This window comes from Rhodopila sp. (assembly GCF_035548095.1).
Lineage (GTDB): Bacteria > Pseudomonadota > Alphaproteobacteria > Acetobacterales > Acetobacteraceae > Rhodopila.
The window spans coordinates 1-56152 of the sequence record NZ_DASZUV010000031.1 but is presented as its reverse complement, the minus strand read 5'-3'; the positions used below and the strand labels follow the sequence as shown (position 1 = coordinate 56152).

At 69.8% G+C, this 56152-nt stretch carries 52 protein-coding genes and 1 pseudogene; 18 read left to right on the top strand and 35 right to left on the bottom strand.

Annotated features, from left to right (window positions below):
* The first annotated feature begins 301 nt into the window (after positions 1-301).
* The 5 genes from VHC04_RS22235 (at position 302) to VHC04_RS22215 (ending at position 2893) form a co-directional block, all read left to right on the top strand.
* Positions 302-616, top strand: a complete 315-nt coding sequence (locus VHC04_RS22235) for an AtpZ/AtpI family protein (protein ID WP_325684933.1) — start codon at positions 302-304, stop codon at positions 614-616.
* A gap of 19 nt (positions 617-635) precedes the next feature.
* Positions 636-1394 carry a F0F1 ATP synthase subunit A gene (locus VHC04_RS22230; protein WP_325684932.1) on the top strand — a complete coding sequence of 253 codons (759 nt, stop codon included), beginning with the start codon at positions 636-638 and terminating at the stop codon, positions 1392-1394.
* Positions 1395-1472: 78 nt separating this feature from the next.
* Positions 1473-1697: an ATP synthase subunit C family protein gene (locus VHC04_RS22225; protein WP_325684931.1), complete on the top strand. Its 225-nt coding sequence runs from the start codon at positions 1473-1475 to the stop codon at positions 1695-1697.
* An 89-nt stretch (positions 1698-1786) separates the two neighbouring features.
* Entirely contained in the window at positions 1787-2368 is a 582-nt protein-coding gene (locus tag VHC04_RS22220; RefSeq protein WP_325684930.1) for a hypothetical protein, read from the top strand.
* Between the two features lie 12 nt (positions 2369-2380).
* The gene (locus VHC04_RS22215; protein ID WP_325684929.1) at positions 2381-2893 is read left to right on the top strand and encodes a F0F1 ATP synthase subunit B; all 513 of its coding nucleotides are present in this window, start codon (positions 2381-2383) and stop codon (positions 2891-2893) included.
* Positions 2894-3142: 249 nt separating this feature from the next.
* On the opposite strand, the gene VHC04_RS22210 is transcribed toward VHC04_RS22215, so the two are convergent.
* Complete coding sequence (locus tag VHC04_RS22210) at positions 3143-4909, bottom strand: ABC transporter ATP-binding protein (protein WP_325684928.1); 1767 nt, start codon at positions 4907-4909, stop codon at positions 3143-3145.
* A 146-nt stretch (positions 4910-5055) separates the two neighbouring features.
* Between VHC04_RS22210 and trxA the strand changes: the two genes are divergently transcribed.
* Together trxA and VHC04_RS22200 are read left to right on the top strand one after the other, a co-directional pair.
* A complete protein-coding gene (gene trxA, locus VHC04_RS22205) occupies positions 5056-5388 on the top strand; it encodes a thioredoxin (RefSeq protein ID WP_325684927.1) in 333 nt (110 codons plus the stop codon).
* Between the two features lie 152 nt (positions 5389-5540).
* Positions 5541-6485, top strand: coding sequence for an aldolase/citrate lyase family protein (locus VHC04_RS22200; RefSeq protein WP_325684926.1), 945 nt, complete (start codon positions 5541-5543; stop codon positions 6483-6485).
* A 106-nt stretch (positions 6486-6591) separates the two neighbouring features.
* Here VHC04_RS22200 and ppk2 read toward each other — a convergent pair whose 3' ends face one another.
* Positions 6592-7686 carry a polyphosphate kinase 2 gene (gene ppk2 / locus VHC04_RS22195; protein ID WP_325684925.1) on the bottom strand — a complete coding sequence of 365 codons (1095 nt, stop codon included), beginning with the start codon at positions 7684-7686 and terminating at the stop codon, positions 6592-6594.
* A gap of 162 nt (positions 7687-7848) precedes the next feature.
* On the bottom strand, positions 7849-8232 hold the full coding sequence (locus tag VHC04_RS22190; protein WP_325684924.1) for a hypothetical protein: 384 nt from the start codon (positions 8230-8232) through the stop codon (positions 7849-7851).
* A 162-nt stretch (positions 8233-8394) separates the two neighbouring features.
* On the opposite strand from VHC04_RS22190, the gene VHC04_RS22185 reads away from it, so the two are divergent.
* Positions 8395-9792 carry an MmgE/PrpD family protein gene (locus tag VHC04_RS22185; protein ID WP_325684923.1) on the top strand — a complete coding sequence of 466 codons (1398 nt, stop codon included), beginning with the start codon at positions 8395-8397 and terminating at the stop codon, positions 9790-9792.
* Positions 9793-9839: 47 nt separating this feature from the next.
* Here the strand turns inward: VHC04_RS22185 and VHC04_RS22180 are convergent, their stop codons facing one another.
* Positions 9840-10811 (bottom strand): SDR family oxidoreductase, encoded by a 972-nt coding sequence (locus VHC04_RS22180; RefSeq protein ID WP_325684922.1) that lies wholly within the window; start codon positions 10809-10811, stop codon positions 9840-9842.
* 137 nt (positions 10812-10948) lie between these two features.
* Here VHC04_RS22180 and VHC04_RS22175 point away from each other — a divergent pair, with 137 nt between their 5' ends.
* On the top strand, positions 10949-11887 hold the full coding sequence (locus VHC04_RS22175; RefSeq protein WP_325684921.1) for a 3-hydroxyacyl-CoA dehydrogenase NAD-binding domain-containing protein: 939 nt from the start codon (positions 10949-10951) through the stop codon (positions 11885-11887).
* A gap of 41 nt (positions 11888-11928) precedes the next feature.
* Here VHC04_RS22175 and VHC04_RS22170 read toward each other — a convergent pair whose 3' ends face one another.
* From VHC04_RS22170 to VHC04_RS22160, 3 genes are read right to left on the bottom strand one after another with little or no spacing between them, the layout of a single operon-like run.
* On the bottom strand, positions 11929-12153 hold the full coding sequence (locus VHC04_RS22170; RefSeq protein WP_325684920.1) for a hypothetical protein: 225 nt from the start codon (positions 12151-12153) through the stop codon (positions 11929-11931).
* 45 nt (positions 12154-12198) lie between these two features.
* Entirely contained in the window at positions 12199-12639 is a 441-nt protein-coding gene (locus tag VHC04_RS22165) for a DNA polymerase III subunit chi (protein WP_325684919.1), read from the bottom strand.
* Positions 12639-14126 carry a leucyl aminopeptidase gene (locus VHC04_RS22160; RefSeq protein WP_325684977.1) on the bottom strand — a complete coding sequence of 496 codons (1488 nt, stop codon included), beginning with the start codon at positions 14124-14126 and terminating at the stop codon, positions 12639-12641. The genes VHC04_RS22165 and VHC04_RS22160 overlap by 1 nt, the downstream gene beginning before the upstream one ends.
* A 95-nt stretch (positions 14127-14221) precedes the next feature.
* Between VHC04_RS22160 and VHC04_RS22155 the strand changes: the two genes are divergently transcribed.
* Both VHC04_RS22155 and tkt read left to right on the top strand, forming a co-directional pair.
* A complete protein-coding gene (locus VHC04_RS22155; RefSeq protein WP_325684918.1) occupies positions 14222-15190 on the top strand; it encodes an L-threonylcarbamoyladenylate synthase in 969 nt (322 codons plus the stop codon).
* 133 nt (positions 15191-15323) lie between these two features.
* The gene (tkt, locus tag VHC04_RS22150; RefSeq protein ID WP_408903852.1) at positions 15324-17384 is read left to right on the top strand and encodes a transketolase; all 2061 of its coding nucleotides are present in this window, start codon (positions 15324-15326) and stop codon (positions 17382-17384) included.
* Positions 17385-17433: 49 nt separating this feature from the next.
* On the opposite strand, the gene VHC04_RS22145 is transcribed toward tkt, so the two are convergent.
* The 11 genes from VHC04_RS22145 to VHC04_RS22095 all read right to left on the bottom strand — a co-directional run bounded on the left by VHC04_RS22145 (position 17434) and on the right by VHC04_RS22095 (position 28721).
* Complete coding sequence (locus VHC04_RS22145; RefSeq protein WP_325684917.1) at positions 17434-18102, bottom strand: TetR/AcrR family transcriptional regulator; 669 nt, start codon at positions 18100-18102, stop codon at positions 17434-17436.
* A gap of 203 nt (positions 18103-18305) precedes the next feature.
* Positions 18306-18575: an HU family DNA-binding protein gene (locus VHC04_RS22140; protein ID WP_325684916.1), complete on the bottom strand. Its 270-nt coding sequence runs from the start codon at positions 18573-18575 to the stop codon at positions 18306-18308.
* 387 nt (positions 18576-18962) lie between these two features.
* Positions 18963-20078 carry a mandelate racemase/muconate lactonizing enzyme family protein gene (locus VHC04_RS22135; protein ID WP_325684915.1) on the bottom strand — a complete coding sequence of 372 codons (1116 nt, stop codon included), beginning with the start codon at positions 20076-20078 and terminating at the stop codon, positions 18963-18965.
* Between the two features lie 132 nt (positions 20079-20210).
* On the bottom strand, positions 20211-20891 hold the full coding sequence (locus tag VHC04_RS22130; protein WP_325684914.1) for an OmpW/AlkL family protein: 681 nt from the start codon (positions 20889-20891) through the stop codon (positions 20211-20213).
* Positions 20892-20969: 78 nt separating this feature from the next.
* Positions 20970-21347 (bottom strand): hypothetical protein, encoded by a 378-nt coding sequence (locus tag VHC04_RS22125; RefSeq protein WP_325684913.1) that lies wholly within the window; start codon positions 21345-21347, stop codon positions 20970-20972.
* Between the two features lie 14 nt (positions 21348-21361).
* On the bottom strand, positions 21362-22804 hold the full coding sequence (hydA, locus tag VHC04_RS22120) for a dihydropyrimidinase (protein ID WP_325684912.1): 1443 nt from the start codon (positions 22802-22804) through the stop codon (positions 21362-21364).
* A gap of 133 nt (positions 22805-22937) precedes the next feature.
* Positions 22938-24119: an iron-containing alcohol dehydrogenase gene (locus VHC04_RS22115; RefSeq protein ID WP_325684911.1), complete on the bottom strand. Its 1182-nt coding sequence runs from the start codon at positions 24117-24119 to the stop codon at positions 22938-22940.
* A gap of 190 nt (positions 24120-24309) precedes the next feature.
* Positions 24310-24861 carry a hypothetical protein gene (locus tag VHC04_RS22110; RefSeq protein ID WP_325684910.1) on the bottom strand — a complete coding sequence of 184 codons (552 nt, stop codon included), beginning with the start codon at positions 24859-24861 and terminating at the stop codon, positions 24310-24312.
* 497 nt (positions 24862-25358) lie between these two features.
* Positions 25359-26618: a peptidoglycan -binding protein gene (locus VHC04_RS22105; RefSeq protein WP_325684909.1), complete on the bottom strand. Its 1260-nt coding sequence runs from the start codon at positions 26616-26618 to the stop codon at positions 25359-25361.
* A complete protein-coding gene (locus VHC04_RS22100) occupies positions 26618-27760 on the bottom strand; it encodes a flagellar motor protein MotA (protein ID WP_325684908.1) in 1143 nt (380 codons plus the stop codon). The genes VHC04_RS22105 and VHC04_RS22100 overlap by 1 nt, the downstream gene beginning before the upstream one ends.
* A gap of 82 nt (positions 27761-27842) precedes the next feature.
* On the bottom strand, positions 27843-28721 hold the full coding sequence (locus tag VHC04_RS22095; RefSeq protein WP_325684907.1) for an OmpA family protein: 879 nt from the start codon (positions 28719-28721) through the stop codon (positions 27843-27845).
* Between the two features lie 202 nt (positions 28722-28923).
* Between VHC04_RS22095 and VHC04_RS22090 the strand changes: the two genes are divergently transcribed.
* From VHC04_RS22090 to VHC04_RS22080, 3 genes are all read left to right on the top strand, one after another.
* A complete protein-coding gene (locus VHC04_RS22090) occupies positions 28924-30123 on the top strand; it encodes an acyl-CoA dehydrogenase family protein (protein WP_325684906.1) in 1200 nt (399 codons plus the stop codon).
* 55 nt (positions 30124-30178) lie between these two features.
* Entirely contained in the window at positions 30179-30610 is a 432-nt protein-coding gene (locus VHC04_RS22085; RefSeq protein ID WP_325684905.1) for a GlcG/HbpS family heme-binding protein, read from the top strand.
* 493 nt (positions 30611-31103) lie between these two features.
* Complete coding sequence (locus VHC04_RS22080; RefSeq protein WP_325684904.1) at positions 31104-32189, top strand: hypothetical protein; 1086 nt, start codon at positions 31104-31106, stop codon at positions 32187-32189.
* A gap of 53 nt (positions 32190-32242) precedes the next feature.
* Here the strand turns inward: VHC04_RS22080 and VHC04_RS22075 are convergent, their stop codons facing one another.
* The 6 genes from VHC04_RS22075 to VHC04_RS22050 all read right to left on the bottom strand — a co-directional run bounded on the left by VHC04_RS22075 (position 32243) and on the right by VHC04_RS22050 (position 40495).
* On the bottom strand, positions 32243-32875 hold the full coding sequence (locus VHC04_RS22075) for a hypothetical protein (RefSeq protein ID WP_325684903.1): 633 nt from the start codon (positions 32873-32875) through the stop codon (positions 32243-32245).
* Between the two features lie 313 nt (positions 32876-33188).
* The gene (locus VHC04_RS22070; RefSeq protein ID WP_325684902.1) at positions 33189-34511 is read right to left on the bottom strand and encodes a glycosyltransferase family 9 protein; all 1323 of its coding nucleotides are present in this window, start codon (positions 34509-34511) and stop codon (positions 33189-33191) included.
* Positions 34508-36634, bottom strand: coding sequence for a glycosyltransferase family 2 protein (locus VHC04_RS22065; RefSeq protein ID WP_325684901.1), 2127 nt, complete (start codon positions 36632-36634; stop codon positions 34508-34510). The genes VHC04_RS22070 and VHC04_RS22065 overlap by 4 nt, the downstream gene beginning before the upstream one ends.
* On the bottom strand, positions 36631-37986 hold the full coding sequence (locus VHC04_RS22060) for a glycosyltransferase family 9 protein (RefSeq protein WP_325684900.1): 1356 nt from the start codon (positions 37984-37986) through the stop codon (positions 36631-36633). Before VHC04_RS22060 ends, VHC04_RS22065 begins: the two co-directional genes overlap by 4 nt.
* A complete protein-coding gene (locus tag VHC04_RS22055) occupies positions 37983-39224 on the bottom strand; it encodes a glycosyltransferase family 4 protein (protein ID WP_325684899.1) in 1242 nt (413 codons plus the stop codon). Before VHC04_RS22055 ends, VHC04_RS22060 begins: the two co-directional genes overlap by 4 nt.
* The gene (locus tag VHC04_RS22050) at positions 39221-40495 is read right to left on the bottom strand and encodes a glycosyltransferase family 9 protein (RefSeq protein ID WP_325684898.1); all 1275 of its coding nucleotides are present in this window, start codon (positions 40493-40495) and stop codon (positions 39221-39223) included. The genes VHC04_RS22055 and VHC04_RS22050 overlap by 4 nt, the downstream gene beginning before the upstream one ends.
* Before the next feature lie 194 nt (positions 40496-40689).
* Between VHC04_RS22050 and VHC04_RS22045 the strand changes: the two genes are divergently transcribed.
* Entirely contained in the window at positions 40690-42591 is a 1902-nt protein-coding gene (locus tag VHC04_RS22045; protein ID WP_325684897.1) for a glycosyltransferase family A protein, read from the top strand.
* Positions 42592-42659: 68 nt separating this feature from the next.
* On the opposite strand, the gene queG is transcribed toward VHC04_RS22045, so the two are convergent.
* The 4 genes from queG to VHC04_RS22025 all read right to left on the bottom strand — a co-directional run bounded on the left by queG (position 42660) and on the right by VHC04_RS22025 (position 47220).
* Positions 42660-43736: a tRNA epoxyqueuosine(34) reductase QueG gene (gene queG, locus VHC04_RS22040; protein ID WP_325684896.1), complete on the bottom strand. Its 1077-nt coding sequence runs from the start codon at positions 43734-43736 to the stop codon at positions 42660-42662.
* On the bottom strand, positions 43736-44200 hold the full coding sequence (gene queF / locus VHC04_RS22035) for a preQ(1) synthase (protein WP_325684895.1): 465 nt from the start codon (positions 44198-44200) through the stop codon (positions 43736-43738). The genes queG and queF overlap by 1 nt, the downstream gene beginning before the upstream one ends.
* Before the next feature lie 112 nt (positions 44201-44312).
* A complete protein-coding gene (tgt, locus tag VHC04_RS22030) occupies positions 44313-45452 on the bottom strand; it encodes a tRNA guanosine(34) transglycosylase Tgt (RefSeq protein ID WP_408903851.1) in 1140 nt (379 codons plus the stop codon).
* A gap of 100 nt (positions 45453-45552) precedes the next feature.
* On the bottom strand, positions 45553-47220 hold the full coding sequence (locus tag VHC04_RS22025; RefSeq protein ID WP_325684893.1) for a Na/Pi cotransporter family protein: 1668 nt from the start codon (positions 47218-47220) through the stop codon (positions 45553-45555).
* A gap of 240 nt (positions 47221-47460) precedes the next feature.
* On the opposite strand from VHC04_RS22025, the gene VHC04_RS22020 reads away from it, so the two are divergent.
* Both VHC04_RS22020 and VHC04_RS22015 read left to right on the top strand, forming a co-directional pair.
* Positions 47461-48642, top strand: a complete 1182-nt coding sequence (locus VHC04_RS22020; RefSeq protein WP_325684892.1) for a fumarylacetoacetate hydrolase family protein — start codon at positions 47461-47463, stop codon at positions 48640-48642.
* 141 nt (positions 48643-48783) lie between these two features.
* Complete coding sequence (locus VHC04_RS22015; protein ID WP_325684891.1) at positions 48784-49539, top strand: 2-keto-4-pentenoate hydratase; 756 nt, start codon at positions 48784-48786, stop codon at positions 49537-49539.
* A 194-nt stretch (positions 49540-49733) separates the two neighbouring features.
* Here the strand turns inward: VHC04_RS22015 and VHC04_RS22010 are convergent, their stop codons facing one another.
* From VHC04_RS22010 to VHC04_RS21980, 7 genes are all read right to left on the bottom strand, one after another.
* Complete coding sequence (locus tag VHC04_RS22010) at positions 49734-52025, bottom strand: putative Ig domain-containing protein (RefSeq protein ID WP_325684890.1); 2292 nt, start codon at positions 52023-52025, stop codon at positions 49734-49736.
* A 132-nt stretch (positions 52026-52157) separates the two neighbouring features.
* Positions 52158-52874: a haloacid dehalogenase type II gene (locus tag VHC04_RS22005; RefSeq protein ID WP_325684889.1), complete on the bottom strand. Its 717-nt coding sequence runs from the start codon at positions 52872-52874 to the stop codon at positions 52158-52160.
* Positions 52861-53691, bottom strand: coding sequence for a trehalose-phosphatase (otsB, locus tag VHC04_RS22000; protein ID WP_325684888.1), 831 nt, complete (start codon positions 53689-53691; stop codon positions 52861-52863). The genes VHC04_RS22005 and otsB overlap by 14 nt, the downstream gene beginning before the upstream one ends.
* A gap of 1 nt (position 53692) precedes the next feature.
* Entirely contained in the window at positions 53693-54373 is a 681-nt protein-coding gene (locus tag VHC04_RS21995; protein ID WP_325684887.1) for a DUF2155 domain-containing protein, read from the bottom strand.
* Positions 54373-54591, bottom strand: a complete 219-nt coding sequence (locus VHC04_RS21990) for a hypothetical protein (protein WP_325684886.1) — start codon at positions 54589-54591, stop codon at positions 54373-54375. Before VHC04_RS21990 ends, VHC04_RS21995 begins: the two co-directional genes overlap by 1 nt.
* Positions 54588-55088, bottom strand: a complete 501-nt coding sequence (gene mlaD, locus VHC04_RS21985; RefSeq protein WP_325684885.1) for an outer membrane lipid asymmetry maintenance protein MlaD — start codon at positions 55086-55088, stop codon at positions 54588-54590. The genes VHC04_RS21990 and mlaD overlap by 4 nt, the downstream gene beginning before the upstream one ends.
* Positions 55089-55094: 6 nt before the next feature.
* Positions 55095-55445: an NADH:ubiquinone oxidoreductase subunit NDUFA12 gene (locus VHC04_RS21980; protein WP_325684884.1), complete on the bottom strand. Its 351-nt coding sequence runs from the start codon at positions 55443-55445 to the stop codon at positions 55095-55097.
* A 150-nt stretch (positions 55446-55595) separates the two neighbouring features.
* Here VHC04_RS21980 and VHC04_RS21975 point away from each other — a divergent pair.
* Positions 55596-56152 (top strand): annotated as a pseudogene (locus VHC04_RS21975) (TSCPD domain-containing protein); the annotation flags it as partial.

Below are 56152 nucleotides of genomic sequence, written 5' to 3'. Positions count from 1 at the left end.
TTTCGTTTGTCAGCAACGGTTGTCGGATTTATTCAAATAGGCCTTGACCTGTGCCAAGCATCTGGTCCTGGCCCGTGCCGAACCATGGTTCGGCTGCCCGGTCCGGCAGCATCAGGGCACTCATCACCCGGCGCCCCCGGTCGCCTGGTGCCGCGAATGCCGCCACCCCAGGGCCGCCCCCGTTGCGTCCTGGCAACGCATTTTCTCGCTCGTTGCGCAAATTCGCCCGGACGTTCTTGACACCCGTGCCCCCCGTCGGTAGCTAGCCCCCGCTTTCGGGCACATGCGGCCAGGAGCGAACATGACTGAGACATCGGGCGACCCTGATCCCTCGTTTGAGGATCGTTTGCGGGCCGCCCGGCGCAAGCAGGGCCTCGATGCCCCGCCCAGCCACCTCCTGCAGGATCAGGGGGCGCTGAGCGGGTCACCGCTGGCCATTGGCCTGCGCGTGGGGGTGGAGCTGGTATCGGCGCTGGTCGTGGCGGTTGCCATCGGCTACGGGCTGGATCGCCTGTTTGGCACGACCCCCATCCTGATCGGCGTGTTCGTTCTGATCGGCGGCGCGGCCGGAGTGTTGAATGTTTGGCGCCTCTTCGCGCCGAAGCGAACGGATTAAGGGGTCGGGAGCAGGCAGCGTGGCGGCGGAAGGTAGCGGCGGCATCGACGCGCTGGGTCAGTTCCAGCTTCATACGGCCCTTGGCCCGATCGGCCACTCGGTCAATTTCACCCAGTCGAACCTGATGATGGTGGTGGCGGGCCTGCTGACCCTGCTGCTGCTGTGGGTCGGCATGCGCCCGCGGGCCATGGTGCCCGGCCGCCTGCAGGCCGCGGCCGAGATGGGCTATGAGTTCATCATGTCGATGTGTGTCGAAACCATCGGCCCGGAGGGCAAGCGCTACTTCCCGTTCGTCTTCACGCTGTTCTTCTTCATCCTGTTCGGGAACCTGATGGGGGTCTTCCCCCTGCTGTTCACCTTCACCAGCCACATCATGGTGACGCTGGCGCTGTCGGTGCTGGTGTTCGTCCTGGTAACGGTCGTCGGCCTGAAGGAGCACGGGCTGCACTGGTTCAGCTACTTCAAGCCGGACGGCATTCCCGCGCTGCTGGCCCCGCTGATGGTGTTCATCGAGGTCATTTCCTATCTGTCGCGCATCATCTCCCTGTCCGTGCGTCTGTTCGCCAACATGATGGCCGGCCACGTGATGCTGGAAGTGTTCGGCGCCTTCATCGTGATGCTGGGCGGCCTGGGCTTCCTGGGCTACTTCCCCGCGGCCCTGTCCTTCGCCGTCAATACGCTGCTGATCGGCTTCGAGCTGCTGGTGGCCGTGCTGCAGGCGTACGTCTTCGCGGTGCTGACCTGCATCTACCTGCACGATGCGGTGCATCTGCACTGAGCGAAACAGTCTTCAACTCTTGAGCTGCCGGACGGGAGGTCCCGTCCGCACGACCGGATAAACGAAAGGAACCGGACTATGGACGTTGCTTCCGCGAAGATGCTGGGTGCCGGCATTTCCATGATCGCTCTGGCCGGCGTCGGCATCGGCATGGGAACGATCTTCGGCTCGCTGATCTCCAGCGTCGCTCGCAATCCCGCCGCCCGCGACCGCGTGTTCGGCCTGGCCATTCTGGGCTTCGCGCTGACGGAAGCGGTGGCGCTGTACGCCCTGGTCATCGCCTTCATCATCCTGTTCGTCTGACCGGGTCGGCGCCCATGCTTCGCCATGGCCATCGTGGTGTGCGAAGGATGGGCACCGCCGGGCTTGCCCACTATGCGCAGGGGGGTACTATGAGGCTCTGGCGCCGGGTCATCCCGCTGTCGCTCATCTGCCTGCCGCTGATGTCGGCGGGCGCGTTCGCGGCCGGCATGCCGCAGCTCGACTTCACCACGCCGCTGACCGTCAGCCAGGTGGTGTGGGGCGCGATCATCTTCATCGTGCTCTATATCCTCCTCAGCCGCACCGGCCTGCCGAAGGTCGCCTCGGTGCTGGAGGAGCGGGCCGGCCATATCAGCCGCGACCTGGAAAGCGCCCGCGCCGCCAAGACCAAGGCGGATGCCGGCATCGCCGAAGCCGCCACGGCCACCGCCACGGCTCGGGCCGACGCCCAGGCCGCGATCTCAACCGCGTTGGATGAGGCGAAGGCCGCGGCCCAAACCCAGTCCGAGACGCTGAATGAGCGGCTGGAGGCTCGGCTGAAGGAGGCCGAGGCGCAGATCGCCGCCGCCCAGGCCTCGGCGATGCAGGCGCTGCGAGAGGTCGCCGCCGAAACCGCCGCCAATGTCGTGACGCGGCTGACCGGGGTCGCACCGGATCCGAACCGGGTGGGCAGCGCGGTGAACGCGGCGCTGTCCGCGCGCGGCATCAGCTAACGGGGACGCGCGATGGAACATCACGAAAGCCTCTTCGCCGAACCGGTTACCTGGGTCGTCGGCGCGTTCGTCGTCTTCTTCATCCTGTTCGGGCGCATCCTGTGGCGGGCGCTGGCCGGCATGCTGGACAACCGCGCGGCGCTGGTGAGAGCGGAACTGGAGGAAGCGGCGAAGCTGCGGACGGAAGCCGAGGCGATGCTGCGCGACGCCGAAAAGCAGCGCGTGGACGCCCTGGCCGAGGCCAAGGCCCTGATCGACGGGGCCAAGGCGGAAGCCGCCCGGGTTGCCGCCGCCACCACCGCCGAAGCCGAGGCATCGGCCCGGCGGCGGGAGCAGATGGCGATGGACCGCATCGCCGCCGCCCAGAAGGCGGCGGTGGACGAGGTCCGCCTGGCCGCCGCGGACGTCGCGACCGAAGCGGCCCGCCAGGTGATCGCGGAAGGCCTCTCGGCCGAGGGCGACGCCAGCCTGATCGACCAGGCCATCATGCAACTGCCCAGCGCCCTGGCCCGCAAGGCCGCCTGATCCCAAGTGCGCTCCAGCCGGAGCGCGCCTGAATCGCATGCGACCCGCATCGCATGCGAATCGGCCGGCGCCCGCGAGGTGCCGGCCGTTTTCGTTTCCGAACCAAGGAAACCAGGCACCAGATCCCCGGCATGGACCATTTCGATGGCTGACGCCGATGAGTGACGCCGATGAGCGGGACTGGCGCCGAATAGAGCCCGATCGCCCGGATCGCCGGTCTGAACGCGTGGCGATACGGGTGGCGGCCGGTCAGGCCGCCAGCAGGCTCTGACTCCGCACCAGCCGGGCATACAGGCCATTCTGCCCCATCAGGTCGCGGTGGGTGCCGGCTTCCTCCGCTCTGCCGTCGGCCAGGGCCACCACGAGGTCGGCGTCCCGCACGGTCGACAGGCGGTGGGCGATGACGATCGTCGTCCGGCCCTGGCGCAGGTGGGTCAGCGCCTCCTGCACCGCCGCCTCGCTTTGCGTGTCCAGGGCGCTGGTCGCCTCGTCCAGCAGCAGGATTCGCGGGTTGCGCAGCAGCGCCCGCGCCAGGGCGATGCGCTGGCGCTGCCCGCCTGACAGGCGCTGGCCGCCGGTGCCGACGCGGGTTTCGTAGCGCAGCGGCAGCGTGGCGATGAAGTCGGCGGCCGCCGCGGCCTCGGCCGCAGCCTCGATCTCGGCCTGGCTCGCCGCCGGGTTTCCCATGGCGATGTTGGCCGCCACGGTATCGTCGAACAGCAGCGCGTCCTGCCCGACATAGGCGATCGCCGCGCGCAGGCTGGACAGCGTGACATGCCGCACATCCACGCCATCGATCAGCACGGCGCCGGACAGGGCGTCGATCAGCCGCGGGATCAGCGCCAGCGCGGTCGACTTGCCGCCGCCGGACGGGCCCACCAGCGCCACCGTGCTGCCCGGCCGCGCCTCGAAGCTCAGGCCGGACAGGCCGGTCCGGCCGTCGGGGTAGACGAAGCGGACGTGATCGAACACCACGTGCCCGCGCCCGGGCGGCAGCGGCACCGCGTCCGGCGCATCGACGATCGTCGGCTGTTCGTCGATCACCGTGAACACCCGCACCATGCCGGCCAGCCCTTCCTGCAGGGCGGCATTCAGCGACCCCAGCGCGCGCAGCGGGCGCGACGCGATCAGCAGCGCGGCGACGAAGCCGGTGAAATCGCCCAGCGCGTGCGGGTTGCCGGAGGCGCGCCATCCCTCGAACCCGATGATCCCGGCCACCGCCGCCCCGCCCAGGACCTCCAGCACCGGCTCGACGCGGGAGCGGTTCTTGGTGATGCGCAGCAGCGCCTTGTACAAGGCGCCGAAGGCGGCGTCGGCGCGCCTCATTTCCTGCGCTTCCAGCCCGTAGGCGCGCACCGTGCGGGCCTGGGCGAAGCTTTCGTTCAGCAGCGTGGCGGTCTCGCCCACCCGTTCCTGCATGCCGCCCGACGCCTTGCGGATGCGGCGCCCGATTCGCTCGATCGGCAGGATCGCCAGCGGGTACATGGCGGCGGCGATCAGCGACAGCACCCAGTTCATGTAGATCATGCTGGCGACCAGCCCGATCACCGTGATCACGTCGGCGGCGCCGTTCACCGTCTTCGTCAATGATTCGCGGATCGTCGCCGCGTCGGTGGTGAAATGGGAGGCGAGCTGCGCCGGCGGCTCGCGTTCCAGCCGCGCCAGGTCGGCCCTGGTCAGGTGGGAGAACATGCGGCTTTGCAATTCGCGGATCACCAGCAGAACGACCTGCTGCACCTGGACGTTCTGGAAATACTGGGCCGCCGCCTTCACGCCGGTGACCACGACGACGATCACCGGGAGCTGGTACAGAATCCGCGTGTCGTGATTGGTGAACATGGTGAACGCATGATTGATCACCAGCGGGTAGACCGCCGTGGTGGCCGACATGATCAAGGTCAGCACGGCCACCAGCACCATGCGGCCCTTGTGGTTCAGCAGATGCTCCCGCCACAGGCGGCGCAGCAGGGCCACGGTGCGGTCATTGCCGCGGGCGGCCGATAGAAGCGAGGTCATGGCCGCGTCGTCTATCAGGACCGGCGCCGCGCGGCTATGCCCTCGGCCGACAGCCGGTTGCCCGCCCGCCGCGCGCTTGACCGGCCTTGCCGGCTACCCACTTAATCGCGGACGACGTCCTTCGTGGCACCCCATTCGAGGCACACATGAGCGAAAACACCATTGCCGTCACCGACAAGAGCTTTGCCACCGACGTGGTGGAAGCCAGCAAGAAGGGCCCCGTCCTGGTGGATTTCTGGGCGGAATGGTGCGGCCCGTGCCGCATGATCGGCCCGGCGCTCGAGGAACTGGCGGGTGAATTCGCCGGCAAGCTGACCGTCGCCAAGGTCGATATCGACCATAATCCGATGGTGCCGACACAATTCGCGGTGCGCGGGATTCCCACGCTGATCATGTTCAAGGACGGCAAGCCGGCGTCCACCCAGGTCGGCGCGCTGCCCAAGAGCAAGCTGAAGGAATGGATCTCCGGCCAGGTCTGAGGTTCGCCGGCGCCCGGCGGCGATCGGGCGGACAGCGGACCCGTCCCGCCGCTGGCCGGTGTGCGGCCGGCCCGCGGCGCGCCCGCGGTTGACGCGCTCGTGGTTGACGTGCCCGGCGGGCGACGCAGACTGTCCGCCAAAGGGAGGACAGGATGGCGACCAGGATCAACCGGGCGATCGAGCTGCTGCGGCAGGACCAGGCGATCTACTATGACGGTCCGCATAGCGGCCACGTGCTGACCTTCGCCCAGGGCCAGCAGGATGCGGGCACGTGGGCGGACTATATCAATGTCGGCATGGAGCATGGCGCCTTCGACATGACCGGCCTGGCCGAGTACATGCGCGGCTTGGCCGCGGGCGGCCCCACCCGGTCCGGCCACCGCACACCGGCGGTGATCGTCGAGGCGCCGGTCAACGGCACCGACGACGCCAATGTCCGCTTCAATGCCTGGCAGTTCCGCCAGATCCTGGGCCGCGGCGTGCACGGCATCCTGTTGTGCCAGGCCGAGACCGCCGACGCGGTCCGCGCCTTCGTGGAGGCGTGCCGCTATCCGCATCATCTCGCTGGCGTTGATCCCGCTCTTCCGTCACCCGAGGCGCGGCTGGGCGGCGCCGTCCGCGGGCGCGCGGCGGACGCGATGCTGGGGATCGGCACCCGTGGCCGCGGGTCCGAAAGCACCGCGGCGCCGGTCTGGGGCGTGTCGGCTGAAGACTACATGAACCGCTGCGATCCCTGGCCGCTGAACCCGGACGGGGAGCTGCTGCTGGGCGTGAAGCTGGAGAGCCCGGAGGGGATCGCCCAGGCCGATGCCATCTGCGCCGTGCCGGGCCTGGGCTTCGCCGAGATGGGACCGGGCGACCTGAGCCTGTCGCTGGGCTCCGTCACCTTGCTGCGCGACCCCTACCCGCCGGTGATGCAGGCGGCCCGCGACAAGGTTCTCGCCGCCTGCCGGCGCAACGGCATCGCCTTCCTGGAGGGCTGCACGGAGGCGAACATCCGCTCCCGGCTGGACGAAGGGGTGCGGGTGATCGCGGGCCATTCCGAGGCGATGGCGCGGATTGGCCGCGCGCATCAAGGGCGGAGCATGCCGGTATAGGCTGGGCCGATACAAGCCGGGCCGATAGAGGTTGGGCCGATAGGGGCCGGGCGGATGGAGGCTGGCGCCGCCGGTTGCCGCGGCGGCCCGGTCCTCCGGCGCCGGATCAGCGCCTGTCACCCCGCTTCAGCGCGGGGTGCACCGTCTTGTTGATAATGTGCATGTCGGCGCCGATCACATTCGCGGTGCTGCCGACGATCAGCGGGTCGGGGCCGGTGACGATGCCGTGGTCCTTTTCCGGATAGGGCAGCAGCGACAGCAGGTGCTGCAGCGCATTCAGCCTTGCGCGCTTCTTGTCGTCGGACTTCACGATCGTCCAGGGTGCGTCGGCGGTGTCCGTGTGGAAGAACATCGCCTCCTTCGCTTCGGTATACGCGTCCCACTTGTCCAGCGACGCGCGGTCGATCGGCGAGAGCTTCCATTGCTTCAGCGGATCGGTCTCGCGCTGCTCGAACCGCCGCCGCTGCTCCTCCCGGCTGACCGAGAACCAGAATTTTATCAGTGTCGTTCCGGTCCGTACCAGCATCCGCTCCAGCTCAGGGCACTGGCGCATGAACTCCAGATATTCGTTCGGCGAGCAGAATCCCATCACCCGCTCGACGCCGGCCCGGTTGTACCAGGACCGGTCGAACAACACGATTTCCCCGGCCGATGGCAGATGCGCCACGTAACGCTGGAAATACCATTGCGACCGTTCGCGTTCGCTGGGCTTCTGCAGCGCGACAACCCGCGCGGTGCGCGGGTTCATATGCTCCATGAAACGCTTGATCGTGCCACCCTTGCCGGCGGCGTCGCGCCCCTCGAACAGGATCACGAGGCGTTGCCCGGTCTCCTCGATCCAGCGCTGCGCCTTCAGCAGCTCGCGCTGCAGTTCCAGCATATGCGCTTCGTACGGGCCCACCCGCATCCGGCTGCGATAGGGATACTTCCCGCTTTCGAACAGCTGGCGGATCGCCACCGGATCGCCACGCATCTCGGCGAGCATATGGGACCTGCCCGGCTCACGCTGGAGCGGCGGGGCGAGCGGCGTCGCGGGCAGCGATGTCTCTGATAACGACGTCCCGGGCAGCGACGTCCCGGCCTCGGGCGGCACGAACGGGCTGTGCGCCGCCGCGGCACCGCCGTCCGGACCCCGCATCGCGCCATTGGGCGCTGCATCGGCCGGCGGGGACGGCGAAGCCGCGGACGCGGCAGACGGCATGTCGTTGGCAGCTTCCAACCGTCGCGGCACCTGTCGCGGCATCTGGGGATCCCTCTCTATGCGGCCGGCAGTCTGGCACGGGCGGCACGCGGCCGGTTGAGCGAGATCAAGGCAAGCCCGAAAAATGTCAAACCCGTGACAGGATCGGTCGCGGAACGCCGGTCAGGCGGCGACCGCGCTGCGCATGGGCACGACCATCTGCGCGGCGGTGCCCTGCAACGGCACGCAGGTCCAGCTTGCTGGCCGCTGTGGCATGGAGGTGGGGCCGCTGAACGTCTGGATCACGCCCGACGTCGTCACCGGCACGCGCTGGCCGGCCGCCACGTTGACGGAGGGAAGGAAGAAGCCGAACCGAGCGCCGGTCGGTTCGGCCAGCGTCACCGAGATGATGGTGCCGAGGTCGGTCAGGTCGATCACGATATCGGGGGGGAAATAGGTGTGCGTGACGCCGTTTTCGGTCAGCCGCAGCGCCGGCACCGAGGGGCTGCCGCCGATCATGTATTCCACATCGATGCCATGCCCACTCAACCTGTAATGGTTGGCCATCGCAGTCCCCCTCCGTCCGTTGGTCGAGAGTGTACGCCGCATGCCCTGCACGGGCTCTGAAATGCTTCAGAGCCTGGACATCCTGGCAATGCGATGGTGAAAGCTTGGCCAATTGGGCCGATTGCGTCAGATTGGTGGCAACTCGTCCTGGAGGAACCGGTCATGGGCGTCACCGCCACGCTTTCGGAATTCTGTGCCACCATCAGCCTGGACCGGTTGCCGCCGGAGGTGGTGAACCGCGCCCGCTTCCTGGTGCTGGACCTCGTCGGCAACATCGTCCGCGCCCGTCATGACGCCGAGAGCACGGCCTCCTTCCTGGCGGCGACCCGCGCCATGGGCATGGCGGCCGGCAATGCCGGCGTGTTCGGCGATACGGCACGCTATACGCCGGCCGGGGCCGCCTTCCTGAACGGCGCCCTGGCGCACTCGCTGGATTTCGACGACACGCATGCCGCCGGTTCGCTGCACCCCGGCGCGCCGGTGATCCCGGCGGCCCTGGCGGCGGGCGAGATGGTCGGTGCCTCCGGTGCCGACGTGCTGGCCGGCATCATCGCCGGCTATGAGGTGACGTGCCGCGTCGCCCTGGCGCTGCCGGCCGGGGAACATTACGACCGCGGCTTCCATCCGACCGCCACCTGTGGCGCCTTCGGTGCGGCCGCCGCCGCCGCCCGGGTCTTCGGCCTGGATGCCGACGGTGTCGCCAGCGCGCTGGGCACGGTGCTGTCGCAGGCGGCCGGCAGCCTGCAATTCCTGGCGAACGGCGCCTGGACCAAGCGGTTCCAGGTCGGCTGGGCGGCGCTGAACGGGCTGATGGCCGCGACGCTGGTGCGGGAGGGGTTCAAGGGCGCCTCCGAGGCGCTGGAGGGCAAGCATGGCTTCATGCGCGCCTATGCGCCCAATCCGACCCCGGAACGGGCGGTCCAGGAACTGGGTTCGGTGTGGGAGCTGATGAACACCGCGGTGAAGCCCTACCCGTCCTGCCGCTATGGCCATGCCGGCATCGACGCGGCGTTGGCGTTGCGCGCGGCCAATGACCTGAAGCCGCAGGAGATCGAGCATGTCCGCCTGGGCCTGCCGAAATCCGGCATGCTGCTGGTCGGGGCGCCGGCCGACAAGAAGGCCAACCCGCAGAACGTCGTGGATGGCCAGTTCAGCGGGCCGTTCGTGATCTCCTCGGCGCTGGCGACCGGCGCAATGGGCTGGGACAGCTATGCCGGGCTGCAGGACCCGACGATCCGGGCGCTGCTGCCGAAGGTGACCTGCGAGTTCGACCCCGAGATCGAGGCGGAGTTCCCCGCCAACATGTCCGGCAAGCTGACCATCACCGCGCGGGGCCGGACCTTCGAGCAGAAGGTGGTGGTGCCGAAGGGCGAGCCGTCCAACTTCCTGTCGGAAGCGGAACTGCGCGCGAAATTCGCCGGCCTGACCGATGCGATCCTGGGCGCCGACCGGGCGGCCGCGCTGGCCAGCGCCGTGCTGTCGATCGACACCACGGCGGACATTTCCGCGCTGATGCGCCTCGCCGCGCCGGTGATGGCGGCGCGGATGGCGGGGGAGTAGCGCCGGCCAGGCGGTGACGGAGCCAGCTTCCGTCACCACGACCGGCATTACGCCCCCAGCCGCCAGCCGATCGCCGCCGCCATGTCCTGGAAGAAATCCAGATCATAGGCCCGCTCCGGCGTCGCGCGGACCCGCCGGTCGATCTCCTCGGCATCCGCGCCGACCAGAATCCGCCAGCGGTCCGCCTTCACCCCGTCCAGGATCACCGCCGCCGCCTCGGCCGCGCTCATCGGCGCCTGGGCCAGGAAATTCCGAGCCCGTTCCAGCATTTTCGCCTTGATGTCCGCATCCGACAGGGCCGACACATCCGCCCCGGTGGAGGCGATGCGGGCCCGCGCCTGCGCGATCTCGACGTCGGAGATGTCGTCGGACTCCGTCCCCGCCTGGATCTTGCGCGAGTTGGCCACGATCCCGGTGCCGATATGGCCCGGCATCACGACCGAGCAACGGATATGCGGCGCGTTGATCCGCAGGTCGGTGATCAGCGCCTCGGAGAATCCCTTCACCGCGAACTTCGCCGCCGCGTAGGCGGTGTGCGGTATGGTCGGCCCGATCGAAGCCCAGGTGCCGTTGATGCTGCTGGTATTGACGATATGCCCCGCATCCGCCTTCTGCAGCATCGGCAGGAAGGTGCGGCAACCCAGATAGACGCCACCCCAGCAGATGTTGAAGGTCCGCTCCCACTCCGCCCGGCTGTTGGCGATCATGCTGCCGCCGCCGCCGATGCCGGCATTGTTGAACAGCAGATGGATATGATCGGTGTCCTGCTGGACCGCGATCTCATCGCGGAAGCGCAGCATCTGCGCCTCCTCCGACACGTCGGCGACATGCGCGGTGATCCGCGTGCCCTGCGGAATGCGGGCCTGTTCGCACAGATGCCTGGTCTCCTGCATCGGCGCCATCGATACGTCGCACATCGCAACGTTGCACCCCTCGGCGGCGAGCTGGCGCACCAGCTCGCGCCCCATACCCGAACCGCCGCCGGTGACGACCGCGATGCGGCCGGCGAAGTCCTTCATGCCGTTTTCCTCCTGACGATCCCGCCGCAGGATAGCCCGATCCGCACCGGTTGCGCAGCGGCCACCGTTGCGCTCGGACTGGCCCGGCGTCTCGCATCATTGTAGCAGTCGGGCACGAATCATCCGGAGGAACCGCCATGACCCTTCCCACCGCAGTCAAGCGAGTCGCCGTCCTGGGGGCGGGGACCATCGGCGCAAGCTGGGTGGCATGGTTCCTGGCCAAGGGACTGCAGGTGGACATATGGGACCCGAAGCCCGAGGCCGAGGCCTATGTCCGCCGCTCCATCACCGACGCCTGGCCGGCCATGTCCGCTCTCGGCATGGCTGCCGATGCCTCACCGGACGCGTGGCGCTTCCATCCGTCGCCCGAGGACGCCGTCGCCGCCGCCGATTTCGTGCAGGAAAACGCGCCGGAACGCCTGCCGGTCAAGCGCGCGCTGTACGGCCGGATCGACATGGCGCTGCGGCCGGACGCCATCCTGGGCTCCTCCACCTCCGGCCTGATCATGAGCGAGATGCAGGCCGGCTTCCGCTCCGCCCCACGCCTCGCCGTGGGGCATCCGTTCAACCCGCCGCACCTCATCCCGCTGGTGGAGGTCGTCGGCGGCCGGGAGACCGCGCCCGAAACGATCGCGTGGTGCCTGGAGTTCTACCGGCATATCGGCAAGAAGCCGATCCATATCCGCAAGGAAGCCCGCGGCCACCTGGCCAACCGGCTGCAGGCGGCGCTGTGGCGGGAGGCGGTCAGCGCCGTGGTCACCGGGCTGGCGAGCGTCGAGGATGTCGACACCGCGATCAGCGCCGGGCCCGGCCTGCGCTGGGCGGCGATGGGCCCGCACATGACCTTCCACCTGGGCGGCGGCGAAGGTGGCATCGAGCACCTGCTGGCCCAGTTCAAGCCGGCCTTCGAAAGCTGGTGGGAGACCATGAGCACGCCGGAGCTGAACGAGGAAAACTGCCGCAAGATCATCGACGGCGTGCGCGCCGAGGCCGCCGGCCGGTCGATGGCGGAGCTGGTAAGGGAGCGGGATGCGATTCTGCTGCCGTTGCTGGCGCTGGTCAGCGGGAAACCCTGACCGGATGGCGGCGGATCGGCGTGCGGCGATCCGCGGCGGCCTCAGCGCCGCAGCCCCACGCCCCATTTCTGCTGCAGATAGGTCGCCTCCGCATTGCCGGCGACGGTGCTGTTGTTGCCGATGACCTGGGTCCGCCCGGTCCAGCCGGCGCGGTCCGCGCCCGCCGCGGTGTCGGCGGGCGGATTCCAGGTCGAGCATCCGGCCGCCAGCAATGCCGTCGCGATCAGCGCGGCAAGCCGGCCCATGTGACTCATCGGTTGACTCATCGGTTGACTCATCGGTTGTAACGCATCGGTCGTCCTTCCACCCGCTCAGGCCTTCTGCTGCCAGCCTGCCTCTGTCTGTTGCCAATACGTTACGGCATGGCCGGCGTCGCGGGCCGCCTTCCAGCGTTGCCGGGCGGCCTGGACGGCGTCCTCCCGGGTGCCGTCGAACAGGTCGAAGGCGCGGTCGAACGCGCCGATCCGGTCGGTGGAGGCACCGTGTGTCAGGAACAGGAAGCGGGCGCCGTTCGCCGCCACCGGCTCCGTCGACAGCCAGATCGGCTGCAGGTCGGCGTCACCGTCGGCCTCGGTGCCGTGTGGCAGCCAAACGGGTTGCCGCCATAGCGCCTCATCCAGCGCGGTCCGCGTCGCTGCATCCGGCGTCAGCACCAGTGCCCGCTGGCCGGCAGCCAGGGTGCGCTGCAGCAGGCGCGGCAAGGCCTGCTCCAGCGTCGATCGGGTCAGGTGGTAGAAGCCGATCCCGGTCATCAGCCCTCGTAATGATTGGCCACCAGCCGGTCCAGCAGACGCACGCCGAAGGCCGTCGCGCCCTTCGGCGTCACCGCGCCGTCCTTCGAACTCCAGGCCGTGCCGGCGATGTCCAGGTGCGCCCAGGGCCGGTTGTTGGTGACGAAGCGCTGCAGGAACTGCGCGGCGGTGATCGACCCGGCGGGCCGGCCGCCGACATTCTTCATGTCGGCGATATCGGAGCGGAGCTGCTTGTCGTATGCCTCATCCAGCGGCATGCGCCAGACGCGTTCGCCGGTCTCCTGCCCCGCATCGTGCAACTGCTTCGACAGCGCGTCATTGTTGCTGAACATGCCGCCGTATTCGTGCCCGAGACCGATGATGATCGCGCCGGTCAGGGTCGCGAGGTCGACCATGAACTTCGGGTCGAATTTCTGCTGCGCGTACCACATGACGTCGCACAGCACGAGGCGGCCTTCGGCATCGGTGTTGATCACCTCGATCGTCTGGCCGGAATAGCTGGTGACCACGTCACCGGGGCGCTGCGCCGTGCCGGACGGCATGTTCTCCACCAGGCCGATCAGGCCGACGGCGTCCACCTTCGCCTTGCGGCCGGCCAGCGTGGCCATCAGCCCGGCGACCGTGCCGGCGCCGGCCATGTCCCACTTCATGTCCTCCATGCCGGCGGCGGGCTTGATGCTGATGCCGCCGGTATCGAAGGTCACGCCCTTGCCGATGAAGGCGATCGGCTTGTCCCTTGTCCCGCGCTTGCCGTTGCCGGACGCGCCATGCCACTGCATCACCACCAAGCGCGGTTCGTTGGCGCTGCCCTGCGACACCCCCATCAGCGCGCCGAAGCCCAGCTTGCCCATCTCCTTGGGTCCCAGGATCTCGATCTTCAGGCCGAGTTCCGCCAGCTTGCGGCAGCGATCGGCCATTTCGGCCGGGTTCAGGACATTGGGCGGCTCACTGACGAAATCGCGCGTCAGGAATACGCCGTTCGCGGTAGCGGCCAGCGGCTCCCATGCCGCCTTCGCCTTTGGCGGTTCGGCTGTCAGCACCGTCAGCTTCGCCAGCCTCGGCTTGTCCTCGGCCTTTTCCTTGGTGCGGTAGCGGTCGAAGCGATAGGCGCGCAGCACGGCGCCCAGCGCGACCTCGGCGGCCTGCGCGCCGGTCAGCGAGTCGGCGGCGATGGCCACCGCGGCGTCCCGCGTCAGCGCGGCGGTGATCGCGCCGCCGGCTTCCTCCAGGATCTTGCGGGTGACGTCCCCGGCCTTGCCGATGCCGATCGCCAGCACGCGGCTCAGCTCGGCGCCGGGCGCCAGGATCGCGCAGGTCTTGCCCTTGGCACCCTTGAATTCGGCGACCTTCAGCGCCCTGCCGATCGCGCCGCCGGTTGCCTCATCGGCCTGGGCCCACAGGCCGGACGGTGCCGCGCCCTCGGCGATCAACAGCACCAGCGCGCCGGATTTCGGCAAGGCCGGCTTGGCGAAGGCGATATCGAGCATGATGACGTCTGTTCCCTGATCGGTCGAATCCACGCACAACTTATCCGCCCGCCGCCGGCTTTGCCATGGCCGCGCGGAACGACTATGCAGCCCCGATGACGGAGCTTCTGTCCCCCACCCGGGATGGCATCCTGCGGGCGGCGGCCTTGCTGACGGCGGGCGAACTGGTCGCGTTCGGCACCGAAACGGTGTACGGGTTGGGCGGCGACGCGACGAATCCGCAGGCAGTGGCAGCGATTTTCGCCGCCAAGGAGCGGCCGCGCTTCAATCCGCTGATCTGCCACTATCCGTCCGCCGAGGCGGCCTTCGCCCATGTCGAGGCGGATGCGCGTGCCCGCCTGGCGGCGGCGCGCTTCTGGCCGGGACCGCTGACCCTGGTGCTGCGGCGGGCGCCGCATTGCCCGGTCGCGCTGCTGACCGGTGCCGGCCTGGATACGCTGGCGGTGCGCGTGCCGGCCAATCCGGTGGCGACGGCATTGCTGCGGGCGGTGGGGCGGCCGATCGCCGGGCCCTCGGCCAACCGTTCCGGCCGGGTCAGCCCGACCACGGCGGCGCATGTGCTGGACGGGCTGGACGGAAGGATCGCGGCCGTCCTGGACAGCGGACCTTGCCCGGTCGGCGTCGAATCCACCGTGCTGGACCTGTCCGGCGCGGACCCGGTGATGCTGCGGCCCGGCGGCGTGACGCTGGAGGACTTGCAAGCCTGCCTGGGTTCGGTGCGATCCGCGCCGCCCCCCGCCGCCGCGGGGGCGGGCGAGGCACTGCGTTCGCCGGGCATGCTGTCGTCGCATTACGCGCCGGCCTGCCCGGTGCGGCTGAATGCCGCGTCGGCCGCGGCGGATGAGGGGCTTCTGGCCTTCGGGACGCCGCTGCCCGGCGCGGCGGCGACGTTCCAGCTGAGCGTGGCGGGCGACACCGCGGAGGCGGCGGCCCGCCTGTTCGACGGGCTGCGCAGCCTGGACCGGGTCGCGGGCCTGCGCGGGATCGCGGTGATGCCGATCCCGGACGCGGGCCTGGGGCGGGCGATCAACGACCGGCTGCGCCGCGCGGCCGCGCCGCGATGACCAGGGCGGACGAATCCCGCGCCCCGCCTCCCATGCCCCGCCGGAGCGCCGGTCAACGTGATACGGGACGGTTGGACGCGGCTGCCCGAGCGCGCTATTCCACGGTCCTTCCGCATTCGTGAGAGCAGGTGTCATGTCATCAGGTTCCGCCCCTGAAACCGTAACGACGACCTCGCCGAAGCCGGTCCCGGCGCCACGCGACAAGGTTCTGCGCGACATGGCGGACTGCATCCGCTTCCTGTCGATGGATGCCGTGCAGGCGGCCAATAGCGGCCATCCCGGCATGCCGATGGGCATGGCCGACATCGCCACGGTCCTGTTCAAGGATTTCATGCGGTTCGACCCGGCCGATCCACACTGGCCGGACCGCGACCGGTTCATCATTTCCAACGGCCATGGCTCGATGCTGCTGTACAGCATCCTGTACCTGACCGGCTATCCGGACATGACGATCGACCAGATCAAGCATTTCCGCCAGATCGACAGCAAGACCGCCGGGCATCCGGAATACGGCCATGCCTCCGGCATCGAGACCACCACCGGGCCCTTGGGGCAGGGTATCGCCAACTCGGTCGGCATGGCGCTGGCGGAGCGGATTCTGAACGCCAGCTTCGGCGATGCGCTGGTCGATCACTATACGTATGTCTTCCTGGGCGATGGCTGCCTGATGGAGGGGATCAGCCAGGAGGCGATCTCGCTCGCCGGCCATCTGCGCCTGGGCAAGCTGATCGCCTTCTTCGACAACAATTCCATTTCGATCGACGGCGCGACCTCGCTGTCCGTGTCGGATAATGAAACGGAGCGGTTCCGCGCCTCCGGCTGGCATGTGCAGGAGATCGACGGCCACGACACGGATGCGATCCGCGCGGCGATCGTCGAGGCGCAGAAGGTGACGGACAGGCCGTCGATGATCTCCTGCCGCACGATCATCGGTTTCGGCTTCCCGACGCGAGCCGGCACGCAGAAGGCGCATAGCGACGCGCCCGGGCCGGAGGAGATCGCCGGCGCGCGCAAGCTGCTGGGCTGGGACGCGCCGCCCTTCGTTATCCCGGATGACCTGATGCGGCGCTGGCGGGAGATCGGGGCCAGGGGCAAGCCGACGCGGGAGGCCTGGGTGGCCAGGCTGGCACAGGCCCCGGCGGCGCTGCGGGCGGAATTCACCCGCCGCCAGAAGGGCGAGTTGCCGTCCGGCTGGGAAGCCGCGGTGCTGGCCGCGAAGAAGCAGTTCGTCGACAGCGGCAAGCCCATCGCGTCCCGCGCCGCCAGCGGCGGCACGCTGGATCATCTGTTCGCGGCGATCCCTGAGCTGCTGGGCGGCTCCGCCGATCTGACGCCGTCGAACAATACCAAGGCCAAGGGGCAGGTCGAGGTGAAGCCGGGCGTCTATGGCGGGTCCTACGTGCATTACGGCGTGCGGGAGCATGGCATGGCGGCGGCGATGAATGGCATCGCCCTGCATGGCGGCCTGATCCCGTATGGCGGCACGTTCATGTGCTTCTCCGACTATTGCCGGCCGTCGATCCGCCTGTCGGCGCTGATGGGAATCCGCACGATCTTCGTCATGACGCATGATTCGATCGGACTGGGCGAGGACGGTCCGACCCACCAGCCGGTGGAACACCTGGCGGCGGTGCAGGCGATCCCCGGCCTGGACGTCTATCGGCCGGGCGACGCCGTGGAGACGGCGGAATGCTGGGAGCTGATCCTGCGCCAGCACCACCGGCCGGCGTTCCTGGCGCTGTCGCGCCAGCCATTGCCCATGCTGCGTGCCGATGCCACCGCCGAGAACCGGTCGGCCCGCGGCGCCTACGTGCTGCATGAGGCGGAAGGCGGCCCGCGCAAGGTGACGCTGATCGGCACCGGATCGGAAGTGCAGCTTGCGGTCCAGGCGCGGGACGTCCTGCAGAAGGAAGGGATTCCGACCGCCGTGGTCTCGATGCCCAGCCGCACCTTGTTCGAGGAGCAGGACGCCGCCTACAAGCAATCCGTCCTCGGGCCTGAGACCGGCGCCCGCGTCGCCGTCGAAGCCGGCGTGGAGATCGCCTGGGGCCGTTACCTGGGCTTCAACGGCGCCTTCGTCGGCATGCATTCCTTCGGCGCATCGGGCAAGATCGGCGACGTCTACGCGAAGTTCGACATCACCGCCGACGCGGTGGTGAAGGCGGCGAAGGGCGTGCTGGCGAAGATCGGATAGACCGCGGTCGCGCCGCGGCGTCGGTCATGCGTGGCCGACGCCGCGCGGATCAGCCCGCCGGGGGCTTCGCCCGGAGCAACGCCGCGGGGTCGGCTCCGACCATATCCGCGGGGTTGGCCCCGACCATCTCCGCGGGGTTGGCCCCGACCATCTGCAGCGACAAGGCGGCCATCTTCTCACAGAGTTCCGGGACACCAAGGCGCCCATCCTCCCGATGCCAGGTGTAGGCCCAGCTGACCATGCCGCCGATCGCCAGGGCGGCCAGGTGGATATCGGGAATGGTGAACTCGCCCGAGGCGACACCTTCCTCCAGCAGCCCGCTCAATACCTTGTCGAACTTCTTGCGCAGCACGGTGATTTCCGCCAGGCCGTCCTTCGACAGGCTCTTCTCCTCACGGAAATAGACCGCGATGTTGGCCTGGCGCTGCATGATGACGCCGGTGAAGGCGACGATCCCGTAATAAAGCCGCTGCGTCGCGGATCCCGGGCTCCTCGCGGCCGCATCGATCGCTTGCAACGACATCTCGATGGTGGGGCGGCAGACCGCCTCCAGCAGTTCCACCTTGCTGCGAAAATGCGTGTAGATAAAAGGCTTGGTGACACCCAGCTCGGTGGCGATGTCGTCGAGCGTGGTGCCGCTGAAGCCGCGCTCATAAAACAGCTTCACGGCCTCTTCGAGAATACGCTCACGTTTGTACGCCAGGATTTCGTTACGCATGGACGTCATATAAGCCCCTGGGAGAATATTTTTAGTCCCCCGCGGCCAGGCTTGCAAAGACCCGGGGGATTAAAACCTTCTCTCAGGGATTGTTGGCCGCGATGTCCGCCCCATGATGTCGCCAACGGTAATGTCGCCAACGGCGTTGCTGCCGACGGGGGTTGCGGCGAACGGAGGGTGCCGCGGACGGACGACGCGGAGACTCAGACGGACTTCTTCAGGACCGGGGACGCCTTGAAGCGGACGGTTTTGCCGGCCTTGACCTTGATCGCGGCGCCGGTCCGCGGATTCAAGCCCTTGCGGGCCTTGGTCTTGCGGACGGTGAACGTGCCGAAGCCGGGCAGGGTGAACTTGCCTGCCTTCTTCAGCTCCTTGACGATTGCGTCGATCAGGTCACCCGTCGCGCGATTCGCCGCAGCCCCGGTCAGCTCGGCGGACTCCTGGATCACCTTGGCGATGAACGCTTTCGACATAAGGGCCCCTCAATCTGGTCCGAATCTCGATTCGATTCGGAATTTTGACGATGCTCGTTTGTGCTATCAGTTTTGGGCGGCCGTCAACCAAAATGCAGGCACGTTGCAACGAAAATCGTGCCTCCGCCTAGTTGATGGGCAGAAGTTGAAGGCTGGCTCTGCACTGCTACCGCGCGTTGCCAGGGACGGCGGCCAGCGCTGCATCTTTCACCAAGGCCGCGTTTCACCAAGGCCGCGTTTCACCAAGGTCGTGTTTCACCAATGTCGCGTTTCACCAAGGTCGCGTTTCACCAGAGTCGCGGTCCTCGCCAGCGTCGCGCCCTTCGTCCCTGCCGCGTCTTCCGATCGTCGCCCGGTATCCGAAACCTGATATCCGTGCGGTCCGGCCTACAGCCGGTGGCGCGCCGGCTCCCTGACCTGGTATTTGCGCAGGACCGCCATGTCGGGATCCCGCCCGAGGCCGGGGCCGTCCGGCACGGCGACGCTGCCGTCCTTGGCGTCCAGCAGGCCGCCATAAGGATCGTCCCGCAGGTCGATGAACAGCCGCTCGAACGGCGCCTCGGGCGCCAGCGCGGCGACAAGATGCAGCGATGCCAGGTAGCCGGCGCCGAAATAGGCATTGTGCGGCACCAGCCGGACGGCGTGCGCCCTGGCCAGGGCGGCGATTTCGATCATCGCCGACGGGCCGCCGATTTTCGTGACGCTGGGTTGGGCGATGTCCTGTGCCTCGGCGTCGAACGCCGCCTTGAAATCCTGCAGCCCGGCGGCATTTTCCCCGGCGGCGATCGGGATGCCGCCCTCCAGCCTGACCCGAGCCAGGCCGGCGAAGTCGCCTGGCGGCCATACCGGCTCCTCCAGCCAGGTCAGGTTCGCGTCCTGCACCTCCCGCGCCATCGCGATCGCCTTCCAGACGGTCCAGGGGCAGTTCACGTCCGCCATCAGCCGCGGCTCGTCCCCCAGGGCCCGACGCGCGGCCAGGATGTCCGGCGTGGTGATCTCATGCAGCTTGACATCGCGATAGCCGCGCGACAGCGCCCGTTCACACGCGGCGGCGACGGCGGAGGCCTCGCCATACCGCAACAGCGAGGCATAGGCGCGCAGCGATCCGGCCGGGGTGCCGCCCAGCAGACGCCAGAGCGGCTGGCCGGCGGCCTTGCCGGCGATGTCCCACAATGCGATGTCCAGGCTGGACAGGGCGAAGACATGCGGACCGTTACGGCCGTAAATATGGAAAGCCTGTGCCAGGCGCTGGCGCAATCCGGCAATGTCGCGGGCGTCCTGGCCCAGGATGGCCGGCGCCAGCTGGGTATCCAACACCGCCATCGTCGCGGCGGAGCAGGCATGGCCGAACGCCTCGCCCCAGCCTTCCACGCCCTGATCGGTCAGGACGCGCAGCCAGACACCGTTCATCACCTGCCAGTTCAACCCGCCCATCACCTTGGGCTTGCCGCCCATATCGAAGGGGATCTGGGTCCAGTACGTCTCGACGCCAGTGATCTTCATGATGCTTCGCTCCCGAGGATGGGACGAGTGTGCACCAAATGGAGCCGCGCGTCGAAACCGGCCGGCGCGGCGGCCGGGACCGTTGCGGGGCCGGATGGACGGACCATCCGGCCTTGCCAGGTCACGATCGGGTCAGAAGCGGTAGCCGATGCCGGCGCCGATCACCAGCGGGTTCAGCCATGTGCTGGCCTTGATCGTCGTGCCCAGCGCGTCGACACTGGCATTGGTGTGCACGAAGATCTGCTTCACGTCGAAATTGGCGAACCAGTGGCCGGAAAAGTTATAGTCGAAACCGGCCTGGATTGCCGCACCCACGCCGTTCGACAGGCTCCAGTGCGTGACCGGCGGATTGGCCGGGTTGGTCGCATAGAAGAAGCTGACGTTCAGGCCGACGCCAACATAGGGGCTGAACCGTTCCTTCGGAAAGAAGTGATACTGTACCGTCACGGTCGGCGGCAGAACCCAGGTGCTGCCGACATCGACATTGCCCAGGACCGAGTTGTGCACACTGACGTCATGGCGGGTGCTGGCGGCGATCAGTTCGAACGCGATGTGATCGGTCAGGAAGTAGGAGAAGTCGACCTCAGGGGCTGCCTGGGCCGTGGCGCTGACGGTGCCGCCGATCGCCTGCACGGAACTGGAGGAATTCAACGGAATCACGCCGATCGCGCGCAGCCGCATCATGAACGTCCCGGCTTCCTTGCCGACCGGCGCCTGGTTCAGATCCCAGGGTGGGGAAATGCCTTGGGCATGCGCCCCGGAGGTGAGCGCCAGCGCACCAAGAATGGTGCCGGCGAACAGCATTTTCTTCATTGTCACTCCTTGCGGCGCCGTCTGCCCGGTGCCGGCATCGTCGATGGTTCTGCCTCTCAGCGAACGAGAGGCAACCAATCATCGAAATGCCAGGCCGCGTTTGATACGGATCAAGGAGGGATCGGGCCGGCGGATTTGTTGCGCTATTGCCACATCCGGTGCCGGCACCGGCGCGGTGCAGTCGCGCGGCCGGGCCCGCTTGCCGAACCGTTTCACCCGGTCCGCCGCGCCGGTCCAAGAGAGCGCGATCGCCTGAAGCCGGCGGTTGGAAGGCGTGAATCGCGCTCTCGAATCAAAGATGTGATAGAGCGCGATCGCCTGAAGCCGGCGGTTGGAGGGCGTGAATCGCGCTCTCGAATCAAAGAGGTTAAGCGCGATCGCCTGAAGCCGGCGGTTGGAAGGCGTGAATCGTGCCTCTTGAACCACAGAATTGACAAAGCGTGGCAGGGTCAACATGACCCTGTCATGCTTTATCCGTGCGGATCGAACGGCGTGGGGAACCGCCCGCTGGGCATCATCAGCGGATAGGTTTCCCGAGGCTGGAACTGGCCGAATCCTGGTGCCACGTGGCGGGACGACGCGTCCATCACCACGGTACCGCGGACCAGCGTAGTGACAGGCCAACCGGTCAGCGTCATGCCCTCATACGGCGTGTGATCCACCGCGTGGTGCAGCTCCGCATTCGTCACGGTGCGGGACAGATCGGGATCCCAGATGCCGATATCGGCGTCCATGCCGACGGCGATCGATCCCTTCCGCGGGTGCAGCCCGAACAGTTTCGCCGGATTGGTGGCGGTGACCGCAACGAATGTATGCAAATCGATCCGACCCTTCCGGACGCCCTCGGACAGCAGATACGGCATCCGCGTCTCCAGTCCCGGCACGCCGTTGGGGATTTTCGAAAACGGGGATTCGCGGGCGATCGCCTGCTTCCCCTTCGGCCCCTCGAACTGGTACGGCGCATGGTCCGAGGACACGCAGCCCAGCGTGCCCAGGCGGATATGCTTCCACAGCGCCTCCTGGTCCGCCTTGCTGCGCGGCGCGGGGCTGCACAGGAACTTGCTGCCCTCCTGGCCGGGGCGGTCCAGGTCCCCGGCGGTGAAGGCGAGGTATTGCGGACAGGTCTCTCCGAACACTTTCAGGCCGCGGCCCTGGGCGCGGCGGATTTCCTCGGCGGCTTCCTCACAGGTGACGTGGAAGATCTGGATCGGCACGTCCAGCAGCTCCGCCAGCGCGATCACCCGCTGCACCGCCTCGCGCTCCACCACCGCCGGCTTCGCCCAGGCATGGTATTTGGCGTCGGTCAGGCCGGCCGCCTCCAGCCGCTTCGTCATCCATTTGATCGCCTCGTGGTTTTCGGCGTGGACGACGACGAAAGCCTGGTTCCTGCGTGCCGCGGCCAGGACCGTCAGCACCTCGGCATCCGTCAGGAAGCTGGGATCGTAGGTCATGAACATCTTGATCGAACGATGCCCGGCGGCGACCAGCGGCGGCAGTTCCTGCTCGATCACCCGCGGCGAGGGATCGGTGATGATGATGTGGAAACTATAGTCGATCACCGCCTTTTTCGCCCGCCGGTGGTAATCCTCGGCCCGCTCGGCGATGCCATGTCCCTTGAACTGGGGCGAGAAGCAGATCACGCAGGTGGTGCCGCCGAACGCCGCCGAGGTGGTGGCGCTTTCGAAATCATCGGCGTTCCAGCTGCCGTCCGGCCGCGGCTGCTCGATATGGCAATGGCTGTCGACGCCGCCGGGCAGCACCAGCCGGTTGCTGGCATCGATCTCCCGGCTCGCGGTGCCCAGGTTGGTGCCCAGCGCGGCGATCCGGCCGTCGGTGATTCCGATGTCGCAGGCCGTGCTGTCGACGGCGGTGACGACGGTGCCGTTGCGGATGATCAGGTCGAAGGACGCCATGCCGATACGCTCCTGCTGCTCCCAGTTATCTTCCAGCTCCGGGTCATTTTCCAGCTCCCGGTCATTTTCCAGATCCGGATCATTGTGGTATCATCCGCAACGATCGAGCCGCCTCCTGCGCGCGGGCGGCGTGCTACCACGCCGCGTCCAGCAGCATCCGCACCGTCGCCGGCCCGTCGATCTTCCGCGGGTTGGTGTGCACCCACCGGTCATGCATCGACCCTTCCGCGATCGTATCCAGCTGGTCCGCGGTCACCCCCACCTCGCGCAGCGTCTGCGGCAGGTCCAGCGAAGCCACCAGTGCCGCGACCGCATCGGCCGCCGGCTTGCCCGGCCAACCCAGCGCCTCGCTGACCCAGGCCTGCCGGGTGGCATTCACCGGCGCGTTGAACCGCAGCACATGCGGCAGCATGACGCAGGACGTATAGCCGTGCGGCACGCCGGCCGTGCCGCCCAGCACATGGCCGATGCCGTGGCTGGCTCCCTTGGTGACGCCGTTCTGCGAGCCCATGATCGACATCCACGCGCCCAGCTGGCAGTCCAGCCGGGCGGCCAGGTCGGAGGGATCGCGCTTGACGGCGGGCAGCCCGGCGGCCAGCAGCCGCAGCGCATGCATCGACATGCCGTCCGAGAACGGCGTCGGGTTGATCGAGCACAGGTCCTCCACCGCATGGTCCACCGCCCGAAGTCCGGTGGACAGGAACAGCCAAAGCGGCGTGTGGATGGTGACCGCCGGGTCCAGGATCACCGCCTGCGGCATCATCAGCGGATGGGCGTAGCTTTCCTTCACGTGGCGCACCGTGTCGGTGCAGCCGGCCATGGCGGTGAACTCGCCGGCCGACAGCGTCGTCGGTACATCGATGGACCGGATGGAAGGCGGTTTCACCGGCGGCCGCTCCGTCTTCCCGTCGGCGGTGATGATCGCCTTGAACCGGTCCAGGCCCTCGGGCGTGGTGACGTCGTTGCCCAGGCATAGGCCGACCATCTTCGCCGCGTCGGTCACCGACCCGCCGCCGATCGTCAGCAGCAGGTCGGCCTTGGCCGCCCGCGCCTCGTTGGCCGCCGCCACCACGTCGATACGCGGCGTATGGGCGCCGATCCGCGCGCACAGCCCGGCCATGCGATTGCCCAGAATGCGCCGCGCCGTGTCGATCACGTCGGTTTCCCGGGTCAGCGTGCCGCTGGCCAGCACATACACGGCCTTGGCGCCCAGCCTGTCGATCTCATCGGACAGCGCCCGCGCCAGCTCGACGCCGTAGACCACCCGCTCCATGGGCGGGTAGCGATGAATGCCCTGAACCATGCGCTGAGCCATGCCTGGTCTCCCTGCACCGGCGCCATCCCCTGGCGCCATCCCCTGGCACCATCCCCCGGCGCCATCCCCCGATGCTCCGGCCGGCTAGCATGGAACAAGCGGCGGGGCGCCGAAAGGGGCGGACGCGCCGGTCTGGCAGAGATCTTCTGGCGGAGATCTGCTGGCGGAGATCCTGTGTCGAGACCCTGGGTCAGAGGGCCTGCCGGTTGATCGAGCGTCCCAGGGCGCGGCCCACCAGCTCCCCGAAATGGGTCGCCAGGCGGTCCGGGTCGCTGGCCTGCACGGTGCAGGCGATGGTGCCGATCCAGGACAGCGTCTGGCTGTTCAGGTTGGTGGCCTCGATGCTGATGGACACACGGGACCCCACCGGCACGCCGCCACCGGGGGCGTGGGTTCCGCTCATCCAGCCGAAGCCGCGGAACGTGCTGTCATTGCCGGCTCCGCCGCCGGGCGGCGTCACGGTGAAGGTCATGTCCACCTGCACATTGCCCTGGTTTGCCGGCAGCACGGTCAGGCCGGCGGACTGGATGCCCTGCAAGAACGCCTTCGTCAGCTCCGGGTTCCGGTTGTCGCTGATCGGCTGGCTGGGAGACACGGTGGTGGGCGTCGGCAGTGCCTGCAGGACGGAACCGGTGACGCTGCCGGCACAGAGGCTGTCGGCCTTGGCCCTGGTCGTGATCAGGCCGCCCGCGAGCGCCAACAGGATGGCAAACCCGATGTGCCCGCCACGCAATTGACCCATGTCGCGACTCCGTGATGTTCCTGGATCGTATAGAGCACGCGCGCGACAACCGCCAGCTTGCACAAGGGCCAGCTTGCACAAGGGCCAGCCGCCGGCCTGTGCCGCGGCGCGGCAAGTTTGGCTTGCAATATGCCGGCGAGGGGGTCAGAGTTTCGGCAGTGTCAACAACTGAAAGGAGGTGATCCAGTGTCTCATTGTTCGGTGCTGTCCCTGACCCGGGCCTGGATCTCCGACGCTTGTCTCTCCGCCGCTCGCGTGGCGGGATAAGCGAAAGCCGGTCCGGGAACGGACGCACACAAACAATGTGAAGGCCTCGGACCACCCGGTCCGGGGCCTTCAGCCTGTTTGGGGCCATCCCGCTGGTTCGGGCCATCCAGACGCCCGGACGGTTTCCGGAGACGGCTCCCGGCGACGGTTCCAGGCGGCCCGGTCTTCGTCTCGTGCGCGGTGCCCGCGGCCTGAAGACCGCCGCGCGGACCCGGTCGGCGCGGCTCGCCCTACCGGTCCGTCAGCCGCAATTCGATTCGCCGGTCCTTGGCGTAGGCGTCCGGCGTGTCGCCCGGACCGAAGGGCTGGTATTCGCCGAAGCCGGTGGCGGCCAGGTGGTCCGCCGGCACGCCCTCGGCGATCAGCAGCTTCACCACGGTGATCGCCCGCGCCGCCGACAGCTCCCAGTTGGACGCATAGGTGCCGCCCTTCACCGGCTGCGGGTCGGTATGGCCGTCCACGCGCAGCACCCAGCGGACATCGGACGGGATCTGTGCCGCGATGTCCTTGATCGTGCTGGCCAGCGCGCCGATCTGCGCCACGCCCGCCGGCGTCAGCTCGGCGCTGCCGACCGGGAACAGCACCTCGCTCTGGAACACGAACCGGTCGCCGATCACTGCGATGCCGGGCCGATTGGCCAGTACCGCGCGCAGGCGGCCGAAGAACTCGCTGCGGTACTGCTGCAACTCCTCGACCTTCGAGGCCAGGGCAGTGTTCAGCTTCTGCACCAGGTTGCCGATCTGGGTGTCCTTTTCCCGCCCCTGCGCCCGCGCCAGGTCCAGCGCCTTGGCGATCCCGGCCAGCTGATCCTTCAGCGAGTCGATCTGCTGGTTCAGCAGCGCGATCTGCGCGCGGGCGCTGTCGCCCAGCTTGCGCTCATCCGATAGCTGCGCTTCCACCGCGGCCCGCCGCTGCGCATCGGTCATCGCCTTCGCGGCGGCGTCCTGCGCCTGCCGTTCCAGCTCATCGCGCAGCGCGGTCAGCGCCCGCACCTGCTCGGACAGGTTCGCCAGATCGGCCAGCTTCAGGCGGATCGTCTCCTTGTCCGCCGTCACCGTCTTCTGCAGGTCCGCCATCTGGCTGCTCAGCGCGTCCGCCCGGGCGGCGGCTTCCCTGGCCTGCGCCTGGGCGGCGTCGGCCTGGGCCTGGACCGACGTGTTCCGCGCGGCGGCGGCCGCGAGTTGCGTCTGCAACCGGTCGCGCTCCGCCGAGCGGGCGGCCAGGGTGGCGGTGAGCTGCTTGAGCGACTGTTCCAGGCCGGATTCCTTGCCCTGTTCCAGCGACAGCGCCTGCGACAGGGCAGATATCTCATGCGTGGCCTTGTCCAGCTCCTTGCTGCGGCCGGACAGCGCCACCGACAGGAAGGCCTGCGCCAGCACGAAGACCAGCAGCACGAAGATGATCACCATCAGCAGGGTCGACAGCGCGTCGACATAGCCGGGCCATGCCTCCAGCCCGTTGCCGCCGTGCCGGCGCGCGCGCAGGGCCATTATTTCGCCGCCTCGGCCAGCGCGGCCACGGTGCGGGTCAGCAGCCGCAGGTCATTGCGCAGCTCCGCCGTCGCGCGTGCCCGCCCCTGCTCGGACTCCGTCACCAGCCGCTGGACGTGCTGCTCGATCGCGCGCAGATGGGTCCGGGCGATATCGTCGCCGCCCTGCACGTCGCTCAGGCGCTGCAGGGCCGGTGCCAGGCCGGACTGGGTTTCGGCGATCCGCAGCATCAGCTGCTGGTTCGCCCGCATCGTATCCACCAGCATCCCCAGCCGGTCGTTCAGGCTCAGCAGCGCCTGGCGCATCTGCGTCCGCGCATCCTCGTCGCGGGTGAGGATGCCCTGCAGGCTCTCCATGTTCTCGGCGGTCTGCTCCAGCAGCGCCTGGACATAGACCGGCACCGATCCCTCGCCTTCCGGCACCGCGCCCGAGGACAGGCGGGTCAGCCCGGCCAGCCACTCCTCCAGCTCATTGAAGAAGCGGTTCTGCGCCTGGCCTGCGGTCAGGTCCAGGAAGCCCAGCACCAGGGCGCCCGACAGGCCGTACATGCTGGCCGAGAAGGCGGTGCCCATGCCGGCCAGCGGCCGGGCGAGGCCGGATTTCAGCTGCTCGAACATCAGCGCCAGGTCGCCGGAGCCCAGCGTCATGTTGCCGATCACCTCGGACACCGACCCCACGGTCTTCAGCAGCCCCCAGAACGTGCCCAGCAGGCCCAGGAAGATCAGCACGCCGGTCATGTAGCGCGACAGTTCGCGGCTTTCGTCCAGGCGGGAGGCGATGCCGTCCAGCAGGGTGCGCATGGCGCTGGCGGACAGGGTGAAATGGCCGACATTGCCGTGCCCGTGACTCTCCCGCGCCGCCAGCATGGAGGCCATCGGCGCCAGCAGCCTGGGCGAGGGCAGGGCGGCCAGGCGGGTGCGCGCGGTCTGGTAGGTCTCCAGCCAGGTGACCTCGGGCGACAGGCGCAGCACCTGGCGCAGGTTCCAGATGATGCCGATTAGCAGGATCAGCAGGATCAGGCTGTTCAGCACCGGATTGTTCAGGAACGCCGTGATCAGCACCGGCGACAGCGCCGCGACCAGCGCACCCACCAGCACAAGGAACACCAGCATGCGGAGGGCGTAGCGCGACGGATGGGTCATCTGGCCGGGTCGTTCATGGAGCGGGGCTCATCGGGCATGACGCGGGGCTACGGGGCATGAAGCGGGGCTCATGGGACGGGCCTCATTGGGCCGGTCTCGCCGGCGCCGGCGGTGGCGCGTTGCCGGGTGGCGCGTTGCCAGGTGGCACGCTGCCAGATGGAACGCTGCCAGGTGGCATGCTGCCAGCTGGAGCGCTGTCGGCGTTGCCGCCCATCACCGATACATCCACCCGGTCCACCGGCCCCTTCCCCGCCTCATTCCCCAGCGCTCGGACGTAGATCCGGGCGGACGGGACGCCGCCGCCGATCAGCGCGCTGCGGACCGCCATGGCGCGGGCCAGGGACAGGCGCCGTGCGGTGGACGGGTCGTCCTTGCTGCCGGCGGCGTAGGCCAGCACGTTGAACGTCGTGCTGTCCGCCTTCCCGGCGCCGCTGGCCAATTGCTTCAAGGATGCCGCGCTGTCCGGGCTGAGATCGGCGGAGCCGGCGCCGAACAGCAGCCGCAGGCCCTGCTCCGCCGTGCCCTGCCCTGCCGGCCCGGGTTCGGCCTTGGTCGGGGCCGCCGCCGATACGGTCGGCGGCGGTGGGGGCGGCGCCGTCTCGGTCGGCGGGGCGACGGGCGGGATCGACGCCTCGGCCGGTGCCGATCCGGGCAGCGCCGGTTGCGCCGCGGGCGGCTGCGGCGTGCTGGCGGGCTTGCCGGCGGCCGTCCCCGCCGCTGCCGCCGTGCCCCTGCTCGCGGTGTCCGCCGGCGTCTCCGCGGCCTTGCCGGCGGGCGCCCGGCTGATCGGCGCGGGCCTGGGTGCCGGAGCGCGGCGCGGGGGGGCCGGTTCGGTGCGTTCCGGCAGCGCCTGCAGCGCGCCGAGGTCGACCGTGACCTGGGCCAGCGCCGGGGTCATGGCAGGCGGCGTGGCCATCAGCAGGACCACACCCAGAAGCGGCGTAAGGCGAATGGGACGCATGCGGCAAGGTGGTAGCGGAACCGCCCCGTTCGTTCAACGAAGCATCCGCGCCGGCGGGCTCCCATGTGCGGTTGCATGCGCCAGGCGGCCGGCGGATGGTTTGACCCGGCGGGGTTTGACCCGGCGGGATTTGACCCAGCGGGATTTGACAACGTCCCCCGAGCGGCCCGGTAATCGGGGAAACAGATCGTTGGAAGCGTCCATGGATCAAGTCAGCACCGCCCGCGCCGATCCGGTCTTGCGCCAGGATGCCGACTGCGTGGCCCGCGCGCGGGCCTTGGGACCTGCCATCGCGGCGGCGGCGGATGAGATCGAGCGGACCCAGGCCATTCCGGAACCGCTGCTGACCCAGCTGCACGACGCGCGGATGGCGCGGATGCTGCTGCCCGTCTCCTGCGGCGGCGACCAGGTGGAACCCTGGGTCTACATGGCGGCGATCGAGGAACTCAGCCGCCACGACGGCTCCGTCGGCTGGAACTTTTTCGTCGCCAACAGCGCCGCCCTGATCGCCCCGTTCATTCCGCTGGCGACGGCTCGGGAAATCTATGCCGATCCGCGCAGCCTGATCGCCTGGGGGCCGCCGAACGCGTGCAAGGCGCGGGCGGTGCCGGGCGGCTACCGGGTCAGCGGCACCTGGGGCTTCGCCAGCGGTAGCCGCCAGGCGAACTGGATGGGCGCGCATTGTCAGGTGCTCGAGCCCGACGGGTCGTTGCGGCTGAACCGGTTCGGCCGCCCGACGATCCGCACGTTGCTGTTCCGTAAGGAGAACGTGACGCCGATCCACGACTGGACGACGATCGGCATGCGCGGCACCGCGTCGGAGAGCTATTCCGTCAACGACCTGTTCGTCCCCGAATCGTTCACCGGCACGCGGGAGGATCCGTCGCTGCGCACGGAGCCGGGTCCGCTGTACGCCTTCACCATGCAGGGTCTCTATGCGGTCGGCGTCGCCGGCGTCGGCTTCGGCCTGGCGCGGGCGATGCTGGACTCCTTCACCGCCCTGGCCGCCGACAAGACGCCGCGCGGGCTGCAGCGGCTGGCCGACAACGCCGTCGTCCAGGCCAGCCTGGCGCGGCGGGAAGCGGCGCTGGGCGCGGCGCGCGCCTATCTGACCGGCATTCTGCGCGACATCCATGCCAGCGCCGACGAATGGGCGCCGATCGGGCTGCAGGCGCGGATGCGCGTCCGCCTGGGCTGCGCGCACGCGATCCATACCGCGACCGACGTGGTGGACTGGGTCTACAAGGCGGCCGGCACCTCGGCCATCTTCCTGGGCACGCCGTTCGAGCGCCGGTTCCGCGACATGCACACGCTGTCGCAACAAATCCAGTCCCGCGAATCGCATTTCGAGGCGGTCGGCCGCGCGATGTTCAACGGCGATCCCGACGGGCTGTTCCTGTAGGCGGACCGATTCCGTAACCATTTTCCGCGATCATGCGCAAACCAGGGGAAACGCCATGACACAGCTGACACTCGCCAAGGCCCAGACGATCATTGCGGCCGCGCTGGCGCACGCGCGGGAGAAGTCCTTCGCGCCGATGGCGGTCGCCGTGCTGGACGCGCGCGGCGTGCTGAAGGCATTCGCCGCCGAGGAAGGCACGGCGCTGCGCCGCGCCGATATCGCGATCGGCAAGGCCTATGGTGCCCTGGCGATGGGCGTCGGCTCCCGCACGCTGGGGGCGCGCGCGGTGGAGCGGCCGCATTTCGTTTCGGCGGTGAACAGCGCCATCGGCGGGTCGATGATCCCGGTCGCCGGCGGGGTGCTGATCCGCGGCGGCGACAAGTCGCTTATCGGCGCCGTGGGCGTGACCGGCGACACCTCGGACAATGACGAGGCGGCGGCGCTGGCCGGCCTGGCCAAGGCCGGGCTGACCGCGGATCCGTCATAGCCGTCTCCGGCCGGCATACCGTCTCCGGCCGGCCCGCCGGCGACCGCGCACCGTCGCCGCCGGTCAGCGCCTCCACCGCGCGGTCGCACGGGTGGGCCTGCGCGGCACGGCCCGGCGGACTGCCGCCAATCCCGCGCGGCCAAGGGCGATTTCCAGGGGCGATTTTGAGGGACGTTTTCGGGGGGCGATTTCGTTGGCTTCGCGGTTGACGGGTGTTATTTTACCGTTCCGAATTCCAGGTGTCGGAGGAACCGGATCGCCGCGCCATCATCATCAATCCGGGCGCCTGACCGACCGGTCGCCACGCCGTGCGGACCGGCTCGGATGAAGCGCGCATCGTGAAGGCGCCGGCGTGAAGCGGCTCCGGCCGGGAAGGCTGTCGCCGCGACGGCCCCCGCCGCCGGACGATGACACCGTCATTCTGGAACCGAAGCGTGCTCCACGCCGTGGCCGGGCCGCTCCTCCCGGTTTCGCCAGGACCGTTGCGCTGGCCATGCTGGCGGGCGGCGGGGTGGTCGTCTGCGGGTTCTCCGCCTGGCTGGTCCTGCGTCCAGCGGCCGGCCCGGGATCCGTGCCGCTTGCCGCCAGCACTGGCGCCACGGTCAGCCCCGCCGGGGAGCCCGCTGGCAATCCCGCTGGCAATCTCGATGCCAATCCCGGTGGCAACCCTGCTGGTAATCCCGTTGGCGGCAACGCCGCCGGCGGCGCCGTCCGGCAGGCCAGCGTCGTGCCGCCGCCCATGCGGCTTGTCCCGGACGCCGCTCCAAGCCCGCCGCCGGCGCTGCCCCAGGCCGAACCCGCCTTCGCCATCACCACCGCGACGATGGAGCGGATCCGGCGCAACATGCCGTCCGACCTGTCGGTCTTCCGCCTGGCCGAGAACCCGGACATCGTCGTGCTTGATTTCGCCTCGCTGGACCGCCAGGGCCGCATGCTGGACCGGATCGCCGCCCTGACCGAGAAGCGGGGCCTGCCCCATGACCGCATCCTCACGCCCGAGGAACTGGCGCGCGCGGTGCACACCGAGGGTTCGGCGTCCGGCTGGTTCTATTACGGGCACGACTATGACGTGGCGGAGCTGAACCGGTTCTTCGATACCGCCGCCCGCGACGGCGTGCCGCTGAACGCCGATGAAAGCCAGCTGGCCCGCCTGCTGTCGCAACTCGGCTGGCGCGGCACGGACGCCAGGGGGGCGCTGATCTCCCTGCCGCGCCTGGGCGCCGACGCCTTCGTCACGCCGCGGGCACGCGACACCATCCTGACCCACGAATTGTCGCATGGGGAATATTTCAGCAACCCGGCCTACACCGCCTATGTGCACCAGTTCTACCTGTCCGCGCTGACGGCGCCGGAGCGGGAGGCATTCCGGACCTTTCTGGCGCGGCAGGGCTACGACCGGGATCAGCCGGCGCTGATGGAGAACGAGACGCACGCGTATCTGCTGTTCACCACCGATCCCGAGTTCTTCTCGCCGGACGATGCGGGGCTGACGCCGGCACGCCGGGGACAGTTGCGTGCGCAATTCCTGGCCGGCATGCCATCGGCCTGGCTACGCGATGTCCTGGCGCGGCTGCGTTGAGGCCAGTCGCGACGGCGGACCGGCGGATGCGTGGAACCCGCCCTGCCGGCGGGTCATCCCTGGTTCAAGGCGGTCAGCGCCGCCTGGCAGGTCGGCGTCAGCTCTGCGTAATTGTCCCGCAGGCAGCGCAGGATGCCGCCGCCGCCCGGCACCGCGCCGATGCAGTACAACTGGTAGTCCGGGCGGCAATTGCGCCTTGCGGCGGCGAGTTTCTGTTGGTGCCGCTTCGCGACGACCGGATTATGCGCGCCGCTGCCGCGGCTGTCCGCCGCCAGCACGGCGCTCTGGCAGCTCAGGGACAGGTTCGGCAGATTGCGCGTCAGGCAGGTGAGCTCCGTCTGTCCGCGGTCCGGATGCGCGCAATAGGCGGCCGATTCATCGCGGCAGACATCACGGACGATCGCCAGCGGCGACCGCGCGGTCGGGACGGGGCGGGCACGGGTCGCGTGCGCGGCCGGCACGTTGGCCGCGCCGTCCGGTCCACCGGACGCCGGCATGCCGGATGATGCCGCCGACGGCTGCTGCGCGCCGGCCGGGCTGCTCCCCAGGAGGAGGCTTCCGGCCAGAAGGGAAAAGGCCAGCGCGGAAAAGGCCAGCGCGGAAAAGGCCAAAGGGGAAGGCAGGATGGCGGGAAACAGCATCGCGTGACGTGCGATGGCGGCGAGTCGGGCCGCGGCAGGCGACATGGTCCGATTCTCCTGGCAGGGATTGAGGAGCATCAGGACTACACGCAATCGCGCCGGATGCCACCCCTCCCGCCGCCCCGGCGTCCCCTCGTCGCGGTCGGGCGGCGGGCGGCGTGCCGATGCCAGCCGGCGGGTTGGCCTCGTCGCCGGTCCTTTCGTCCTGCCGGGTGCGGGTCAGCCACGCCCTTTGCCAAAAGACGCAGACGCACGCGCACGGCAGTCCGGGATTTTCAGCGGCAAGCCATGGCTGGCGGCCCTGCCGCCGCGAGGACGGGAAGCAACGGCGGCACCGTGACCGTCCGGTCCGCCGGTATCAGGCGGCTGCGCGTTGCGGGATCAGCAGGCCCGAATCGGCCAGCGCGTCGGTGCAGGCGGTCCAGACGGCGTCGACGCTGATCGCGTCCAGGCACGGCACGCCATACGGGCACTGCGCCGCCACCTTGAAATAGCAGGGTGAGCAGGCGATGCGCGACGCGACCACCTGGACGTTCCGGCCCAGCGGATACCAGACCTCCAGGTTCGGCACGCCGGTCAGCAATGCCACGGTCGGCACGCCCAGGGCCGCCGCCAGATGAGTGGAACCGGTATCGTAGCCGACATACAGGCTGCAGGCGCGCACGAGGTCGGGCAGATCGGCCAGCGGCATCGCGCCGCAAAGGTTGTGCACCCGTGCCTCGGGCAGGGCCGCGGCGACGGCGGCCGCGGCTTCTGCCTCCGCCGGGCCGCCCGTGATCACCAGCGCGGCATCGGTCGCGGCCAGCAGGCGGCGGCCGATCTCGATCAGGCGCTCCATCGGCCACACCCGGATCGGGCTGCCGGCCCCCGGCGCCAGGATCATATAGGGCGGCTGCACCGGCGGCGGGGCGCCGGTCAGCAACAGCGCGGCGGGATGCGCCGGCTGCGGCAGGAAGGTGGCGGTGACCGTCATCGCCAGCAGCATCAGGCGCAACTCGGCATGCAGCGACAGGCCGTTGCCCTGCCGCTGGGAGATGTGTTCGACATCCGGCAGCGCGATATCCAGCTCCGCCCCGCCCTGGGCGTACGGCGCGCAGAACCCGGCTCGGAAGTTCGCCCCGGCCATCGCCAGCAGCGGCCGCGTATCGGTGTCGTGCCGCAGGTCGATCGCCAGGTCGAACCCGCTCAGGCCCAGCTGGGCGAACTCGGCGAACTGCTCCGGCGTCGTGCCGCCCCAGTCGGCATTGCGCTGGGTGAACAGGTTGAACGCCACCACCTCGTCGAACCAGCCGGTGCGCTCCGCCCAGGGACGGTTCCAGGATGCGCAGACCAGGGTCATCGATGCGTCGGGAAAGGCGGCGCGCAGATGCGCGATCGCCGGCATGCCGACGATGAAGTCGCCGATATGGTCCAGCTTCAGGATCAGGATGCGCGGCCGCGCCGGCAGTGCCAGCGCGCGTTCCTGGATGCCGTGCCAGCGAACGACTTCGGGCACCGGGATGCCGGGGATCTCGCCATCCAGGCCGATCTTGTAACGGCGCAGCAGCATGCGGACCAACGGGCGCGTCAGCGTCCGCAGCACGCGTTCCCGGACCGATCCGCGCGGTGCCAGCCTGGCCTTGAGCGCCAGCACCGCCTTGCCGATGATGATGGGATCGGGAGCAGGCTCCGGGGCGATCACGATACGTTTCCTTTACCGTCATCCGGCCCGCCGGCGCGGGGCGGGCACGCCAGCATCGTGTCGCCCTCGGCCAGACGGAAGTTCGGATTGAACAGGCTGTCTTCGTTAGCAAGAGATGGCCAACGCAGCATCATGAATTGTCGTTCCCGCTCGGCGCGCGCAGCGCGGTCGGGCGTGTCGTCCTTGCCGCGGGTGGCCAGCTCCAGATGCAGCAGCGGCGCGAATGGCGTGCAGATTACCCGATAGCCGGCGGCGCGGACGCGGTAGCACAGGTCGACGTCGCTCCAGGTCACCGCCAGGTTGCCTTCCTCGATGCCGCCCACTTCCTCGAACACCGTGCGGCGCATCGCCAGGCAGGCGCCGGTGACGGCGGTGACCGACCGCACCGTGGCCAGCGCATCCCGATAGCCGGGCGCGTCGCCGGCGACATGGCGGAACCGGTGAAACGCGTGGCCGTCCGGCCCCAGTACCAGCCCCGCGTGCTGCACGGTGCGGTCGCGGTACAGCAGCTTCGTACCCACCGCCCCGACCTCCGGCCGCAGCGCCTGGCGGACCAGCTCCTCCAGCCAGTCGGGCTGCAGCACCTCGGTGTCATTGTTCAGCAGCAGGACGATCTCCCCCCGCGACATGCGCACGCCGATATTGTTCACCGCGCCCCAGTTGAACCGGGCATCGTGGCGCAGCACCCGCACGCGGGGGTCGCGCGCCGCGTCCTGCAGGCAGGCCAGCGCATCCGGATCGCTGCTGCGGTTGTCGATGACGACGATGTCCAGCGCCGGGTAGCGGGTGCGCGTCAGCAGCCCGTCCAGGCAGGGCCGCAGCAGGTCGGCCCGGTCGCGCGTGGGGATCACCACCGACACCAGCGGCGGCTGGCGCGGCAGCGGGTAGACGATGCGCGCGGCGGGGGCGCCGGGCTGCCGGACCAGGCGCGGTGCATCCGGCCGGCCGGCCCAGCGTGCCTCGACCTGCCGGTCCCAGGCGCGACGCAGCCGCCGCTTGGACAGCCAGGCCAGCGGTCCGCGCGCCAGCGGCACCTGCACCAGCGGCCGCGCCACGTGGCGCACGGCGTTATCACGCCCGGCGTTATCGCGCCCGGCGTTATCGCGTCCGACCGATGCGCCGTCCGCCTCGATCACCCGCAGGGCGAGGTCGGCCCAGGCCGCCGAGCCGGCTTCCGGCCTGGCACGCCGCGCGGCCGCCAGGTCGGTGCGCAGGGCCATGCCCACCGCCCAGTCGTTGCGGCACAGCGCGAGTTCCGGGTCCCATCCGGCGTGGAACACCGGAGCCGACCGCCGCTCCTGCGCGTCGATCCGGTCATGATCCAGCAGCAGGGCCGGCGCGTCCGGATCCGCCAGGGCCGCTTCCGCGACGTGCCAGACCGCATCCGGCGCCAGCCGCGTGCCCGGCCCCAGCGGCAGGACGAACCGCCCCTTGCACAGCGGCAGCGCGGCGTTCAGCCGGGCCGCCATGCCGCGCGCCGATACCGGCGCCACCGGGGCGGGCAGGGCATCGCTCAACGTGGCGCAGAAGCGCGGACGGCCGGCAATGACCACCTGGTATCCGCCGCTGATCTGGTCCCGCAGCGAGGTCAGGGTCCCGGCCAGCCGGCTGGCCGACCACCCGTCCAGCAGGATCAGCGACAGGGCGGTGGCTGGCGGCCGGCCGATCGCGGCCTTCAGCAGCGTTCGCGGATCCGGCGTCGCATAATCGTGCAGCCAAAGCCGGTAGGCGCCCGGATCCGCCGGATCGGCGCCTTCCGAGAACAGCGCGTCGCAGATCGTCGACGGGGTCCGCGTCTCCGCCGCCGTCAGCAGCGCCGCGGCATAGGCTCCCGGCGGCAGCGTGCGGTCGACCGGCGGCAGCTCCTCGTTCCAGGCCCAGGCGAACAGCGCGTCGATATCGTCCACCGTCAGCGCCGGGTCGGGGCAACGGGCGCGGAACTCGTCCGAGTCCAAAGCCTCGGTGACCGCCGTCGAAAATGGGATCCCGTCGCGCATGCGGTCCAGCAGCGCGCGCAGCCCGCCAGGGTCCGCCTGCCGTCCCATCAACAGGGTGTACATGCGGGCGATCAGGCCGATGCGGAACCGCTCGGCCGGTGGCAGAGGATCAGGAAGCCGGGTCATGCAGGGAGAGCCATACGCCTTTCACAGGCAGTACGCACAGTCTCCACGCTGATGGCGGTCAGGCAGGCGCGGTCGTTCGGGCACTCGGCCGCATGCGTCAGGCGGCACGGCGAGCAGCCGGTGCGGCCGGCGATGACGGTCACGGCCGGCCCGACCGGATGCCAGACGGCGGCGTCGCTGACGCCGGCGAAGATGCAGACCGTCGGCACACCCAGCACGGCGGCCAGGTGCGACGGGCCGGAATCGTAACCGACGAACAACCGCGCGCCGAGCAGCAGCGGCGGCAGGTCGGTCAGCGGCAGCGTGCCGGTCAGGTCCCGCACGCGCCCGGGGGGCAGAGCCGCGGCCAGGGACGCGGCGTCATCGCAGTCGCCGCGGCCGCCGGTCACGACGACATCCAGCCCGTGCCGTTCGGCCAGATCGGCGGCCAGCGCGGTCAGCCGGTCCAGCGGCCAGCGCTTGATCGGGGCGCCCGCGCCGGGCGCCATCACGACGTAGCCGCGCTGTCCGGCGGGGGGAACCGCCGCCGGGCTGTGGGACAGGGTCGCGGCGGGAGCGCCGGATGGCATGACCGGCGGAACCGCTGCCGCGGCGGCGGAGAGAGGCTCCGCGGCATGGCGCGCGAAACCGCCGACGATGGCGGTGGCCAGCATGTCCAGCCGCACGCCGGCCTGGATCGGTGGCGCTCCGGCGGCGCGCAGCGCGTCCTGGCAGTCGGGCACAGCCAGGTCGAGCCGGGTCCCGCCCGCATGCGCCGGAGCCTGAAACCCGGCCCGGAACGTGGCGTCCACCGCCAGCAGCAATGTCCGTGTGTCCGGCTCGTGCCGGAAATCGGCCGCCAGATCGAAGGGGCCCAGCGCCAGCGCGGCGAATCGGGCCTGCCGGGCCGATTCGTCCGCCGGCCCGATCCGCCGGTTGGCGTCGAACGCGTCGAAGCCGACGACCCGGTCGAACAGGCCGACTGCGGCGGCCAGGCCGGTGTTCCACGGCCCGCAGGCCAGCGTGATCCGGGCATCGGGGAAGCCGGCGCGCAGGCGGCGGAAGGCCGGCAGGGCAACGGCCAGGTCGCCGATATGGTCCAGCTTCAGCAGCAGGATGCGCGGGGCCGGCGGCAGCGCGCGGCCGCCCGGCGCGGCGGCGTCCCAGGTCTCCACGCGCTGCCGGGGCGCCGGCCAGGCGAGATAGCGCTGGCGCAGGCCGGCGCGTGGATCGGCCGGCCGGCGGAGGGTCCCCGCCAGGCGGCGGACGAGCCTCGATGGCAGCGATCCGGGCGGTGCCAGCCGGTTGCGCCAGCGGGCGAGCGTCCGCGCGAGGCGCAGCACCGCTTCGTCGGGCTGGCCGTCCGATGTCACGGCGCGGCATCCGGGGGCGGCGCCAGGCCCAGCGCCTGCACGGCCTGGCGCAGCGGTTCGGCGGTCAGGCGCCGCGCCGCCATGCGCCGTCCCGCCTCGCCCAGCGCGGCGCGGGCGGCCGGATCATCGGCCAGCCGGCGCAGATGAGCGGCCGCCGCGTCAAGGTCCGGCTCCGCCCACAGCGCGCCCGGCAGGTTGAATGCGCCGGACGGGTCCCGGGGCGGCACCAGGGTAGCTGGCACCAGGGCGGCGCTGTGCTGATCCATGAAATCCATGTTGCCCGACCAGCCGGTGGCGATCACCGGCTTGCCCAGCATCATCGCCTCGGCCAGCACCAGGCCGAAACCCTCGCTGCGGTGCAGGGACAGCACGATATCGGCGGCGGCGGTGAAGGCGTGGTTGTCCGCCCGCGACAGCCGGCTGCCGTCGATGATCACATTCGGCAGGTCGGCCGCCGCGGCGCGCAGCCGCGCCACGTCCGCCGGCGCGGCGTCCAGGTTGCCGGCCTTCAGCACCAGCACCCGATCCGGCCGCGGACCGAAGGCGCGCCGGAATGCCTCCACCGCCGCCAGCGGATTCTTTCGCGCGAACCCCGAGGCGACGTTGAACGAGGTCAGCACGATCAAAGCGTCCGCCGGCAGGCCGAAGGAGGCGCGGTCCCGCCCGCCGGGCACCGGCGGCGCGATCGCCATGGCCATCGGAACCACGCGGACCGGCACGCTCCGGCCGGCCGGCAGGATCGTCCGCATCGCCCCGGCGACGAAATGGGACGGCACCCAGACCTCGTGCACCAGCCGCAGCGGCCGGCGCCAGGCCGGCGGTGCCACCGGCAGTTCCCAGGCGACATAGCCGATGATGCGCCGGCCCCGCACCGCGCCCCGCGGCAGCGCCAGCAGCGCCATGCCCAGCCTGTGCGGGTTGGCATGGATCACCAGCGGCATCGCCGGCGGCGGCGCGTCTTCCGTGGCGCCGCCGGTCAGCAGGCCGCGCAGGTCGGTGTCGATCGGCACCGCCGTCACCCCGATCGCCCGCAGCGCCAGCACCATCATGCGCGCCGATTCCCCAAGCCCGGACGGGGCGCCGATCTCCCCCAGTACCGCCAGGCCACCCTGCGCCGGCGGCGGGTCCGCGTCGGGGCGCGGCGCGGTGATCCGAGCGGCCTGGTGCAGCAGGGTCCGGCGCAAGGTGGCGGGCACCAGGCGCCAGACCGGGCGCAGGACGGGCAGCAGGCGCCTCACCGCGCCGCCACGGTGCGCGGCTCGGCCGCGGCGCTGTCCGCCAGCCCGCGCAGGATGGCATCGGCCACCGCCTCGGGAGGCTGCTCCGTCATGCAGCGGGCGGTCGGGAAGTCGCGCGGGCACTGGTTCATCCAGCTCTGGTTGATCCACCAGCAGCCGCCGCAGAAGGTCGGGTCGATGTTGATGTTGCCGGCATAGCCGAAATAGTCCGACGGTGTCGGGCCGAACACGACGGCGCTGCGCACGCCCAGGCAGCGGGCGAGGTGAACCAGCCCGCCCTCATTGTCGATGTGCAACCGGGCGCCGGCCAGGATTCCCGCCGCCTCCAGCAACGAGGTGCGGCCCAGCAGGTCGGCGTCCGCCTCGGCGATGCGGTCGCTGGTGGCGGCGCCCAGCTGCACCACGCGCAGACCTGGCCGCGCCGCCTTCAGCCGGGCGACGACCTGTCCGAAGAACGGATAGCACTTGGTCGCGCGCTCCGCGGTGACGACGAAACCGGGATCGAAGCCGTTATGCACGGTGACATAGCCGCCGGGTTCCAGCCCGAACCGCCGCGGCGCCTCGGCGTCCAGACTGACCGGCAGGCGATCCCCGCCATACGCCAGCCCCGCGATCAGGTGCAGGTAATCCGCTCGGCAGGCGTTGGAGAACACCGCCTTCCGCGCCAGGAACCCGTCGGTCTGCGGGTGGTGCCTGATGAACAGGTCGATCTTTGGCTGGTAGCGGATCGCCGCCTCGACAGCCCGCAGCAGGCCGGGACGGCTCCGCACCCGGTCCCATCGCACCGTGTCCTGGTGGATCAGCACGAAGGAGCCGGCCCACAGCGCCACGTCGTACTGCGCCATCGCCGCGTCGAACAGAATGTCGTCGTAACAGGCGCGCAGGCCCGGGACGGCGGCGAACACCCATTGCGCCCGCGCCGGCGCGGTGCAGTAGATGTCGAAGGCGATACCCCCCGCCGCGTCGGCGGCGATACCCCCCGCCGCGTCGGCCAGATCGCGCACGAACCGGGCGATCGTCAGATAGTCCCCCAGGCCGCCGGTGACGCGGATGCCCAGCAACGGCACGCCGTCCCGCCGCGCCGCGCCGATCTCGGCCACCACCTGTCCGCGCCGTGTCGCCTGCACCGCCTGGCGCAGCAGCAGCGGCATCTTGGTGACGACGAACCGATACAGGAACCGGGCCGCCTGCCAATGGCTGCCGGTGCGTTCATACACCTCCCGGTACTGACGCAGCGCCGTCTTCAGCCGCAGCAGGTTATAGGCGCGCATCGTGTGGGGCGGGTCCTTCCGGGCGGTCCTGGGTCATGGCGCGGGCGGGCAGGGACCGGCCGGCCCGTGCGGGCGCCGGATCGGGCGCCGGAGAGGGACGGTTGTTAAGCACAGGACGCCCGCCCGTCCAAGGCCTCATCGTCCGCCGCTCCGCCTTGTTGAGCCACCGGCCCGGCGCATGCTAAGCGGCGACAATGCTTGCATCTGAGCTGTCCGTATCGGCGATCGTTCCGCTGTATAATGGTGCGCGGTATATCGAGGAGGCGTTGCGGAGCATTTTCGCCCAGCACCTCCCGCCCGCCGAGGTCATCGTCGTCGACGACGGCTCGACCGATGAGGGCCCGGACATCGTCCGCCGGCTGGCGCAATCGCACCCGCTGACCTTGTTGAACAAGGAGAATGGCGGCCAGTCCTCGGCGCGCAACTTCGCCATCCGCCGGTCCAGCGGCGCGCTGATCGCCCTGCTGGACCAGGACGATGCCTGGTATCCGAACCATCTGAGCGAACTGATCCGCCCGTTCCGGGAAGACATGACCGGCCGCCTGGGCTGGACCTACAGCAACCTGGACGAGATCGGCGTGGACGGCCAGCTGCGGGTGCGCGACGCGCTGTCCTACGGCTCCGCCGAGCACCCGAAGGTGCACCTGGACAAGTGCCTGCAGGAGGACCTGTTCATCCTGCCGACCTCGTCGCTGATCCTGCGCGAGGCGTTCGACGAGGTCGGCGGCTTCGATGAGCGGCTGCAGGGCTATGAGGATGACGACCTGTTCCTCCGCCTGTTCAGCGTCGGCTATCGCAACGCCTATATCGACCAGGCGCTGGCGCGGTGGCGGATCTATCCGTCCAGCGCCTCCTACTCGCCCCGCATGGCGCGCAGCCGGATGATCTATGCGCGCAAGCTGCTGGACGCGTTTCCGGACCAGCCGATGTTCGGGCGCTACTACAGCAGCAAGCTGCTGGCGCCGCGGTTCCTGAAGCAGATGGCGGACGAGGCGAGCAACGCGCTGGCCAGGGGCGATGTGGCGACGGCCGAGATGTGCCTGGAGGACATGGCGTTCCTGGAGCGGAAGATCGCCCGCGTGCCGCCGCCCCATCCGGTGCGGGAGCAGCTTCTGGTCAGCGCGGTGGTGCTGCTGCGCAATGGCGCGGCGACGATCCGGGATGCGCTGCACAGCGTGCAGCGGCAGAACCGGCCGGCGGATGAGATCATCGTGGTCGACGACGGGTCCACGGATGAAGGCCCCGCGATTGTCGAAGAGCTGGCGGCCGATCGCCGCATCCGGCTGGTCCGCAAGCCGCCGGGCACGATCGCCGAGGCGCGCAACGAAGGCGTCCGCCACGCCCATGGCGACGTGGTGGCATTCCTCGACCAGGGCGATCTGTGGCACTACGACCATGTCGGCGTGCTGCTGGAGCCATTCGTGGCGAAACGCGCGATCCCGCTGGGCTGGAGCCATGGCGACGTCACCGAGATCGACGCCGCCGGATCGGTGCTGTCGCGGCATCGCTCCTGCGCCGATGGGGTGCCGCAGCCGAAGCGCACGCTGGCGGACTGCCTCAACTATCCGATGCAGGTGATCCCGTCGGCGGCGATGATCTCGCGGGCCGCCTACTGGGCGGTGGGCGGCTGCGACGTCCAGATGGACGCGTTCGAGGATGATGACCTGTTCATCCGGCTGTTTCGAGCCGGATATGACAATGTGCATTTCGCCCATCCGCTGACCGCATGGCGCTCCCCGCGGCCGATCGTCCCGGACCTGACACGGATCGCCCTTGCCAGGAGGGTGTATTACAGAAAGCTGGAGGCGGCGTTGGCTGGCGAGCCCGGGGCGGGGGCGAAGCACTTCCACGATCTCGCCGTCCCGCGCTTCTTCCGCGCGATGCTGCGCGACACGCGGACCGCCATCATGCAGGGCTCGCCGGAGCAGCAGGCCGAGGCGATCGGCAATCTCCGCATCGTCATCCGCAACCTGCCTGCGCGGCAGCGAATCCTGGTCGGCCGCCTTTTGCTGCCGGCGCTGGACAACCGTCTTGCCGCGAGGCTGGTCACGCGCCACCGCGTCGCGCTGCACCGGCTGGTCGGCTGGCTATTCTGATCCTCAAGCATGACAGGGTCGGGCTGACCCGGTCATGCTCTGTCACCTCTTTGATTCCAGAGCGCGACTCACGCCCTCTCACCGCCGGCTTCAGGCGATCGCTCTAGCCGCCGGCACGCCCAGCGCGCGGCATCGGCAACCACCGGATCGGGATCGTCCGCCAGCGCGCGCGCGGCCGGCAGTAGCGCCGGATCGGCGGAATTGCCGATGGCGTTCAGAACGTTGCGGACGAAACGGTTGCGCCCGATCCGCTTCACCGGCGACCCGGCGAACAGCGCGCGGAAGCCGGCATCGTCCAGCCCCGCCAGCCAGGCGAGGCGCGGCGCCGTCAGCTCCGCCCGGCCGACCAGCTTCGGGTCCGCGGTGGGCGTGGCGAAGCGGTTCCATGGGCACACCGCCAGGCAGTCATCGCAACCGTAGATACGGTTGCCCAGCTTCGGCCGCAGCGCCTCGGGGATCGGTCCGTGATGCTCGATCGTCAGGTAGGAGATACAGCGCCGCGCGTCGAGCTGATACGGGGCGGGAAACGCATCGGTCGGGCAGACGCGCAGGCAGCGCGCGCAGGTGCCGCAATGATCACCACCCTCGGCGTCCGGCGCCAGCTCCAGCGTCGTGTAGATCTCCCCCAGGAACAGCCAGGAGCCGAAACGGCGCGATACCAGGTTGGTGTGCTTGCCCTGCCAGCCCAGCCCGGCCTGCTGCGCCAGCGGCTTCTCCATCACCGGCGCGGTATCGACGAAGACCTTCACGCCGGCGTCGAGCCGAGCGGCGATGAACTGGGCGAGATGCTTCAGCCGGCCCTTGACGATGTCGTGATAGTCCCGGTTGCGGGCGTAGACGGAAATGCCGCCGCGGTCCGGCCGGGCCAGCACGTCCAGCGGATCATCGGCCGGCGCGTAATTGATGCCCAGCACGATGACGCTGCGCGCCTCGGGCCACAGCGCCTGCGGATGGGCGCGCTGTTCGGACCGGTCCCGCAACCATCCCATCTGGCCGTGGCGGCCCTCGGCTAGGAAGGCGGCCAGCCGTTTCCGCGCCTCGGCGGCCAGGCCGGCGCGGCAGAACCCGACGGCGTCGAACCCCAGTGCCAGCGCCTTGTCCCGGATCGCGGCGCCCGGATCAGCGTGGCGAGCGGGGCCCGCCATCACCCGCGGCCGCGATAGCCGGGCACCTCCTGCGCCGGGACCCACACGCCCGCCGGCGCCTCGCCCGTCTGCCAGAACACGTCGATCGGGATGCCGCCGCGCGGATACCAATAGGCGCCGATGCGCAGCCACACCGGCGCCAGCGCCTCCACCAGCCGCCGCGCGATCTCCATCGTGCAGGCCTCATGGAACGCGCCGTGATTGCGATAGGACGCCAGGAACAGCTTCAGCGACTTGCTTTCGACGATCCAGTCGGCGGCGATGTAATCGATCACGAGATGGGCGAAATCCGGCTGGCCGGTCAGCGGGCACAGCGAGGTGAATTCCGGGCAGGTGAACCGGATGACGTAGGACCGGCCCTTGGCGGGGTTCGCCACCCGCTCCAGCACCGCCTGGTCCGGCGAGGCCGGCAGCCGCGCGGCCTGGCCGAGTTGCGTCAGGCCGGCATAGGGCGAGCCCGTCATGTCACTCCCATTTGGTCAATCCCATTCGGTCGCTCCCATTTGGCCAACCCACTCGGTCAGTCCCACCCTGGTCGGTCCATTTGGCCGGTCTCATCGGGCCGGTCTCATTTGGTCAGTCCTCCGCCGCGGCCCAGCCGGCCCGCACGCCGGCGATGTGGTCGTCCAGCCGGTGGTCGCGGATCGCCGCGCGCATGCCCTGCATCAGGCGCTGGTAGTAGGTCAGATTGTGCCACGTCAGCAGCATCGGCCCCAACATCTCCTCGGTCCGGAACAGGTGGTGCAGATAGGCACGGCTGTGGCGCTGGCAAGCCGGACAGGGGCAGCCAGGGTCCAGCGGGCGCGCGTCGGCGGCATGGCGGGCATTGCGCAGGTTGCGCGCGCCCTGGGACGTGAAGGCGCGGGCGGTGCGGCCGGCGCGGGTCGGCATCACGCAGTCGAACATGTCGATGCCGCGGCGCACCGATTCCAGCAGGTCGTCCGGCGTGCCGACGCCCATCAGGTAGCGCGGCGCTTCCCGGGGCAGCAGCGTCACCGTCACGTCCAGCGTCCGCAGCATCGCCGCCTGCCCTTCGCCCACCGCCAGCCCGCCCACCGCGTAGCCGTCGAAGCCGATATCCCGCAGCCCGGCGGCGGACCAGGCGCGCAGATCGGGGTAGGTGCTGCCCTGGACGATGCCGAACAGCCCATAGCCCGGGCGCGGCCGGAACGCCTGCTTCGACCGCTCCGCCCAGCGCAGCGACAGCTCCATCGACGCGCGGGCGGTGTCGTGGTCGGCCGGGAAGGGCGTGCATTCATCCAGCACCATAGTGATGGTGGAGTCGAACTGGTGCTGCAGCCCGACCGCGATGGCCGGCGTCAGCCGGTGGCGGGAGCCGTCGATATGGGAGCGGAACGTCACCCCGTCGACGTCCAGCTGCCGCAGGGAGGCGAGCGACATGACCTGGAACCCGCCGGAATCCGTCAGGATCGGGCCGGGCCAGTCCATGAAGCGGTGCAGGCCGCCCAGCGCCTCGATCCGGTCTCCGCCGGGGCGCAGCATCAGGTGGTAGGTGTTGCCCAGCACGCATTGCGTGCCGGTGGCGCGCACGGCGTCGGCGGTCATCGCCTTGACGGTGCCGACCGTGCCGACCGCCATGAAGGCGGGCGTCTCCATCGGCCCGTGCGCCGTGTGCAGCACGCCGGTCCGGGCGTGCCCGTCCATGGCGAGCCCCTGCCAGCGGCAGCCGCCCTGGAGATCGGGGATCTGCGTCATCCGGCACGGGTTAGGGGCAGCGGCCGGGCCTTGACAAGAGCGTTTCCCGACGGCGCCGCGTCCACCGCCGGCGCAGCCCCCATCGTCATGGCCCCCATCGTCATGGATCCGCCTCCGCCTCGCCCGCCTGTCCCAGCAGGTGCGCCACCGCGCGCCAGGCGTGGCGGGCCAGTGACTCGGCGCGGCGCACGGCGTCGATCCGCCGCAGCGCCTCCTCGACGGTGATCGTCCCGGAGCCGGCCCGTGCTAATGTCGGGGCACGATGGGCCTGGCGCAGCGCCGCCAGGTCGCGGGCGCGGTCCCGCAAGCCTGCCAGGGCGGCGTCCGCGTCGGGCGGGTCCAGCGTCCGGATCGGCGCCGCCGCGTCGCTCAGGGCGGCTTCCTGGGCGATCTCGCCGACGGCGGCGGCGGCTCGGCGCATGGCGTCGGCGCACAGGCCGGCCGCGCGCGCTTCGTCCGCGTCGCCCGAACGGACGTCCAACGCGGGCTTCTCGGCGGCGGTCTCGGCCAGCCGCGACGCGTGGTCCAGCGCGTGCAGCGTGCTGGTTCGGCGCCGCGTCTCGTCCTCGGAATCGGGCGGACCCGCGAGGTCGGCCAGGAAGTCGCGTGCCTGCCGCAATGCCGTGGCCGCGTCCGTGACGGTGGCCGGGGCGGTTTGCGGCGCGCCGGTCATCATCGCCTCGATCCGCGGGGCCATCGCGGCGATGGCCAGCGCCATGGTTCGCCGCGCGGCCTCGACCGCCACGACGGGGTTGTCCTGTGCCGCCGGGTCCAGGCCGCGCAGCAGCGGCGTGCGGGTTTCCGGCAGCAGCCGCTCCACCAGCCGGGTGAACCGGTCGATGGCCGGCATCAGGACGGCGACCCCGACCACGTTGTAGGCGGTGTGATAGGCGGCCAGCAGGGTGGCGCCGTCGGCGATGCCGGTGGCGCCGGCCAGGAACCGCACGGTCAGCGGGAACAATACGATGGCGATCACGGCGGCGACGATCTTGAACAGCACATAGGCCACGGCGAGACGCTTCGCGGTGGTACTGGCGCCGATCGCCGCCAGGGCGGAGCTGGTGGCGGTGCCGATATTCTGGCCGATGATCAGCGCGCAGCCCTGTTCCAGCCCGATCGCGCCGGCATGGAAGGCGGACAAGGTGACGGCGATGGCGGCGGTGGAGGACTGCATCACCGCCGTCATCACCAGCCCGGTGACGACCAGGGAGACCAGGCCGAGCAGGCCGGGCAGGAAGCCGGTGCCGGGCATGCCGAGCACGGTTGGCAGGTCGGACGGATGCAGCTGCTCCGCCACGCCGCCCATGCCCTGCTGCAGCGTGGTGAGGCCGTACAGCACCAGCGCGAAACCGGCCAGCGCGGCGCCGGCGGCGGCGAACCGGCCCTTGCCCAGCAGCCTGGCCATGGCGCCGGCGAAGATCAGCGGCAGGGCATACGCGGACAGCGACACCCGCACGCCGATCAGCGCCACCAGCCAGCCGGTGCCCGTGGTGCCGACATTGGCGCCGAACACCAGGCCCAGACCCTGCGGGAAGGTCAGCAGCCCGGCGCTGACGAGGCCGATCGTCGTCATCGTCGTGGCGCTGGACGACTGCACGATCAGCGTCACCACCGCGCCCCAGAACGCGCCCGACAGCGGCGTCGCGGCTGCCTGGCCCAGCACGGCGCGCAGCGACGACCCGGCGAGCCCCTTCAGCCCGTCGGTCATGATCGTCATCCCGAGGAGGAACAGGCCCACCCCGCCCAGCACCGCAATCGCCGTATCCATCTCCGCGTTTCCCCGTTCAGCGCCCTTGGGCATCGTCGATGTCCACGGACCATCCAGTTGTGTTGGACTGCGCCGGGCCTGACGCTCCGCGGATTGGCAGCCATGGATCTTTCTGCCCGCGGGGACCTTTCTGCCCGCGGGCTCCCGCAAAGGGAAGCCGAGGTCGCTCATCCGCCGGCAGGCCGGTTCCCGCGCGATCCGGGTCGGGCTAGGCTTGCCGGCAGGAGAGGAGACGGGCTCATGGACAGGTTCACGCCGCAGCTTCGCGCCGCGCTTCCGGATGATGCCGCCGACGCGGCGCTGGCCGGCCGGGTGTGGCGGCCCGACCTGGGTGGTCCATCCGTGGTCGCGGTTCGCGGCGCGGAGGTCTTCGACGTGTCGCCCGCGTTTCCGACACTGCGCGACCTGTGCGAATCCGACGATCCGGCCAGCAGCCTGCGCGCCGCGGCCGGTGAGCGGATCGGCACCGTCGCCGACATCCTGGCGAACACGCCGCCGGACGGACGCGATGCCGCCAGGCCCTGGCTGCTGGCGCCGCCCGACCTGCAGGCGATCAAGGCCGCCGGCGTGACCTTCGCCGTGTCGATGCTGGAGCGGGTGATCGAGGAGCGGGCCCGCGGCGACAACGCCGCCGCGGCGACGATCCGCGCCGAGGTGAACCGGCTGGTCGGAGATGACCTGGCGCGGCTGAAGCCGGGCTCCGCCGAGGCGATGCGGCTGAAGGAGGTGCTGATCCAGCAGGGTGCCTGGAGCCAGTACCTGGAGGTCGGCATCGGCCCCGACGCCGAGATTTTCACCAAGTGCCAGCCGATGGCATCGGTCGGCACCGGCATGGACGCGGGCGTGCATCCGGCATCGTCCTGGAACAATCCGGAGCCGGAAGTGGTGCTGGCCGTCGCGTCAACCGGCCGCATCGTCGGTGCCACGCTGGGCAACGACGTCAATCTGCGCGATGTCGAGGGCCGGTCGGCGCTGCTGCTGGGCAAGGCGAAGGACAACAACGCCTCCTGCGCCATCGGGCCGTTCCTGCGGCTGTTCGATGGCGGGTTCCGGCTGGACGATGTGCGGGCCATGACGGTGACGCTGCGCGTGGAGGGCGCCGACGGGTTCGTGCTGGAAGGCTCGTCCTCGATCGCGCGGATCAGCCGCGATCCGGCCGAGCTGGTGGGGCAGATGGTGAATGCGCATCATCGGTACCCGGATGGGGCGATGCTGTTCCTGGGCACCATGTTCGCGCCGATCCAGGACCGTGACGCGCCCGGCCAGGGGTTCACCCACAAGACCGGCGACGTGGTGACCATCGCCGCGCCGAAGCTGGGGCGGCTGGTGAACCGGATCATGCCGACCGACCAGTGCGCGCCCTGGTCGTTCGGCGCGGCGGCGCTGATGCGGAACCTGGCGGCGCGAGGATTGTTGACATAGCAGAACGCCGCCAGGTCCAGGAACGGGCGGGGCCGGGCAGGCGGGCAATGCCAGGCAGGCTGGATTTCTGGCGCTGGATTCCTGGCGATGGATTCCTGGCGCCGGATTTCTGGCGAGGGACGCACCGGGAGGATAACGACAATGATCTTCAACGAAGCGGACGCCGTCGAGGCCTTCTGGCGGGCGCGGCTGCGCGGCGACTTCGCGCCGGCCGCGTATTATGACCACCTCACCATCGACGACGCCCATCGCGTGCAGCTCGGCCTGATTGCCCGGCGCGTACGCATGGGTGAGCGGCAGCTCGGCTGGAAGGTCGGCCTGACCGCGAAAGCGATCCAGCAGCAATTCGGCTTCCACGAGCCGGTGTTCGGCTGCGTGCTGCAGACGACCGAAAGCGGCCATGTCTTCCCGCCGCATTCCCTGATCAAGCCTGGGTTCGAGTGCGTGCTGTGCATGCGGCTGGACCGCGACCTGCCGGCGGGCAGCGACCTCGCCGCGGCACGCGCCGCGGTCGGGCAGGTCCATCCGGCGCTGGAGATCATCGAGACGCGCGTGCCGATGACCCAGATCCCTTGCGCCATGGCCGACAACGCGCAGCAGAAGACCTGTGTGCTGGGTGCGCCGGTGGCGCTGCCGGAAGCGCCCGAGAAGGTCGCCTGCACGGTGGAGATCAACGGCGAGGTCGCCGGCGGCGGGACCGGCGACGCGGTGCTGGGCAACCCGCTGAACGCGCTGGTCTGGCTGGCCGGGAAGCTGGCCAGCCATGGCAGGGCGCTGCGGGCGGGCGACATCGTCATGACCGGATCGTTCACGCGGCAGTTTCCGATCGCGCCGGGGGATCGCATCCGCGTGACCTTCACCGGCGTCGGTGTCGTTGAAGCCAGCATGGCGTCCTGACCGGCGGCGGTCCGGCTCGGGGCCGGACTGATAGTCCCGGAACGGGCAGTCCCCGGACGGGCAGTCCCCCGACTGCCGGCGGTCCGAGCCGATGGTCCGCGAATTGGCGGGGGTCCGAAGTGCCGGTCCTTGAACTGGCGGCGCTCGAACTGGCGGGGCCGGAACGGCGTCACCATGACCGGCATGGCGTCCGGTCAGAGTTTCAGCGGGATCAGCCCCTGTTCCTCGGGCGTCTTGTACGGGTCGTAGGACAGCGTGCCTACTTGCTGCAGGTCCGCCCGCACCCCGGACGCGGTGGCGGCGAAGCTGACCGAGAAGGTGTCGATCGCCAGGGACTGCGCCGCGTCCGCCGCCAGGATGGCGATGCCGATCGTGCCGCTCTGATTGGCCGGCACGGCGCCGGAAAAGCCCAGTGTCGACGCGTTGAACCGCAGCCAGGAGGTCACGTTCGGACCAGCGGTCTGATAGGCCGCGAAGCTCATTTTCAGGCCGAGGGAATCGGTGAACGTGTTGCCTGGCAGCACGACGTTCAGCGCGGTGTTGTCCAGCCAGGCCTGCGCCGGCGTCTGGTTGGTGACGGCGATACCGGGCCGGACCGTGACGGCGAAGGTTTCCGAGGTGCTCAGCCCGCTGGTGTCGGTCGCCGTCACCTGGACATAGGCGCTTTGCGCGATCGATGGCGCGGTGCCGCTGAAGCTGTGCGTGGCGGCGTCGAAGTGCAGCCAGGACGGCAGCGCCGCCCCCGAGGCGAGTTTCGCCGACCAGGTCAGCGCCTGTCCCTGCGGATCGGTAAAAGTGTTCGCCGGCAGGGTCAGCGCGATGGCCTGGCCCATCACCCAGCTCTGTGACGGCGTCCAGACGGTGACCGCCGGCGCGCCGATCACCGTCACGCCGAACGTCTCCGACACCGACAGGCCGGCAGTGTCGGTCGCCTTCACCGCGATCGACAGGGTCTGTGCCCCCGCCGGCGCCGTGCCGGTGAACGTATTCGTTGCGGCGTTGAATTTCAGCCAGGATGGCAACGCCGCCCCCGAGGCCAGGGTGGCCGCGTAGGTCAGGCTCTGCCCGTTCGGATCGGTGAAGGTATCGGCCGGCAGCGCCAGGCTGATCGCCTGGCCGGCGAGCCAGCTCTGCGCCGCCGTCTGCGTGGTGACCACCGGCGCCCTGCTGGCCTGGCCGGGCGTCTGCGCCGCGGTGCCGGCCGCGACCGTTACCACCAGGCTCTGCCAATCGCCCCAATAGGACCCGTTATAGGCCCGCACCATCAGCGTGTCGCCGGTGGCGGTGCCGCCGGCCAGCAGCGATACGGAAGACAGCGAGGACACCGCCAGGGCCGTCGCCGCCGTGTGGCTGGAGGCGGTCGTGCCGTCATGAACCAGCGCATCCGTCAGCGCCGTATCGTATACCTGCCACGCCGCGATGGCGCGGTTGGCGGGATCGATGACCGTGAACAGCGAAGCCAGCGTCCGCGTCGTGCCGGTGCTGATGGTCAGGCTGCCGACCGTCGTCGATACGACCGGCGTGTCCAGCTGGTAGATCACCACCGTGTTGGCCAGCACGGCGCCGAATTCCTGGGACGCCAGGTGCGGCGCGGCGATCACGATGTCGCTGGAGGAGCCATCATTCGCGGCGTTCAGCACCGTGCCGCCGCTGGTGACGAAGGTGGCGTTGTCCACCAGCATCGCGGTGCCGCCCGACCCGGACACGCAGGTGGCGATATGGCCGCCGCCGTTGCTGAAGCCCATGACGATGATCTCACCCGCGGTGAGCATCGTCTGCCAGGCACCGGTCTGCCCGGCACCAGTCTGCCCGGCCGGCCCGTTATAGGCGACGATCCATTCCCCGTCCGCCTGCCCGGCCAGGCCGACCGCGGTGCTGCGCACGGGTAGCGAGGCCCCGGCCTCGGCGGCGATGGTGCTGGCCAGCACCCAGCAGCCGTTCATGTTCCAGACCTTGCCGACGAAGCTGTCCGCCGCGGCAATCACCGAGGCCGGCGTCGCCTGCTCCGGCACCGTGCCGGTATAGGACGGCTGCGTCGCCACCGTGACGCTGCCCAGGTAGTCGACCCCGCCGAGCTGCATCATGTACCAGGCATTGCCGGCATATTGCGTCGCCAGGCTGAGATTGTTGGTGCCATACAAAGATATGTTGGTCACGTCGTTGGCATTGCCGGAGGACGTGTAGACAAGCTGGTCCAGATAGCCATACGTACTGTTGTAGTAACGTCCTGTCGATGCCTGGTAGGTGAAGACGAGGCCGGCCCCGCGCCCATCCGAGCCGATCGCGCTGAAGGCCAGCGCGTGGCCGTTGCCGGTGAAACTGCCCGTCGCGCCGGTCGATCCGGCGGTATAGTCGTTCCGGTCGATCGCCGTCAGCACCAGGTATGCCGGGTTGGTGCCCGACGTGCTGACCGACACCATCTGCGACAGCGCAATGGTCGTCGCGGTCTGATCGACAAACGCGGTATGCAGCAGATTGATGGCCACGGTGCCGCCCCTTCGGCAATGAAACGTGGCCGGATCATTAGAAAACGGCGGTGTATGTGCCTACGACGGAATGATTCACTTTCGTTAATACTTTCGCCGCCGCGGTTGACCAGGCCGCCTCAGGCGCCGCTTTCAGCCCAGAGAGCGATGCGCCGCCACCAAATCTGCCATGCTCGGAAAGCGGAAGTCATACCGCACATCGCCGCCGGCCGGCGCGGTGGCGCCCGATCCGCCGCGCGCATGCCGGCGGTCGATCCAGGCCGAGGCGAGCCCGATCGCATTCGCCGGTACGTGGTCGTGGAACAGGCTCTGTGCCACGTGCAGCACGTCCGGCTTCGTGAAGCCGTCGGCCGCCAGCCGATCCATCAGGTAGGTGAAATTGCGCGGGTCCGGCTTGTAGGAACCGATATCCTGCGCCGTATGCACCGCGTCGAACGCCACCCCGAGCCGCGGCAGCGACCGAGCGAAGCTGGCATGGTCGACATTGGACAGGATGACCAGCCGATAGTGCTGCTTCAGGTAGCGCAATGCCTCCGCCGTGTCGGGAAATGCCGGCCAGTCGCCGACCGAGGCGCCGAAGCGCGCATCCGCCGCGGCGTCGGCGGCAACGTCCCAGTCCGTCGTCAACTGGCGATGCACCGCGCTCAGTACCGCGGAGTAGGGCATGTCCGGCGCCGCGGCCTGCTGGCTCGCCTCACGCAACGCGAAGGCTTCCAGCACGGCGTCGTCCGACAGCGTGACCGGTGCCCTGGACCGCAACGGCGCCAGGGCTCGCAGCAGCCCCGTCTCCCAGTCGATCAGCGTGCCGTAGCAATCGAAGGTCAGAACCCGGAAGTCACGAAGCGTCATGCGGCTTTCCCTGATGGCGGCGCGCCGGTTGCGGTTCCCCTGGCCGTGATTCCCTTGGTCGTTCCCCTGGCCGTGATTCCCCTGGCCGTCCCCTTGGCAGCGCTGCCCAGTCGCCGGCGGCGGCCGAGCGGGCCAGCCAGCCCCGGACGCCGGCGGGATCGCCGAACGCGGCATCGACCCGCAGGCCGGCCCCGCCCAGCTGGCGGGCGACCTGCATCCCATCCTCATCGGTGACGTCGTCGCCGATGAACAGCGGCAACCGGCCCTGGAACGGGGCGCGTTCCATCAGCAGCGATACCGCCTTGCCCTTGTCGGCTCCCACCGGCCGCACTTCCCACAGCATATGGGCGGGCAGCAGCTGGAACGCGGGCCGTTCATCGACCAGCGCCTGCAGCACCGACCGGAACAGCGGCCCGGCCTGCGGTGCCTGGCGGAAGTGCAGCGCGAAGCCGCGTGCCTTGCGTTCCAGCATCGCCCCGGGAAAGGCGCTGGCCAGCGCGTCGGCCGCGCGGATCCAGGAGTCCGGCGGGGGCGGCAGGTCCGGCCGCTCGACCGGGCCGCCCGGCCGGTGCCGCACGGCACCGCCATGTTCCCCGGCCACGGCGCCCGGCACGTCACCCAGCAGCCGGTCCACCGTCTCGATCGGCCGTCCCGTCACGATGGCCAGGGCGCCGCCCATCGCGTCGCGCAGCGCCGCCAGCGCATCGGTCAGCCCGGCTGCGACGGTCACCGCATCCGGCGTCGGCGCCAGATCGAGCAGCGTGCCGTCCAGATCCAGCAGCAGCGCGGTCCGGCCGAAGGGCGGCAGCGTGTCCATGTCAGGAGCATCCCGTCACGCGGATGTCGTAGATCGGGCTCTGCATCATCGACACCGACGGCTCATTCGCCAGCACCCAGCCGGTGAAGCCGGGGGCGTCGGGATGGCTGTCCGTGATGTCCAGAAACGCGGCGGCATCGGCCGGCTGGTCCGGCGGACGCACGACGCAGGATTTCACCGTGATCGACAGCGTCTCGAACGTCACGGTCTGTCCGACCTTGACGGTCAGCGGCTGGACCTGCGCATTCACCTTGTCCAGCGCCTGCAGCCTCGCCGTTCCGGCTGGCGCCCATTTGTTCGGCCACTGCACCTGCGGCGTCATGTCCGGCGCCGGGGCGCCGCCTGGCGGCGCGTTGCCCGCCGCGTCCGGTGCCGCGCCGCCCGCGGCCGGCGGAGCGCCCGGTGGAGCGCCCGGCGTTTGCGCCGGTGGCGGCGCCGTCACCGCCGGCGCGGGCTCGCTGCGCGGCGCCAGGCCCCGCAGCGAGGGCGGCAGCAGCGAATCCTGCTGCTCCTGCAGCGGCGGGTTGCCCTGGGTCTGGGTCATGGCGCCCTGGGTCACAGTGCCTGGGGCCGTGACCGCCTGGGTCAAGCGGCCCTGGGCGGCGGTGCCCTGCCATGGCAGGGTGGCCGCGAGCAGCGCCGCCGTCAGCACGGCCGGCGGAAGCAGGTGATGCAGCCGCATCAGCGCACGCGCTTGGGCGAGTCCAGCCCGGCCACCATGTCCGCCAGGACCTTGCGGATGGCCGCTTCCTCGACGCCCATCAGGATCGCGTCCTCGAACGCGTCGGTCAGCACCTGCGCGACCTCCCGGTAATTATCGGCCAGCATCTTGATCTTCTCCCGGCAGCCAACGGCGTTGCCGTCCAGGCCCGGCCACGCGGTCGGCGGCGGCGGGATCATTTCGGCGCGGCGCCGGTCGACGTCCCGTCGCCGTCCTTCTTCCCCGAGTTCAACTGGGTAACGCTGAAGATGAACTTGCCCAACAGCTCCTCCAGGCTGACCGAGGACTGCGTGATGGTGATCGTCTGGCCCGGCTTCAAGTCCTGCGCGTCGCCGCCGGGCGACAGGGTGATGTATTTGCCGCCCAGCAGGCTCTCGCTGGTGATGATCGCCGCGGTGTCCTTGGGCAGCTTGATGTCATCCGCCACCGTCAGGGACACGATCGCCGCAAAGCTGCCGGGATCGACCATCGTGTTGGTGACGGTGCCGACCTTGACGCCGGCGATGCGGACATCCGACCCGACGGACAGGCCATCGATCTTGTCGAACTGCGCCCGCAGCGGGTAGCCCCCCCCGATGGAGCGGCCGGAATGCGCGACGGCATAGGCCAGGAAGCCGCCGGCAATGACCAGCACGGCGGCGCCGGTCAGCGTCTCCGCAATCCCATGACGGGCCATTGCGTGCTAGCTCGGCATCCAGGGTTCGTAGTCGCCGGTGGCCGGGGCGCGGGTGCCGCCGCGATAATCATGGCCTGGCGGGCGATAGCTTTGCGGGGTGCCCGTGGGGTTGGCCATATGCGGCTTCTGCCAGGGGCGGCGGGTCGATTCAGGCAGCGGCGCATCGGTGGTGTAGTGCAGCCAGGCGTGCCATTCCGGCGGCACCTGCGAAGCCTCATTGCCGACATGGTAGATCACCCACCGGCGCGTGCGCTTGCCGGTGCGGGGACGCTTTTCCTCGTAATACACATTTCCCGCGGCATCGGTGCCGACACGGCGACCGTTGAACAGGGTGAACAGCCATGTGCCGAAAGTCATGCGCGGACATATACGCACGCGGCAGGATTTGGTCCACCCGTGTCAGCGGGCGGTGACCGTTTGAAATTATCCACAAGATTTTGCGTTATTGCGATGGTCTTGCCACCAAATATGCTGTCCCTGCCCCGCGGGATCGCCTAGGCTCGGGCCATGAAGACAGCCCGCTCCCCGCTTCATCGGACCTGGCACGGCGTGCGGACGCGGCGGCTGGATGCCGCGCCGGACCCCGACTCTCCGCCACGCCCGGTGACGCTGCCCGCCACGTGGGACGATGCCGCCGCCGCCGCGCTGGCCGCCCTGGCGCCTGGTGCCGGACCGGTGACACTGGCCGGCGCCGCGGCTGCCTGGATCGACCCGATCGCCGCCGCCGCTACCGCCGCCGGCCTGGACATGCCGATCGCCGACCGGCTGCATCGCCTGCTGCTGCTGCGCCGGGGCGCCCCCCGCGCCGCCGTCTGGGCGCTGGATGCCGCCGACGCGCCGGGCTTCGTGCTGAACCTGCCGGCCTTCCTGCACGATAACGTGTTCGACGTCGACGGCTTCGCCGAGGCGGTCGAGACCGCGGTCTTCGCCCTGAGCCTGGCGGCGCCCTCGGCGCGGCACATCGATGTCGGCGTTGCCGATCTGGCCGGGCTGCTGGCCGCCCTGGGGCTGGATTACGCGCAGGAACCGGCCCGTGATGTCGGCCGCGCCCTGGCGGCGCTGCT

Bases quoted from the DNA above. Each gene is read 5' to 3' on its own strand.
- VHC04_RS22115 (WP_325684911.1), bottom strand. From the start codon at position 24,119: ATGGCTCAGCGCATGGTTCAGGGCATTCATCGCTACCCGCCCATGGAG.
- VHC04_RS22020 (WP_325684892.1), top strand. From the start codon at position 47,461: ATGGACAGGTTCACGCCGCAGCTTCGCGCCGCGCTTCCGGATGATGCC.
- VHC04_RS22225 (WP_325684931.1), top strand. From the start codon at position 1,473: ATGGACGTTGCTTCCGCGAAGATGCTGGGTGCCGGCATTTCCATGATC.
- ppk2 (WP_325684925.1), bottom strand. From the start codon at position 7,686: ATGCCGTCTGCCGCGTCCGCGGCTTCGCCGTCCCCGCCGGCCGATGCA.
- VHC04_RS22095 (WP_325684907.1), bottom strand. From the start codon at position 28,721: ATGCGTCCCATTCGCCTTACGCCGCTTCTGGGTGTGGTCCTGCTGATG.
- VHC04_RS22065 (WP_325684901.1), bottom strand. From the start codon at position 36,634: ATGACCCGGCTTCCTGATCCTCTGCCACCGGCCGAGCGGTTCCGCATC.
- VHC04_RS22090 (WP_325684906.1), top strand. From the start codon at position 28,924: ATGGATCAAGTCAGCACCGCCCGCGCCGATCCGGTCTTGCGCCAGGAT.
- VHC04_RS22110 (WP_325684910.1), bottom strand. From the start codon at position 24,861: ATGGGTCAATTGCGTGGCGGGCACATCGGGTTTGCCATCCTGTTGGCG.
- VHC04_RS22125 (WP_325684913.1), bottom strand. From the start codon at position 21,347: ATGTTGACCCTGCCACGCTTTGTCAATTCTGTGGTTCAAGAGGCACGA.
- VHC04_RS22105 (WP_325684909.1), bottom strand. From the start codon at position 26,618: ATGGCCCTGCGCGCGCGCCGGCACGGCGGCAACGGGCTGGAGGCATGG.
- trxA (WP_325684927.1), top strand. From the start codon at position 5,056: ATGAGCGAAAACACCATTGCCGTCACCGACAAGAGCTTTGCCACCGAC.
- VHC04_RS22200 (WP_325684926.1), top strand. From the start codon at position 5,541: ATGGCGACCAGGATCAACCGGGCGATCGAGCTGCTGCGGCAGGACCAG.
- hydA (WP_325684912.1), bottom strand. From the start codon at position 22,804: ATGGCGTCCTTCGACCTGATCATCCGCAACGGCACCGTCGTCACCGCC.
- VHC04_RS22045 (WP_325684897.1), top strand. From the start codon at position 40,690: ATGCTTGCATCTGAGCTGTCCGTATCGGCGATCGTTCCGCTGTATAAT.
- VHC04_RS22100 (WP_325684908.1), bottom strand. From the start codon at position 27,760: ATGACCCATCCGTCGCGCTACGCCCTCCGCATGCTGGTGTTCCTTGTG.
- VHC04_RS22180 (WP_325684922.1), bottom strand. From the start codon at position 10,811: ATGAAGGACTTCGCCGGCCGCATCGCGGTCGTCACCGGCGGCGGTTCG.
- tgt (WP_408903851.1), bottom strand. From the start codon at position 45,452: ATGACGCAGATCCCCGATCTCCAGGGCGGCTGCCGCTGGCAGGGGCTC.
- VHC04_RS22170 (WP_325684920.1), bottom strand. From the start codon at position 12,153: ATGAGTCAACCGATGAGTCACATGGGCCGGCTTGCCGCGCTGATCGCG.
- VHC04_RS22210 (WP_325684928.1), bottom strand. From the start codon at position 4,909: ATGACCTCGCTTCTATCGGCCGCCCGCGGCAATGACCGCACCGTGGCC.
- VHC04_RS22050 (WP_325684898.1), bottom strand. From the start codon at position 40,495: ATGCGCGCCTATAACCTGCTGCGGCTGAAGACGGCGCTGCGTCAGTAC.
- tkt (WP_408903852.1), top strand. From the start codon at position 15,324: ATGTCATCAGGTTCCGCCCCTGAAACCGTAACGACGACCTCGCCGAAG.
- VHC04_RS22190 (WP_325684924.1), bottom strand. From the start codon at position 8,232: ATGGCCAACCATTACAGGTTGAGTGGGCATGGCATCGATGTGGAATAC.
- VHC04_RS21980 (WP_325684884.1), bottom strand. From the start codon at position 55,445: ATGACTTTCGGCACATGGCTGTTCACCCTGTTCAACGGTCGCCGTGTC.
- queG (WP_325684896.1), bottom strand. From the start codon at position 43,736: ATGGCGGGCCCCGCTCGCCACGCTGATCCGGGCGCCGCGATCCGGGAC.
- VHC04_RS22145 (WP_325684917.1), bottom strand. From the start codon at position 18,102: ATGCGTAACGAAATCCTGGCGTACAAACGTGAGCGTATTCTCGAAGAG.
- VHC04_RS21990 (WP_325684886.1), bottom strand. From the start codon at position 54,591: ATGATCCCGCCGCCGCCGACCGCGTGGCCGGGCCTGGACGGCAACGCC.
- VHC04_RS22140 (WP_325684916.1), bottom strand. From the start codon at position 18,575: ATGTCGAAAGCGTTCATCGCCAAGGTGATCCAGGAGTCCGCCGAGCTG.
- VHC04_RS22025 (WP_325684893.1), bottom strand. From the start codon at position 47,220: ATGGATACGGCGATTGCGGTGCTGGGCGGGGTGGGCCTGTTCCTCCTC.
- VHC04_RS22185 (WP_325684923.1), top strand. From the start codon at position 8,395: ATGGGCGTCACCGCCACGCTTTCGGAATTCTGTGCCACCATCAGCCTG.
- VHC04_RS22175 (WP_325684921.1), top strand. From the start codon at position 10,949: ATGACCCTTCCCACCGCAGTCAAGCGAGTCGCCGTCCTGGGGGCGGGG.
- VHC04_RS22130 (WP_325684914.1), bottom strand. From the start codon at position 20,891: ATGAAGAAAATGCTGTTCGCCGGCACCATTCTTGGTGCGCTGGCGCTC.
- VHC04_RS22220 (WP_325684930.1), top strand. From the start codon at position 1,787: ATGAGGCTCTGGCGCCGGGTCATCCCGCTGTCGCTCATCTGCCTGCCG.
- VHC04_RS22015 (WP_325684891.1), top strand. From the start codon at position 48,784: ATGATCTTCAACGAAGCGGACGCCGTCGAGGCCTTCTGGCGGGCGCGG.
- VHC04_RS22075 (WP_325684903.1), bottom strand. From the start codon at position 32,875: ATGTCGCCTGCCGCGGCCCGACTCGCCGCCATCGCACGTCACGCGATG.
- VHC04_RS21995 (WP_325684887.1), bottom strand. From the start codon at position 54,373: ATGCGGCTGCATCACCTGCTTCCGCCGGCCGTGCTGACGGCGGCGCTG.
- VHC04_RS22160 (WP_325684977.1), bottom strand. From the start codon at position 14,126: ATGCTCGATATCGCCTTCGCCAAGCCGGCCTTGCCGAAATCCGGCGCG.
- VHC04_RS22215 (WP_325684929.1), top strand. From the start codon at position 2,381: ATGGAACATCACGAAAGCCTCTTCGCCGAACCGGTTACCTGGGTCGTC.
- otsB (WP_325684888.1), bottom strand. From the start codon at position 53,691: ATGGACACGCTGCCGCCCTTCGGCCGGACCGCGCTGCTGCTGGATCTG.
- VHC04_RS22085 (WP_325684905.1), top strand. From the start codon at position 30,179: ATGACACAGCTGACACTCGCCAAGGCCCAGACGATCATTGCGGCCGCG.
- mlaD (WP_325684885.1), bottom strand. From the start codon at position 55,088: ATGGCCCGTCATGGGATTGCGGAGACGCTGACCGGCGCCGCCGTGCTG.
- VHC04_RS22155 (WP_325684918.1), top strand. From the start codon at position 14,222: ATGACGGAGCTTCTGTCCCCCACCCGGGATGGCATCCTGCGGGCGGCG.
- VHC04_RS22080 (WP_325684904.1), top strand. From the start codon at position 31,104: ATGCTGGCGGGCGGCGGGGTGGTCGTCTGCGGGTTCTCCGCCTGGCTG.
- VHC04_RS22165 (WP_325684919.1), bottom strand. From the start codon at position 12,639: ATGACCGGGATCGGCTTCTACCACCTGACCCGATCGACGCTGGAGCAG.
- VHC04_RS22005 (WP_325684889.1), bottom strand. From the start codon at position 52,874: ATGACGCTTCGTGACTTCCGGGTTCTGACCTTCGATTGCTACGGCACG.
- VHC04_RS22135 (WP_325684915.1), bottom strand. From the start codon at position 20,078: ATGAAGATCACTGGCGTCGAGACGTACTGGACCCAGATCCCCTTCGAT.
- VHC04_RS22235 (WP_325684933.1), top strand. From the start codon at position 302: ATGACTGAGACATCGGGCGACCCTGATCCCTCGTTTGAGGATCGTTTG.
- queF (WP_325684895.1), bottom strand. From the start codon at position 44,200: ATGACGGGCTCGCCCTATGCCGGCCTGACGCAACTCGGCCAGGCCGCG.